Consider the following 57671-nt stretch of genomic DNA (forward strand, 5'->3'; position numbering starts at 1 on the left):
CTGGATAATCGTGGCGTCTTCCGTGCGCTCGGTGGTGTTCACGCCGGTTACGCGCTTGAAGAAGTTGCGAATCGACACGGCGTTGGTGGTGTCGTCCGCCCCCTGGTCGATAACTTTCAGCACGTCGGCTTCGCCAATCACGCTTGCGGTAATCTGAATACCGCCGGTGCCCCAGCCGTAGGGCATCGGCATCTCGCGGCCGCCGAACGGCACCTGGTAGCCGGGGATCGCCACCGCTTTGAGAATGGCGCGGCGTATCATGCGCTTGGTCTGTTCATCCAGATAAGCGAAGTTATAGCCGCTCAGGTTAGCCATTTTCGCGCTCCTTAATCAGGCGGTTGAGCAGTTCCAGTTCGGCCTGGAAATCGACGTAATGCGGCAGCTTGAGGTGCGACACAAAGCCTGCGGCCTCCACGTTATCCGCGTGCGACAGCACGAACTCTTCGTCCTGTGCCGGGCCTGTCACCGTTTCATCGTAGTCCGGAGCCTGTAGGGCGCGGTCAACCAGCGCCATCGCCATCGCTTTGCGTTCGCTCATGCCGAACACCAGCCCGTAGCCGCGCGTAAAGTGCGGCGCTTCGTCGTCTGGCGCAACGAAGCCGTTGACCATTTCGCACTCGGTCAGCAGCAGTTCGCCGACGTTCACCGCAAAACCCAGCTCTTCGGGAATGATTTCGATATCGACGTGGCCGCTGCGGATCTCACCGGCGAACGGATGATTGCGCCCGTAGCCGCGCTGCGTGGAGTAGGCCAGCGCCAGCAGGTAGCCTTCGTCGCCGCGCACCAGCTGCTGCAGGCGCGACGAGCGGGAGCACGGATAAACCTGCGGGCTGCGGGTAATGTCGTCCGGCTGCTCGCCGCCGTCCTCTTCGGCCTTCGCCAGCCCCTGTTTTGACAGCAGGCTAAAGACGTGCGGGGCGGGATCGGCCCTGTCGTCCGCCTTTTGCAGCGGCGGCGCTTCGCCGTTCGCAAGCAGGGTGAAATCCAGCAGGCGATGGGTGTAGTCATACGTCGGGCCGAGCAGCTGCCCGCCGGGAACGTCTTTGTAGGTCGCGGAGATTCGGCGTTCGAGGCGCATCTTCGCGGTGTCGATAGGTTCGCTGACGGCCAGGCGCGGCAGCGTCGTGCGGTAGGCGCGCAGCAGGAAAATTGCCTCCACCATGTCGCCGCTGGCCTGCTTGATGGCCAGCGCCGCCAGCTCGCGGTCGGCAATGCCACCTTCGGTCATCACCCGGTCAACGGCCAGGCCAAGCTGCTGTTCGATTTGTGCGACGCTCAGCTCGGCAAGGCGCTGCTCGCCCCGGCGGCCGTGCTCCTGAAGCGCGTGGGCGGCGGCAATCGCCTTCTCGCCCCCTTTGACGGCGACGTACATCAGCACACCTCCACGTGGGTGGTGCGGGGGATGGCCAGCAGCCGGTCGCCGCAGGTGAGGATTAAATCAATGCCTAAAGGGAACGGGTGCGGGCGCTCGGTGAGTTCGTGGATCACGCAGTCCGGCAGCTGCGGCGCGATCATGCGCTCTTCCTGAATGCCCGCGCCGGTCAGGCGCAGCATGCGGCCGCCGCTCAGGCTGCTGACCTGTAAAATCAGCGTGGCGCTGGTGTCCGGGGCAACGTCGGTGCCCTGCGCCAGCGCGTTCAGCTCGGCGCGGGTAATCGTATCGCTGGCGACGGCGAACTGCGCCTGCTCCGGCGCGGGTGAAACCGGGGCGTTGGTATGAAAACGAATGTTCTGCCGGGCGATGTCGTTGCCGAGCGCTGCGCTAATCCACACCGGGGTGTCGTTATCGGCAAGGGTCAGCAGCACGCTGGTGGAGGCGACGTTCAGCGGCTGCCAGCCCTGCGCCAGGGAATGAAGCGCGACGATTACGCCCGGCTCGCTCATCGCTTTGAGCAGGCGGCGAAAGCTCTGTTGGGCGTCCTGCACCGGCAGGTTGAAAGCGGTCATTAGTGTCATGCGTTGTCTCCGCGAACCAGGGTAAAGAAGTCGACGCGGCTGCTGTTCACCTCGGCGCGGCGTTTGGCGCGGCGCTGTTCACGGTTTGCGGCCAGCGGCGCAATCAGGGTTTCTTGTAGTGTCTGAAAGTGGGCTTCGTCCTGCATCAGCGCGTCGATAACCGCGCAGCGTTCGGCGTGGGTTTTGTCGCGCCCGAGCAGGTAGCTATAGCCGTAGAGACCGTTGTCGAGCTGAACCACGGCGCGGGTTAGCGTGGCGTCACCGGCAAAAAAGCGCTGGCCGGTTGCGCCCATGCGCGCCTGTATCTGCACCAGGCCGGTTTCCGGCTGGCGGATGACCTGATAATTCGCGCTGATGTGTAGCGCCTGCCAGCGGTCGGCCAGATCCTGCGGCTCGCTGTGGGCCAGCACGCCCATCCACTGCTGGCGCCTGGCGACGTCAAAATGCGATGCGTCCATTTAGTGCTCCATGGTGAATTCAATCATGTCGGCGCGGGTCAGGCTGACGGAGTATTCCGCCGGATTCGCCTCGCCTTCACGGTGGTTAAGGGTGCGAACGCACAGCAGCGGCGCCATGTTGGGGATTTCCAGCAGGCGGCTTTCTTTGGCCTGCGCGCGGCGGGCGCTGATGCGGGTTTGCGTGCGTTTAAGGCTGACGCCAAGCTGCGCCTGAATCACGTCGTGCAGCGACCCGCTGTGGAACTGCTGAAGCGCGGGCCACCAGGCGAGGTCGGCAAAGTAGTGGTCGATAAGGCACACGGCGATGCCGTTCACGCGACGCAGGGTGCGCAGGTGGATAACGTCGTCGCCCTCGGTGACGCCAAGCGCGTCGGCAACCTGGCCGGAAGCGGGGCGCAGCACGGCGAGCAGGCGCTCGCTGGTCGGGTGGCTGCCCTGGTCGAGCAGGTTTTGGCTAAAGCGCGCCTGGGCGTTGAGCGGGTAGTCGAACGGGCGCATCAGCACCAGCACGCCCACGCCCTGGCGGCGCTGCACCCAGCCTTTTTCGACCAGTTGGTCGATGGCGCGGCGCAGGGTGTGGCGGTTAACGTCGTAACGCGCGGCCAGCTGGCCCTCGGCGGGCAGGTAGTCGCCGCAGCGGTAGTTTTTACGCAGCTCCTGCTCGAGCAGGGCTGCGATTTCCTGGTAGCGGGTTGGGTAACTGGTCGGATGTCTGGATAAGTGCATGTCAGTCAATCCTCGGTTAAAAACTTTCGTCGGGTGGCGCTGCGCTTACCCGACCTACACGTCATTTGCATCCATTTGCCTCCATTCGTAGGGTGGATAAGCGCAGCGCCATCCACCGCCATGTGCATCCATTTGTAGCCATCCACCGTCATTACCGCGCCTCAAATAAAATGCTTACGCAGGCGCTGGGACATAAAGTCCAGCAGGCTGACGGTAATGATGATGACGATCATCAGGGCGCAGGTTTGCTGGAACTGGAACCCGCGAATGGCTTCCCACAGCGTCACGCCGATGCCGCCCGCGCCCACCATCCCCACCACGGTTGCCGAACGGACGTTCGACTCAAAACGGTAGAGCGAGTAGGAAATAAGCAGCGGCATCACCTGCGGGAGCACGCCGTAAAGAATCTCTTCGAGCTTGTTGGCCCCGGTGGCGCGAATGCCTTCAACCGGGCCAGGCTCGATGGCTTCCACCGCTTCGGAAAGCAGCTTGGAGAGCACGCCGGTGGTGTGGATGAACAGCGCCAGCACGCCCGCGAAAGGCCCAAGGCCAACGGCGACCACGAACAGCATGGCGAAGACCATTTCGTTGATGGCGCGGCAGGCGTCCATCAGACGGCGCATCGGCTGGTAAACCCACCACGGGACAAGGTTGTCGGCGCACATCAGGCCGCAGGGAATCGACAGGATGATGGACAGCGCGGTGCCCCAGACGGCGATTTGCAGGGTGATGGACATTTCGCCGAGGTAAACGCGCCAGTCGCTGAAGTCAGGAGGGAAGAAGTCGGCGGCGAAGGTCGCCATGTTGCCCGCGTCTTTGAACAGCGTGAGCGGCGCCATTTCCGCACCCTGCCAGGAGGCGACCAGCACGGCCAGTAAAATCGCCCAGCTCATCAGTGAGAACCAGCTACGCTTCGGGGCGGCGACGTGTATCGTTTGCTGCATGGATTGCTCCGTGTTTGCTTTCGTGTCGGGTGGCGCTGCGCTTACCCGACCTACGCAGGGCCGTTTTCGGGTGGTTGTCGGGTGTCGCTGCGCTTGCCCGACCTACGCAGGGCCGTTTTCGGGTGGTTGTCGGGTGTCGCTGCGCTTGCCCGACCTACGAAGGGCCGTTTTCGGGTGGTTGTCGAGTGGCGCTGCGCTTACCCGACCTACGCAGGGCCGTTTTCGGGTGGTTGTCGGGTGGCGCTGCGCTTACCCGACCTACGCAGGGCCGTTGTAGGGTGGATAAGCGTAAGCGCCATCCACCGCATACAAAACAACCGTCACTGCACCGCTTTATTCATGCTGCTCATCGCGCCGAGCGCGGCGGTCAGGCGATCCAGGTCGTTAAGCTGGGTTTGCAGCTCGGTGACCTTCGCGGTTTTGTCCTTCTCGTCCAGACCCTTGTTGTCCTTCACGCCCTGCATCTGTTTGAACAGCGCAAGCTGGCGAATCGGCACCAGTTGCAGGTCGCTCGAGGCGCGGAACGGTGCCCAGCCGAGGCGCGTCAGCACGTCTTTCTCTTCCGGGGTTTTGCCGTAGCTCATAAAGAAGTCGTAGATTTTGTCTTTGGTGGCTTCGGACAGGTTTTTGCGCCAGACGATTGGGTCACCTGGGATAAGCGGCGACTTCCAGATCACCTTCAGCTCTTTAAGCTTGTCGGGAGCGGAGGTTTTGAGCTTGTCGAGGTTTTCGGTGTTGTTGGTCGCCACGTCTACCTGCTTGTTAGCGACCGCCAGGGCGTTGGTTTCATGGCTTGCGTTCACCGAGCGCTTAAACTCGTTTACCGACGCGTTGTTCTTCGCAAACACGTAGTAGCCGGGGACGAGGTAGCCGGAGGTGGAGTTTGGATCGCCGTTGCCGAAGGTCAGCTCTTTGCGTTTCGCCAGCAGATCCTTCAGGTTGTTGATCGGGCTATCTTTGTTCACGATCAGCACGCTCCAGTAGCCGGGGGAGCCGTCTGCCGCCACGGTCTGGGCGAACACCTGGCCGTTCGCGCGATCTACCGCTTCCATCGCCGAAAGGTTGCCGTACCAGGCGATATCCACCTTGTTAAAGCGCATCCCCTGGATAATCCCCGCGTAGTCCGGCGCGAAGAACGCGTTCACCTTCACGCCCAGCTTCTTTTCCATATCCTTCAGGAAGGGTTCCCACTGCGGTTTGAGGTTTTGCTGGGATTCGGTGGAGATGATGCCGAAGTTCAGGGACTTCTCTTGTTCATCGGCGTGTGCCGGGCTGAACAGGGCGCTAACGCTTAACAGGCTGGTAAAGGCGAGGGCTTTAACGGCTTTATAGCTCATGACCATTCCTTAAGAGAAAATAAATGTTACGCAGCGACCGCATCAACGCGGGCTATGCTGCGGTAGAGATTCCCCAGCCGTTCGCTGTCGAACGCCGAGCTGCTTCCGTCGTAAAAAACGTGTCCCTGACGCAGCGCGACGATGCGTTCGCAGTAGCGCAGGGCGTAGTCCACCTGATGCAGCGTTACCACCACGGTGATGCCGTCCAGGCGGTTAATGTCGTGCAGCGTTTCCATTACGATGCGGGCAGATTCCGGGTCCAGCGAGGCAATCGGCTCGTCGGCCAGAATCACCTTCGCCTGCTGCATTAGCGCGCGGGCAATCGCCACGCGCTGCTGCTGCCCACCGGACAGGGTGGAGACGCGTTGATAAGCGAACTGCGCCATGCCGACGCGGGTCAGCGCCTGCAAAGCGCGCTGCTTCTGTTCGCGGGTAAACCCGTTAAAGCAGGTGCGCCAGAAAGGCGTGGAGCCGAGCGCGCCAATCAGCACGTTTTCCAACACCGTCAGGCGGTTAACGAGGTTGAACTGCTGGAAGATGTAGCCGGTGTGGGCGCGGCTTTTGCGGATGTCGCCCGCCAGGCGGCCCGCTTTCTGTACCGTGCGGCCAAGCAGCTCAACGTGGCTGTCGGAGCCTTTGTCAGCGGTAATCAGGCCGCTGAGGTGTCGTAAGAGGGTGGATTTGCCTGAGCCTGACGGCCCCAGCAGAGCGACCATCTCACCTTCGTTCACCTCGAGATCCACCGCGCTCAGCGCCTGATGGTGGTTGAACGTCTTGCTCAGCTTGTTGACGCGGATAATTGTTTGCATGCGCGGCCTCCTTGAAAAGTTGCCTCATGGTGCCGACGAAATGTGTCGTTTTTGTTAACTATTGGTTTCGGGAAGATGAAGAGTGGCCTGGCGCACGGGGATAAACGCGCGGGTCGCGAGGTTAATCAGCTATTTGTCGTATTGTGACGCGCCTCGTTTTTGCCTTATCTAGAGGGATACCTCTGGGGAGGCATACACAATGAGCAAAAATATAATTTTTTGTGCGGACGGGGCTTGGGCAAATCCCGGCTTTGAGGAGCAGGCGGACGAAGCCGCGCTGGTGAGTAACGTCTATCAGCTGTTTGTGGAAATGAAGGGGCTGGTGGACAAAGAGAGCCTGCTGCTGGCCAACGAGCAGGAAAAAACCTGGCTCGACGGCAGCGGGGCGGTGGCGCAGGTCGCAAAGTATGTTCACGGCGTGGGCGATCCGCACAACAGCTTCGTGAAGCTGCTCGGCGGCACGTTCGGCGCAGGTATTATTACGCCCATTTTGCGCGGCTATACGTTTATCAGCCGCCACTGGGAGCCGGGCGACCGCATCTATCTTGTGGGCTTCAGCCACGGTGCCTACACGGCCCGCACGCTTGCGAACATGATTATCGACCGTGGGCTACTCAACCGCGAGCGGCTTAACCTCAACGAGCGGCACAAGGAAGAGGCCTGGCGAATGGCGGCGTCCGTCTGGTCGCTGTATAGCGCGCACACGCCGTGCATGAACAGCAATCTGCTGGGCGCGGTGCTGCGGGATTTTCCGGCCTTTTTTTGCGACAGCGTCGACCCAACCAGCATGACCGCCAGCGTGCCCGTTGAGGCGGTGGCGGTATGGGAAACGGTGGGGCACCAGGGCATCCCGAAGTACTTTAAAGATAAGCGCATGGACGTGTTTCGCTTCAGCGACAGCGCGCTGCATCCAAAGGTGAAATACGGCCTGCAGGCCATCGCCATCGACGAGCAGCGGGTCGACCTGGCTCCGGCGATTTGGGATAACCGCGAGCGTATCGTGCAGGTAATGTTCCCCGGCATTCACCGCGACGTGGGCGGCGGCTACAACTGCTATGAAGGGGAGTGCGGGCTGTCGAACGGCGCGTATCTGTGGATGCACGACGCGCTTGACGACCTGGGCATGCACCTTTCGCCGAGCGAGGTGGTGGCCGACCCGCTCGGGCACCTGCACTGCGAATGGTATCCGCCCACCATCTGGCAGCGCATTTCGCCCCGGCGGCTGCCCGCGCCGCTTTCCTCCTCGATGATGATTCACCGTTCGGCGGTGGAACGCCTGCGCAGCGCCACGCTGATGCCGTACCAGTCCGCCGACAGCGGGGAGTGGCTGGCGGGCAGCTACACCCCGCAGGCCTTACGCAGCTACTTCCGCACGCCGTGGGAGGTACCGCGCGAATGGGCGATAGCGCGTTAGCTAGCGAAAAACGGCCACCGCATCCACCAGGCGAGTGGCCTGATATTTCACGTTGGCCGACGCCTGCGCGCCCTCCTGCACCAGCGTGGCGTTCTGCTGGGTGATGTCGTCCAGTTCGTCCACCGCGCGCGTCAGCTCGTTTAAGCCCTGCGCCTGGTGCGCCGTGGCGGCGCTGATCTGCGCGATCAGCTGGGTGACGTCTTTCACCTGGCCGACGATATCCTTCATGCTGCGCCCGGCCTCCTGCACGTGAACCGATCCGGACTGCACCTTCTGGGAGCTGGCTTCGATCAGGTGGCGAATATCGCTTGCGGCGGTGGCGCTGCGCTGGGCAAGGCTGCGTACTTCCCCGGCCACCACCGCGAAGCCTTTCCCCTGTTCACCGGCGCGCGCGGCTTCAACCGCCGCGTTGAGCGCCAGAATGTTGGTCTGGAAGGCGATGCTGTCAATCAGGCTGGTGATACTGCTGATTTGCTTCGTGCTTTCGGCAATCTGATCCATGGTGGCTATCACGGTTTCCATTGCTTCACCGCCGTTGCTGGCCGCGTCGCTGGCGGAGAGCGACAGCTTATCGGCGGCGGAGGCCGTTTCGGTGTTGTGCTGCACGGTGGTTGCCAGCTGGTTCACGGTCGCCAGGGTTTGCTGCACGTTGACCGCCGTCTGGCGGGTGCGTTCGTTCAAATCCTCGTTGCCCTGCGCCAGAGAGTCGCTGCCGCTGCGCACGTTGTGAACCTGGCTGCTGACGTCGTTGACCAGCCAGCGGAACATCAGCCCAAGCTGGCTGATGGCGCGCAGCGTGACGCCAATTTCATCGGCACGCTGAAGGTGATCGACGCTGTGGCTTGCCCCGGTTGCCACGCGCAGCGCCTGCTGGCCGAGCTTTTCCATCGGGCGGGAGATCTGCATTTCAAGGCAAAGCGCGGCGATGAAAAAGATCGCGGCGTTAATTCCCGTGAGGCTCAAGATTTGCAGCGTTGAAAGGCCCATCAGCCAGAATGCCAGCGCGGTGAGGGGCAGCAGCGCCAGCATCGTATTGCGGATGCGCCAGCGTAGCGAAAGGGTTTTGAACAGTGAGAAAACGCTGCCGGCACCGCGGCGCACCAGCAGCCCGCGATAAAACCGATGGCCGCTCATGCTCCCCGCGTTCATCTGCGCATACAGCCGCTGGGCATGATTGATTTCTTCCCGCGATGCTTTGGTGCGAATCGACATAAAGCCAATGGTTTGATTCTGGCGAACAATAGGCACAGCGTTTGCGCGCACCCAATAATAATCCCCATTTTTACGGCGGTTTTTTACCAGGCCCGTCCACGGCTCGCCTTTTTTTAACGTCGCCCACATATCTGCGAAAACTTGTTTAGGCATATCCGGGTGGCGAACGACATTATGCGGCTGGCCAATTAATTCATCGCTGGTAAATCCGCTGACGTCGACAAAGCTATCGTTGGTATAGGTAATATAACTATTGAGATCCGTTGTGGACATTAATGTGGCATTATCCTGGAGAATATATTCTATATCCGTAACCGAAGGACGCTGATGCATAGCTATTACCTTTATAAAGGGAGAATTAAATCCACGGAATTCGTCACATTCATTTTCGGCGCGCGGCGATTTAGCTTTAGTAAAAAAAGAGTGATATCGATCGGCCTTTCTTAAATAATATTTATCTCAATGGGGATAATTGCCAGTCGGCAATATTTAAAAGAAAGGAAATAATAAAGCAGTAAATTCTTTATTGTTTGATAAGTAAGGATATTGTTTATATTTCAGGTGAGCTTAAGACTCACTGTAGTGAGTCTTAATTTAAGGCAGAAAAGCTGGTTTACATGGGCTTTTCGACATTTACCATCCACGGTATGCCAAATTTATCGGTTAACATACCGAATCCTTTTGCCCAGAAGGTTTCTCCCCACGGCATAGTGACATCGCCGCCCGCCGCGAGATTATCAAACCAGCGCTGCCCTTCGTCGACGTCCTGCGTGGTAATACTGATGGAATAACCGGTGTGCTTAACTTTATCCGCGCACATATTGCCGTCGCTCATCATCACTTCGCCGCCCGCAATACGCACGTTGGCGTGCATGATTTTATCGTCCGGCCAGTTAAAACCGCTGCCGCAGCCTTCCGCTTCGGAGGTGGCCTCGTCTTTTGGCATTTCGCCAAAGGTCATTTTAAACAGCAGTTCGGCCCCGACCGCCTGTTGATAAAAGGCGATTGCTTCCTCGCAGGTGCCGTCAAAAAATATGTAGGGTCCAACAGACATGATTCATACCTCTTAATGCACAAAAGCAGCCTTAAGTGTAGTTGTGCGCGAGAGGGGTAAGCCAGGCGGGGCAGAGAGAAAGGTGCAGGTGTGGCCCGTAGGGTGGATAAGCGTAAGCGCCATCCACCGCCACGAGAAATGTTAAAACTCTTAGTTTTTCTTCACAAACTCAGATTTCAGCTTCATCGGCCCAAAACCATCAATTTTGCAATCGATGTTGTGGTCGCCTTCTACCAGACGGATACCTTTTACTTTGGTGCCAATCTTGAGCATAGAAGAGCTGCCTTTAACCTTCAGGTCTTTCACTACGGTAACGTTGTCGCCGTCTGCCAGCAGGTTGCCGTTGGCATCTTTAACAATCAGCTGGTCCGCGTCCTGAGCCGGTTCAGCGTTGTTCCATTCGTGGGCGCATTCCGGACAAACGTACATCCCGTTGTCTTCATAGGTGTATTCGGACTGGCACTGTGGGCAATGAGGGAGTTGCATAAGAGTAACCTCAATCAACAATTAAATTTGGAAATGACTGTAAAACAGGGATTTCAGCGAAAATGGCGATGAACTGCCAAAAAGTATCAAGATTATACACCAAATCCTTACTTTTGTAGGGATTATAAGAATCCCCTTTTTGGTGAGCTTTTTTGCATAAAAGTGCGCTTATAAGAAGCGAGAAGTTTTACATGCCTGGAAAGTGAAATTTAGCTTAAAGACCTGACGATGCGTGCCGTTAATTACAGTATTAATTTAACTTAGTTTAACGTCATTCGAGAATGCCCGCCAAAACGCCTGATTGCGATAGCTGATTGAAAAAACAAAAAAAGCGTATTGCGCTGACACACCCTGTCACTTGCCAGGGGTATGGTTGGGCCGATGGATGCATCGCTACAGAGGCAAGAACCGATGAGAATGAAAGGCGCAAAAGTAAAAGTTGCAGACCGACTGGCCGAAATCGTCTTAAGTCTTTATCAGGGAGAAACCTTTTCCGCTGATATTATTCGCCAGCGTTTTGATGTAGATATGCGAACAGCGTATCGTGATTTAAACAGGCTCGGTGCTATTCTGGAGGATATCGGCGAGGGGAAAAAACGCCTCTCATCACATTTAAAAGGCCCGTTTAATGTAAACGATCTGCTGCGTTTAACAAAACGCGCAGGACTTGCTGCGGTTTATCCGTGGAACGATATAAAGACCTACAGGCAGTTTATTCACCTGAGATCAATTCCCGATTTATTGGTGTTGGGCTATGAATATGAAAATAGTCCACAGATAAATAGCCATTTTTATGAATTAAATAATCTGATAAATTCCCGGCGCTATTGCCGATTTGTCTTTGAAAATGCGCTACGCTGTGTTGCGCCGTACCGTCTGGCTACCCGCCAGGGTATCTGGTATTTATTAGGTACAGAGGATAATCACCCCAGCGCCTGGATGTTAAGCCAAATCAATTCCTTAGAATCATTATCGGACACGTTTACGCCCGACCCCGCGGTATTGGCGCAGTTCGACAGCGAAGAAGGTATGGACGACGACCTGGTGAAAACGGAAGTGCTGTTGCAGGTTTCTGCGCAGGCTGCGGTTTACTTTAAACGTCGGAAATTACTGCCTTTTCAGAAAATGCTGCAGGAGCTTGATAATGGGTGCCTTATTCTCTCGAGTCATATTGTCTCGCCGGAACAACTTTTCCCGCTGGTCCAATACTGGATACCGCACGTCACGATTATTTCGCCGCAAATCTGGCAGCACGATTTAAAAGCCAGGATTGCGGCCTGGTGCGATATTGAACAATAAAATACTTTCCTCACGTAATTATAAAACCCGGTACGTCATTACCTTAAAAAAATAATGGTCTTATAAAAGCCGGATAATTTGAGTTAAGGAAACATTTTTTATGCACACACAAACAATTTTTGAATTAAGCCAGGAGGCCGAGCGGTTATTACAGCTCGCCCTTCAGAATCTTAATGCTTTAAAAAACGTACCGTTCGCCACTCAAAAAGACCGGCATTTAAATAACGCGCAGGCGGTTGCACCGGTTGTACCTTTGCAATTTAGCGCCCGCGGCATTAATGCCCAGCAGGCAATGCTGCAAAACGAACTGCGTAAAATTACCCAGCAGGAAATGGTGCTGGCAATTGTTGGCACCATGAAGGCGGGTAAATCCACGACCATCAATGCCATTATTGGCACCGAGGTGCTGCCAAATCGCAACCGCCCGATGACGGCGCTGCCGACGCTTATTCGCCATACGCCGGGCCAGCGCGAGCCGGTGCTGCATTTTCCGCACGTCGAGCCGATTGAAACGCTGATGGGCGACCTGCGCGGCAGGCTGAAGGAAACCCAGCGCGAGCAGCTTGCGCAGCACCTGGAAATCGATCGCGACATGGACGAGCTGCTCACGCGCATTGCCAGCGGCGGGACGTTCGAAAAGCATTATCTGGGCGCGCGGCCCATTTTCCACTGCCTGAAAAGCCTTAACGACCTGGTGCGGCTGTGCAGCGTGCTGGACGTTCCGTTCCCGTTTAAAGCCTACGCCGCCATCGAGCACGTACCGGTCATCGAGGTGGAGTTCATTCACCTGGCGGGCATGGAAAAAGGCCACGGCCAGCTCACCCTGCTGGACACCCCAGGGCCAAACGAAGCGGGGCAGCCGCACCTGCAAAAGATGCTTCAGGAGCAGCTTGCGCAGGCCTCGGCGGTGCTGGCGGTGATGGATTACACTCAGCTCAAGTCGATTTCCGATGAGGACGTGCGCCGCGCGATTTTGGGCGTCGGTAAATCCGTGCCGCTCTACGCGCTGGTGAATAAGTTCGATCAGAAGGATCGCAACAGCGACGACGAAGGCCAGGTGAAGGCGCTGATCTCCGGCACGTTAATGAAAGGCGCAATCGAAGCCGAACGCGTTTTCCCGGTTTCTTCGATGTGGGGCTATCTCGCCAACCGCGCGCGCTTCGAGCTTGAGCAGCACGGCAGGCTGCCCGATCCGGACGATCAGCGCTGGGTGCAGGATTTTGCCGAAGCCGCGCTTGGCCGCCGCTGGCGCAGCGCCGATCTCGCCGACGTTGAGCACATCCGCCATGCCGCCGACCTGCTGTGGGAAGATTCGATGTTCGCCTTCCCGATCGAAACTATTCTGCACGCCGCGCACGCCAACGCGTCGATGTACGCGCTGCGCGCTGCCTCCCAGAAGCTGCTCAGCTATGCGCAGGGTGCCGAGGAGTATCTGAGCTTCCGCTGCCAGGGCCTCCAGGTTGCCAACGAGAAGCTAGAGGAAAATATCGTGCTGCTGGAAAACGACCTGGCCCTGCTGCAGGCCAGCCAGCAGGACGTCAGCCGGTTAATCCGTTCCGACATTGAAGACGCGGTGGCATCCATTGGCGGATTTATTAAGCGATACGAAAAACGCATTGCGGCGGACATCAACGACTATTTCCAGCAGGGCAAGGTGCCCGAGGACGTGGCGCGCCACTCGTTTAAGCTGTCCACGGCGCGTAACCGCGATTTTGAAACGGGCGGCGAATCCATCACCGTGGCGGACGAACAGGCCGCACGCCTGCTGCTGAATAAAATCCGCGCCTCCAGCGAAACCATTCTGCTGGTCGCCCAGGAGGCGATGACCGAAGAGCTTGCGCAGCTGCTTGAAAGCCTTGAGGCGTCGCTTATGGCGACGCTGCGTAAAACCCTCAAGCCTATCGAAATGCGGGTGGCGGACGGGCTTGCGCATTCGGGCTTCAGGGCGCATATCAGCCTGCCCGCCTTCCAGTCGAGCCAGCTTAACTTCAACGCCCAGCACGCTTTTGACGACGTTATCGACCGGCAGGATATTCCCGTTGCGCAGCTTCGTCGCCAGAGTGGGATGCGCGGCACGGTGGCGCGCTGGCTGAACAGCGAAGATTGGGGCTGGGAAGGATACACGTCGACCCAGAGCCGGTACGTTATCGCTCTGCCCGAGCTGCAGCAAAAGCTGCATCTTCACGTCGCCTCCTTCCTTACGCAGCTGAATAAGGCGATTGTTGCGCAGGTGGATATCTCCGTGGTGTCGGGAATGACAACGTTTTTTGCCGATTTTACCCAGCGGCTTGAGGCCATCAAAACCAATCTCCAGCAGAGCCTGGTTGCGCGCGCGCAAAACGAAGAGGCGCTGCAAACGCTAGAGCGCCAGCTTCAGCAGTGCGTGAGAACGACGCGGTACATCCATGAAGATACCCGTCTATTGAGGGACGATATTCAGACGCTATTTGCGGCGGAGCACCAATGAGCAGTTTATTACTTGAAGGGCCGATTCGGACCCTGGAATGCCTGAGCGAGAAGTTTGTCGTCGATTTTGCCAACGGTATCGACGTGGCGCGCGATCCGTGGCGCAGCCAGCAGAGCAAGGCGTTTTATCTGCGCTTAAAAGAGACGTTCGCCGGGCAAAACCGCCTGCGACAGTGGTCGCTCGACGGCGCGCTGCTGGACAGCCTGGAGGTATCGCTCGCCTGGCTTGCCCAGCTCACCGGCACGGTGGCGAAAAGCCATCTGGCGGCAACGCTGATTCACGAGCGTATCTGCCAGATGGAGGCCGCTTCGGCGCGGGTAGCCTATTACTCGCCGGAAGGCCGCTCGCAGCTAGGCCAGATAAAACAGCAGCTTGAGCTGCGGGTGACCAAAATCGCCCAGCAGCTACAGGCCATCGATTTATACCGCCAGGGAACGGTGCACTGCGAACAGGTTTTCTCCCGCTGGCGCGCCGGGCACTATTTTTCATTTTCCCCCGCCGGACGCTGTTACGTGGCGCTTCAGGAGCTGCGCTGGGGAGCCTTTGGCGACGCCCTGCGTTTGGGCAACGAAGAGCAGGCCACGCAGCTTTTGGAACTGGCGCGAGCGCTGGCGATAAGCCGCCTTGCCGAAGACGTTAACGCCTCGCCCCGCACGCGCCATTATTACCACGAGTGGCTCGCCACGCCGTCAGCTCCGGGGCTGATGGAGCACAAAGACGCGCTGGTGTGGCTGGGCAACGGCAGCGAAAGCGAGCTGCATCCGATAAGCTATTCGGTTACGCAGTCCTGGCAAGGGATTGCGCTCGGCATGCCGCGAATCTGTTCGGCATTGCGTCTGGGCAGCGCAATGACGGACGAGGTTTTGAGTTAATTGCGGAATGCGCCTCGCAGAAAATAGATGAAATATTAAAATAGACATTAAGCGGCTTGAATATAATCAAAGGATATGATTTATTCGCCGCTATAGGGAAATTCTTAAGGTTTATAACAGCGAGTTAATCCTCAACCGCTGTCGACGATACTCATGGATGAGATCTTATGTCTGATAAAAAAATTATCGCGCTCTATGTTCTGGCCTGCATATTAAGCGGCATTGCTTTTTCGGTGTCAGGCGCGCCGCTAAGCCCGGCCGATCGGGATATTTCACAGCAAAGGCAGCAAGAATTACTGCTTGAAAATCAAAGGCAACGCGATGAGCTACAGCGCAGCGTGTCGCCATCACTGCCTGCTCAACCCCATGCGAATAAACCTGATACCACCTGTTTTAATATTCATCGCGTGTATATTTCCGGCGCAACGTTATTTTCCGATAATAATAAACAACACTTCGCTTCACCCTACGTCAATCAATGTATTGGTATAGGTAAAGTGACGGAGTTATCCGATAAAATATCGAACTGGTATATTGAGCAGGGTTATATAACAAGCCGGGCGTTTATTCCGGAGCAGGATTTATCTCGCGGCGAACTTCACATAAGCGTGCTGGAAGGGCGGCTCGAAGATATTCGTCTTGAGGGTGCACCCGCGCGCGAGCTACGCATGACGTTCCCCGGCCTGAAAGGGGAAATCCTCAATCTGCGCGATATAGAGCAGGGGATGGAGCAAATCAACCGGACGCGCAAAACCCCGGTTGAGATTGAAATACTTCCGGGCGACAAACCCGGCTATTCGATTGTAAACCTGACCGCCACGCCGGAGTTTCCGCTAAGCGCCTCGCTGAGCTTTGACAACAGCGGGCAAAAGAGTACCGGCACCGGGCAAATCAGCGGCTCGCTGACCGGCAACAGTCTGCTGGGGCTTGCGGATAAATGGTTCGTCAGCGGCGGGCGCAGCAGCGATTTTTCATCCTCGCACGACGCGCAAAATTTCCAGGCGGGCCTGAACGTTCCGTATGGCTACAGTCTGCTTGATTACAGCTACAGCTGGAGCAACTACCTCAGCACCATTAACAACAACGGCTTTAACTGGGCGTCGACCGGCGACAGCGTGACCCACCGCCTTAACCTTTCCCACGTGCTGTTCCGCAACGGCGATATCAAAACCGGCGCGTCGCTCGGCCTGAGCCACCAAATCAGCAACAACTACCTCAACGACACAAAGCTCGACGGCAGCAGCCGCAGGTTAACCAGCCTGCTGTTCGGCCTAAGCCATACGCAAAAAATGTTTGGCGGCGTGGCGACGTTTAATCCCTCCTTCAGCCACGGTGTCTCCTGGCTGGGGGCGGAAGACGATAACGGTAAAAAAGGCGACATGCCGAAGGCCGGGTTTAAAAAATGGAGCGGCAACGCCAGCTTCCAGCTCCCGGTTGCTAACGATTTATGGTGGCTGACCAGCATCTACGGGCAGTGGTCGCCGGACAGGCTGTACGGCAGCGAAAGGCTGACTATCGGCGGGGAAAGCTCGGTACGCGGCTTCAAAGAGCAGTACCTCTCCGGCGATAACGGCGGCTACCTGCGCAACGAACTCAGCTACACGCTTTTCACCCTGCCGCTTATCGGGCAGGTCAGCAGCGTTGCGGCCATTGACGGCGGCTGGCTGCAAAAAGACGCTAAAGATCCCTGGGCGTCCGGCACGCTGTGGGGGGCCGCAGTCGGCCTTTCCGCTGCCAATCGCTACTCATCAAGCCAGTTCACGATCGGCCTGCCGGTGAAGTATCCGGCCTGGCTGGCTCCCGACCGTTTCAGCGTTTATTACCGCATTGCCTTCGTTCTTTAAGGGAAAAATGATTATGGATAATCGCCAGCAGCCCGTTCGTTTTGCACAGCGCCAGCTCAGCTACCTTATCTGCCTGCTAATCGCCGGTCAGCCCGTGTTACCGGCGTTTGCCGCTACGACTCCCGCAGGCAGCGCCACGCAAATGGACAAAGCCGCCAACGGCGTACCGGTGGTCAATATCGCCACGCCGAACGGGGCGGGGATTTCCCATAATCAGTTCAAGGATTACAACGTCGGTCGCGAAGGGATAATCCTTAACAACGCCACCGGGCAGCTTAATCAGACGCAGCTCGGCGGGCTTATCCAGAACAACCCTAACCTGAAGGCGGGCGGCGAAGCGCGGGGCATCATTAACGAAGTTACCGGCGGCAACCGTTCGCAGCTGCAGGGCTACACCGAGGTGGCGGGCAAAGCGGCGAATGTGATGGTCGCCAACCCGTATGGCATCACCTGTAACGGCTGCGGCTTCATCAACACCCCAAACGCCACGCTCACCACCGGCAAACCGGCGTTCGACGCGCAGGGCAATTTACGTTCGCTGGACGTAACCAAAGGCACCATTACGGTTGAAGGCCAGGGCCTGAACGCGGGCCAGTCGGACGCGCTGTCGATTATCTCCCGCGCCACCGAAATCAACGCCGACATCCATGCAAAAGACCTGAAAGTGGTCACCGGCGCTAACCGGGTAACGGCCAGCGGCGGCGTCACGGCCATCGCCGGAGAAGGCCCGGCTCCTCAAGTAGCGGTAGATACCGGCGCGCTTGGCGGCATGTACGCCAACCGCATTCGCCTGATCTCCAGTGAAAAAGGCGTGGGGGTTAACCTCGGCAATCTTAACGCCCGGCAGGGTGACATTACGCTTGATGCGAACGGCAAACTTAGCGTTAAAAACAGCGTTGCCAACGGCAATTTAACGGCGAGCGGCCAGGATCTGGCGCTGACGGGCGCGCATAAAGCGGAGGGCAATATCATCCTCGTCGGCCAGAACGCGCTAACGGTAGACGGCGGGCAGGTTAGCGCCGGTAAAGAACTTTCGGCTCAGGCTGAAAAGCTGTTAAACAACAGCGCATTGACGGCTCAGGGCAACGCTACGCTACGCGCGACGCGGCTCACCAATAACGGCGAATTACAGAGCGGACGCGATCTCAGCATCACCGCAGCCCAGGCTCAGCTTGCGGGTACGCAGCTTGCGGTCGGCAGATTAGCCGTGAAGGCGGACGATCTCACCCACGGCGGTAAAAGCAACGCGGCGGCGATTTCGCTTAGCGCGGACAGCCTGAATAACGATGGCATGCTGGTTGCGCCTGAACTGACGATTGCCGGGAAAAAGCTAACCAACAGCGGCCTCCTGCAGGGCAACCGGGCGCTGAATATTTCCTCTGCATGGCTCGACAACCTGTCCGGCGGCAATATCTACAGCGAGCAAAACCTCAGGCTTGAGATCCCGACGATCGATAACGCCGGTCTGATCGCCACCGACGGCGATCTGCTTTTCAGCGGCAGTTCGCTGGTCAACAGCGGGGAGCTTAACGGCGTAAACCTGACGTTTGCTGCCGCAAGCCTGGTTAACCAGCAGGGCGGCCTGCTGCTGGGTAAAAAATCAGTAGGGTTTAACGGACAGACGCTGGATAACGCCGGTCAGATCGTTGCAGATCGCCTGACGCTTAACGCCGATAGCTTCATCAACAAAGGCAATTTACAGGGGGATAAAGCTCTTTCTCTGGCAGCGAAGAACGCTGATAACCAGGGGAATATGCTTAGCGGCGGCGAGCTGAATATCAGGGCGGATACCCTGAATAACGCTGGACTAGCGCAGGGAAAAGCCCTCAGCCTGACGGCCGGCGAGTGGACTAACACCGGCAATGCGCTGAGCGAACAAAACGCTACGCTGCGCGTGGGCGACAGCCTGACCAACAGCGGCAAAATCCTCGGGCAGCAGGGGGTAAACCTATCCGCCGCCTCGCTGAATAATCAGGGCTTTCTCGCGGGCGCTGCGGTCACATTCCACGGAGACTTGGTCAACGGCGGCCTGATTCAGGGCAGCCATTCCCTGGAGCTGTATACCCCCACCTTTAGCAACCTGAAAACCGGGCAAATCATCAGCGGCGGCGCGTTCGACCTGACGGCAGCACGGTCCAATAACGCCGGTTTATTACAGGCGAATGACGCCTTTACGCTGGCCGGTGAACGGTTTGCTAATCAGGGCAACGTATTTGCGGACAGTTTGGTCTTTAACCTGCAGAGCGAGTTGAACAACGGGGGCGTGCTGGCGGCGGATAAGTTGAGCGCGCGCGCAGGCTCGGTGACCAACAGCGGAGTCATGCAGGGAACGGACGGCGTCAGTATCGAAAGCCAGCGGTTTGATAACCTAATCGACGGCAGGCTGTTAAGCGGCGGCGAGCTGGCGCTTTCTGCGAAGCAGCTTTCCACAAACGGCACCGTACAGGGCGTACAGACCGCTATCATGGCGGACAACTGGCAAAACGGCGGCTCGCTGCTTGGGCTTGATTCGCTCACGGCGGAGGTGTCCGGCGGGCTTACCAATACCGGGGATATTTTAAGCGAAGGGAATACGCACATTGGCGCGCAGACCCTGGATAACAGCGGTTCATTACTCAGTGAAGGCGACATGCGTCTTGCGGGGAATACGCTCCGTAACGGTGGAGCGATTCAGGGCCAAAACCTGACCCTCAGCCAGGCCAAAATAACCAACGCCGGTACGGCTATCGGGCTGCAATCCTTAACGCTTGGGGCACAGCAAACCCTTGCAGGCCGCCTGTTGATGGCGGCTCCGCTGCTGGAACTGGCCAACGGCGGACAGATGCTGACCGGCGGAACGCTGACGGTCAACGGCGGCAATATCATCAACACCGGCACCTGGCAGGGGCAGCGCGTGCTGCTGAGCGCCCGCCAACTGCATAACGAGGGTGCGATTCAGAGCGCGGATGCGCTAACCCTGACGCTCTCGGACAGCTTCACCTCCGGTGAGAGAAGCAAAATCACCGCGAACGGCAGCGCCGCGATTCAGGCGCTGAGCCTGACCAACGGCGGCCAGTGGCTGGCGAAAAATCTTAGCCTTAAAGGCGGCTCGCTGAACAATGCCGGTGAGATAAGCGGTGTGGAAGGGCTTACCCTTGCGCTGAACGGCGCCTTCACCCAACAGCAGGACAAAACGCTGCTGAGCGGCGGCAGGCTCACCCTCAGCGCTGCCTCCATCGATAACGGTGGGCGAATACAGGCCAGCGAACTCGACGTCACCAGCGGCGCGCTGACCAACAGCGGTCGCCTGCAGGGTGATAACGCGTTAATCCTCAACCTGAACGGAGCGCTGAACAACGGCGGCACAGGCTCAATCCTTAGCCAGAAAACCCTCAACATCACCACGCCCGAACTGCTCAACTACGGCCTTATCCAGGGCGGCGGCTCCACGCGCGTTAACGCTGCCAGCTCGGCCCGCAATGATGGCCGCCTGATATCCGGCGCGGATTTCACACTCGATACCGCCTCGTTAGTTAACAGCGGCTGGATACAGGCAAACAAGCTGGTGCTGAACGCATCAGCGGCGGTGAACAACGGCACCTGGCTTGCTGAACGGCAGGCGACGCTGACCGGCAATACGCTCACTAACGGCGGCACCGTCCAGGGGATAAATCTGGCGGTGAACTATCGGCAGCTGGCTAACGGCGGCACGCTGATGGGCCGCGAAACCCTGAGCATTAGCGCAGATCGGGTGAATCATCAGGCCAGCGGTAAACTGTTCAGCGGCGGCAATTTGCTGCTCAACAGCACCGGGTTTGATGCCATCGGCCAAGTGGTGGCGCTCGGTAACCTGACCCTGAATCTGACGAACGCCTTCACCGGCAAAAACGTGCTGGCGGCGGGCGATACGCTTTCTATCACCAGTGGCGGAGCCATCACTAACCAGAGCGTAATGCAGGGCCAGGCGATAAACCTGAACGCGGGCGGCGCACTCGCTAATAAAGGGCAGATTGCCACGGGCGCAGGGGCAGGCACGCTTTCCGGCAGCAGCATTGAGCTGAACGCCGAAGGGACGCTGCAGGCGGGCGGCGACGTAACGATCAACAGCCGCGGAAATATTCTGGTCAACGGCTTTACGGGCTCGGCGGGCAATCTGACCCTCAATGCGGTCGGCAGCCTCATCAACACCGCGCTGCTGTATGCCGGGAACAATATGTACCTGCTGGCAGACAGTATAAAAAATAACCGTGGCGATATTCTTGCAGGCAACAGCCTGTGGCTGCAGCGCGATATGGCAGGCAATGCCAATGCGGAAGTGGTCAATACTTCCGGGACGATTGAGACACAGCGCGGGGATATAACGGTTAATACCGGGCATTTGCTGAATGAACGGGCTGGGCTTAGCGCAAGCGTAAGCGAAGAGACAGATCTTACTTCAACATATTCATGGCTTACGTCGATAGATGCCGATGTTCCTCTCAGCTATCTGGACAGCATTAATTATGATTATGGTTATTACCGTGCTGCTACCGGGTGTGCTAACTCCTGTGCTGGCGCTTACTGGTCTCGACCTGCACCGTATAGGAATAGCCCTGGACTAGAGTTTGCTATTTCCCGTTCACAGGTGACTGTGAATAGTGACGGCTCGCCAGCAGCACGCATATCTTCAGGTCGCGATGTTCTGCTCAGTTCAGACGTGTTGGAAAATAATGCCAGTCATATTCTGGCGACGAATAATGCGTTTCTCAGCGGTAATACACTTATTAACCAGTCGTGGTTTGAAAGTACGGAAACTCGTTATCTGACATATTTATATGGGAGTGATAAGTACGCAACAGAATCGAGCATAACTTCTCAGAACGGCACGGGTGGCTCGAATTCGATATATTTCGTCACTACGGGACAAGTCCGTAAAGAAAGTAGTGACGGCGGAATATACCGCTCCGTAATTCAAGCAGGCGGCAACATCTCCGCCAATTTCACTAACGATATAAGCAACACTTCTACCACGGCAAATACTGGCGGAATCAGCCCTACTATTAGCGCCCCAACGCTCAGTCCGCTTAGCAGACAGAGCATTGGTGACATAACGCAAAAACAAAGCCTTAGCGGAGCGGATAGCCTAGCGGTCAACTCCCCGGAATGGAACGATAGGCTCCAGGAAGCGCTGCAACAAATAACCGGTAACCCTGCGGATCTGCAAGCCGGTGAAGGCACGGCTTTACGAGATACCACGGCTCAGGGAGCCAGCATTCAGGACGGGGCAGGGCGGCAGGCCCACGGCGTGGACACCAGCGCCTACCCGATCCCCGCCGGGCAGAACGGCTATTTCATCACCTCTACCGATCCGAACAGCCCGTATCTCATCACCACCAACCCAAAACTCAACGGGCTAGGTGCGCTCGACCAGAGCCTGTTTGGCGATCTCTATGCCCTGATGGGCATCACGCCCGGCGCAGCGCCCCGGGAAACGAACACAAACTTTACCGATGAAAACAGCTTTATCGGCTCATCCTATTTCCTCGAAAGACTGAACCTGCACCCGGAATACGACTACCGCTTCCTGGGCGATGCGGCGTTCGACACGCGTTACGTCAGCAACTACGTGCTGAACCAGACCGGCAGCCGCTACATCAACGGCCTGGGATCCGATCTGGCGCAGATGCAGTATCTGATGGACAACGCGGCCAATGCGCAACAGCCGCTGGGCCTGACGTTCGGTATCGCCCTGACCGGCGCGCAGATTGCCGCGCTCGACCAGAGCATCCTGTGGTGGGAGGCCGCCACGGTAAACGGCCAGACGGTAATGATCCCTAAAGTGTACCTCTCGCCGAAAGACGTGACCGTGAACGGCGGGAGCGTCATTTCCGGCAATAACGTTCAGCTTGCGGGCGGCAATATCACCAACGGCGGCAGCACGATAACCGCGCGTAACGACCTGGTGCTAGACGGTCAGAACAGCATCAGCAACCTGAACGCCGGGCTTATCAACGCGGGCGGCAGCCTGCAGCTGGGCGCGCTGGGAGATATCAACAACATCGGCTCGCAGATTTCCGGCAAAACGGTGCAGTTGGAAAGCTTCGGCAATATCAACAACATCACGCAGACCGAACTGTGGCAGGCGGCGGGCGGCGCCGGGAGAGCGGGTCAGGCGGTCAGTTTCACCGATACGCTGAGCGGGCCGGTGGCGGGCATCTCCGCGCAGGACTCCCTAAGCCTGTCTGCCGGGGAAAACATAAACATCACCGGCGCGAACGTATCAGCGGGGGGCAACCTGCTGATGAACGCGTGGGGTGATATCGCCATTGCTTCCAACCAGATAACCGACAGCTACAGCCAGTCCGGCTTCCGTGGCCGCGAAGCGTTCAGCAATGAATCCGTGACCCACAGCGGCAGCACGATTTCAGCGGGCGGCAGTATCGGCATGCAGGCAGGCAATGACCTGACGGTTCAGGCAAGCCAGGTCAACGCCGGTAAAAATACCACGCTGATCGCGGGCAATGACCTGAACCTGAACGCGGCCGATACGCGCGAAAGCGCGAGCCGGGGCAAGAGCGAATCGCACAGTACCGACGTTGCGCGCACCACGCTGAGCAGCGGCGGTGATATGACGCTGGCCGCAGGCAATGACATCAACAGCCGGGCGGCGGGGATGGCGGCAGAAGGCAACGTGGCGATGCAGGCAGGACGCGACGTCAACCTGCTGGCAGAAGAAACCACCGAAGGCGACAGCTACCGCGCCAAGAGAAAGGTCGAAATCAACGAATCGGTGCGCCAGCAGGGCACGGAAATCGCCAGCGGCGGGGATACGACGATTGTCGCCGGTCGGGACGTCTTAAGCCAGGCAGCACGGATCACCGCCAGCGGTGACATCGGCATTGCCGCAGGAAACGACATCAGCCTGTCCACCGCGACGGAAAGCGACTACCGCTTCAAGGAAGAGACGAAGACCAAAAAAGGCTTCATGAAGAAGACCACCACGCACACGATTGAGGAAGACAGCGCGATACGGGAAGCGGGCACACTGCTGAGCGGGGATAACGTGGCGCTGGCTGCAGGAAACAATCTTCTGGTGGAAGGCTCAGCAGTTGTGGGCGACGGCGATGTGGCGCTGAACGCGGGCAATAATATCGACATTTTTGCCGCCACCAACACTGACTCAACGTACCGCTTTAAGGAGAAGAAAAAGAGCGGCATGTTCAGCGGCGGTGCCATTGGCGTCACCATCGGCACCAGCAAATCGCGCTACGAGATGAATGACGACGGCACGACTCAGAGCCAGAGCTTCAGCACTGTAGGCTCAACGGGCGGTGACGTCAGCATTAACGCGGGCAAGCAGGTGCACATTGGCGGTGCGGACGTGGTTGCCGGAAAAGACCTGTCCATCCGTGGCGACAGCGTGTCGATCGAGCCGGGGCGTGACCAGCGCACGCACGATGAGTCCTTCGAGCAGAAAACCAGCGGGCTGACGCTGGCGCTGTCCGGTGCAGCGGGCGCGGCGGTAAACAGCGCGGTCTCGGCGGCACAGGCTGCCAGTAGTGAAAGCGATGACAGGCTGGCGGCGCTGAAAGGTACCCAGGCGGCAATGTCGGGCTATCAGGCGAGCCAGGCACTCCAGCTTGACGCTGCGAACGGGGGTGACCCGGCGAACAGCAACACCATCGGCATCAGCGCCTCCATCGGGTCGCAGTCGTCTGAGTCCCGCTCGCACAGCGAGCAGAACACGGCAGCGGGCAGCACGCTCACGGCAGGCGATAACGTCGCCATCACGGCAACCGGTGGCGACATCACCGCCATCGGCAGCCAGATCAAGGCCGGGCAGGACGTGGTGCTGAACGCCGCAGACGATATCAACCTGATTTCTTCCCAGAACAGCCAGCTGCTTGAAGGCGATAACAGCAGCAGCGGCGGCTCGCTGGGTGTGGGCGTTGGCGTCGGGTCGGGCGGGATGGGCATCAGCATTTCCGCCAGCGGCAACAGCACGAAAGGCAACGAGAGCGGCAACGGCACCACGCATAACGAAACCACGCTGGATGCCGGACGGCAGGTGACCCTCACCAGCGGAGATGACACGACGCTTGCCGGGGCGCAGGTCAGCGGTAATAAAGTCGTGGCGGACGTGGGCGGCGACCTGACCATCAGCAGCCTGCAGGACAGCGACCGCTACGACAGCAAACAGACCGGGGTGAGCGGCGGGGGAAGCTTCACGTTCGGGACGATGACGGGCTCGGGCGGAGTCAGTTTCAGCAGGGACAGGATGCGGTCGGAGTACGACAGCGTTATCGAACAGAGCGGCATCTTTGCGGGCGACGGCGGTTTTGACATCACCGTTGGTAATCATACGCAGCTGGATGGCGGGGTGATAGCGTCCACGGCAGGCGCAGAGAAAAATGGTCTTGATACCGGGACGCTGGGCTGGAACGACATCCATAACAGGGCGGAATACGACGTCAGCCACAGCGGTGCGAGCATCAGCAGCGGCGGAAATATTGCCGACCAGTTTATGGGAAATATGGCGACCAACATGCTGGCGGGCCTGGGCGGCAGCGGTGATGCGGAAGGCACGACGAAGGCGGCGATATCTGACGGCGGTATCACCCTCCGGGATAAGGAAAACCAGCAGCAGGATATTGCCAGCCTGAGCCGCGACGTGGAGAACGCGAACGGCAGCATCAGTCCGATTTTCGACAAGGAGAAAGAGCAAAAGCGGCTGGAGACAGCACAGACGATTGGCGAGCTGGGCAGCCAGGCGATGGATATTGCCCGCACGGAAGGGCAGATCCGGTCGATAAACGCGGGCAAGGCGGAGCTGGCGGCGAAGAACATAAAGGAGCCGGAAAAAGGTGCGTCAGAGCAGGAGTGGGCTGATTACAATACTGCGCTGAAGGAAACCGCCAGCTATAAGGAAACTCAGAGGAAGTGGGGCACCGGGAGCGATATCCAGCGCGGGCTTCAGGCCGCAACGGGCGTCCTCCAGGGGCTGGCGGGTGGAGATATTGCTGCGGCGATAGCGGGCGGCGCGGCGCCGTATCTGGCGCAGCAGATAAAGAAACAGGTCGGGGAGGAGAACAGGGCAGCCAATGCCGTTGCTCACGCCATTCTTGGCGGCGTGGTGGCAGAGCTGCAGGGCCGCAGCGCAGGAGCGGGTGCTGCGGGCGCGGCAACGGGGGAGCTCATCGCGCAGCAGCTCTATCCTGGCGTGAAGCGTGAAGACCTGACGGAGGAGCAGAAGCAGAATATCTCCGCGCTGTCGACGATGGCAGCAGGGCTGGCGGGTGGGCTGGCCGGTGGCGATACCGCGGGCGCGATTGCGGGCGCGCAGGCCGGGAAGAATGCGGTTGAGAATAATGCGCTGAGCCGTGATGAGGAGAAAAAACTTGGGCTACGTCCGGTAAAACCTATCAGTATTAATCCATTGATGGAGAGTATTGGGGTACTTGACTCAGATGGAGAGGTTGAACTACCCAAAGGCGGCGCAAAGGGTGGAAAATCTAAAGATACTCAAATTTGGACTGAAACGAAGAAAGATAAGCCTGTACCCAATGCATACGGGCACTGGAATAAGCATAAGTCTGAATTTCCTGAGTATCTGAATGCGAAGCAGTACGTTGATGCAACGCATAATTTTGTTACTACTCCGCCAGTGGGCACTTTGACTAAAACCAGACCTAATGGAGATACACTCTATTACAATCCAGCAACTAATGTATTTGCTTCAAAAGACATAAATGGTGTACCTCGTACAATGTTTAAACCACAGAAAGGCCTCGAATATTGGAACAAACAATGACAAATAATGAAGCTTACCCTTGCCCGTGTTGCGGAAATAGAACTATAGATGAGCTTGGTTGTTATGAAATATGTCCTGTCTGCGGATGGGAAGATGATCCTGTTCAATCGGCTGATCCAGATTTTTCCGGCGGAGCCAATTTCCCTAGCTTAAATGAAGCAAGGCAAAAATTTAATTGCCACCAATAATAAACAAAAAATCCCGGCCAATGAGCCGGAATCCTTAGCCCGATTTTCGACAAGGAGAAAGAGCAAAAGCGGCTGGAGACAGTACAGACGATTGGCGAGCTGGGCAGCCAGGCGATGGATATTGCCCGGACGGAAGGGCAAATCCGGTCGATAAACGCGGGCAAGGCGGAGCTGGCGGCGAAGAACATAAAGGAGCCGGAAAAAGGTGCGTCAGAGCAGGAGTGGGCTGATTACAATACTGCGCTGAAGGAAACCGCCAGCTATAAGGAAACTCAGAGGAAGTGGGGCACCGGAAGCGATATCCAGTGCGGGCTTCAGGCCGCAACGGGCGTCCTGCAGGGGCTGGCGTGCGGGGATATTGCTGCGGCGATAGCGGGCGGCACGGCGCCTTATATGACGCAGCAGATAAAGAAACAGGTGGGGGAGGATAACAGGGCGGCCAACGCCGTTGCTCACGCCCTTCTTGGCGGCGTGGTGGCAGAGCTGCAGGGCCGCAGTGCGGGAGCGGGTGCAGCGGGCGCGGCGGTAAACAGCGCGGTCTCGGCGGCACAGGCTGCCAGTAGTGAAAGCGATGACAGGCTGGCGGCGCTGAAAGGTACCCAGGCGGCAATGTCGGGCTATCAGGCGAGCCAGGCACTCCAGCTTGACGCTGCGAACGGGGGTGACCCGGCGAACAGCAACACCATCGGCATCAGCGCCTCCATCGGGTCGCAGTCGTCTGAGTCCCGCTCGCACAGCGAGCAGAACAAGGCGGCGGGCAGCACGCTCACGGCGGGGGATAACGTCGCCATCACGGCAACCGGTGGCGACATCACCGCCATCGGCAGCCAGATCAAGGCCGGGCAGGACGTGGTGCTGAACGCCGCAGACGATATCAACCTGATTTCTTCCCAGAACAGCCAGCTGCTTGAAGGCGATAACAGCAGCAGCGGCGGCTCGCTGGGTGTGGGCGTTGGCGTCGGGTCGGGCGGGATGGGCATCAGCATTTCCGCCAGCGGCAACAGCGCGAAAGGCAACGAGAGCGGCAGCGGCACCACGCATAACGAAGCCACGCTGGATGCCGGACGGCAGGTGACCCTCACCAGCGGAGATGACACGACGCTTGCCGGGGCGCAGCTCAGCGGTAATAAAGTCGTGGCAGGCATGGGCGGCGACCTGACCATCAGTAACCAGCAGGACAGCGACCGCTACGACAGCAAACAGTCCGGCGTGAGCGGCGGCGGGAGCTTTACGTTCGGGACGATGACGGGCTCGGGCGGAGTCAGTTTCAGCAGGGACAAAATGCGGTCGGAGTACGACAGCGTTATTTAGCAGAGCGGCATCTTTGCAGGTAATGGCGGTTTTAACTGCACCATTGGAAAAAATCACCTGCTTTTTCCCGATAAAACCAGCCAACACCAGTTACCTCTAATATCAATCACCAAAACAATATATGAATCAAATATCATTCATTAAATATATTTATTTCCGAAAGTTAATATCACAGCACGCTATCTTCCATTAATCACGGAAGTGAGATTTTATTGGAGGTCAGCTTGAACCATTAAAGCTTAAGTTTTAATATTTCTCGTGTTATAAGAAATAACTTGAAATGTTTTATATATAAAGCATTCATGTGAATTATATAAAAGTTGCCGGTAATCATAATCAATGATTATTAAACAGGATCTCTTTGCCATAAGGATTATATCGTCATGCGTAAAATCGTTGTCGCGATGGCAGTTGCAAGCTCGTTCTTGATGAGCGGCTGCGCTTCAGAATCATCTCGTTCATTGGAAGTAGAAAAAGTAGCTTCCTATCGTACCGATTACAGTGGTCCGAAAAGCCCGGTCAGTATCGGAAAGTTTGATAACCGCTCCAGCTATATGAATGGCATTTTCTCAGACGGCGTTGACCGTTTGGGGAATCAGTCTAAGACGATACTGATGACGCATTTGCAGCAGACCGGGCGTTTCAATGTCATGGACCGCGCTAACATGGAAGAGTTAAAGAACGAGGCGGGCATCAGCGGTAATCAGCAGCAGTTAAAAGGTGCGACCTATGTTATCACCGGCGATGTGACCGAATTTGGTCGTAAAGAAACCGGTGACAGGGCTTTGTTTGGTATTCTGGGCCGTGGGAAAACGCAGGTCGCTTACGCGAAAGTCGCTTTAAACGTGGTGAATGTTAAAACGTCAGAAGTTATTTTCTCAGCTCAAGGCGCTGGGGAATATGCGTTATCTAATCGCGAGATTATTGGTTTTGGCGGAACGGCGAGCTATGACTCCACGCTTAACGGAAAAGTATTAGATCTGGCAATTCGTGAAGCCGTGAATAATCTGGTTAACGGTATTGATAGCCATGCATGGAATCCGGCTGCAAATTAATAAAGGGAAGATGTTATGAAAGGGAAGCACATTATTTTTCTGGGCGTTTTATCCGTCCTGCTTGTCGGTTGTAAGACTGCACCGAAACCTATTTATCAGTGGGACGGCTACCAGGATACGCTGTACCAATACTATAAAAACGACACCAGCCCCGCAGAGCAAATAGCTTCGCTGCAAAAGCTGGTTGAAAAATCACGAGCCACGTCGCAGCCCGTACCGCCTGGAGTCCACGCACAGTTAGGCTTGCTGTACAGCAATACGGGGCAGATGGATTCGGCCATGGCAGAATTTAACACCGAGAAAAAGCTCTTCCCGGAATCTACGGTATATATTGATTTTCTGACTAAAAAAGACAAAGGAAGTCTTAAATGAAATCACTCATTACTATTATGACTCTCGCCATGGCGCTGCTCATGAGCGGTTGCGCCAAAAAAAATGCTGTATACGATTATTCGGCATTCAAAGAAAGCAAGCCGCGGAGTATCCTTGTTTTACTGCCGCAAAACAGTTCGCCTGATGTTAGCGCAAGCCACAGCTTTATTTCTGAGGTGACATTCCCGTTGGCCGAAGCGGGTTATTATGTTTTCCCGGTTGCCGTTGTTGAAGAGACATTCAAGCAAAATGGCTTAACAAATGCAGGAGACATCAATTCTGTCAGCCTGAAAAAGCTTCAGCAAATATTCGGCGCCGATGCGGTCATGTATTTGAATATTACCGACTATGGCACCTCATACCAGGTTATTGATAGCGATACTCGCGTTTCGGCTTCTGCACGCCTTGTTGATGCTCGCAGTGGCAAAGAATTATGGACGGGTAGCGCAACCGCGTCATCAACCGAACAGCAGTCCAACTCTGGCGGCGGAATTTTAGGCATTCTCATTACGGCTGCGATTAACCAGATTGCGAACACCGCGCTGGATAAAGCCCATGACGTTGCGGCTGTCACCAGCGTGCGGCTGCTGGCTGCGGGTCCGAATGGCAGTATGCTTTACGGCCCTCGCTCTCCGAATTATGCAAAAGCTGGCTTATAAAACAGTTTTAAATACCTGCATCATCGTTTTAACTTAATTATCTTTTGCCGAATTTCATCTTAATCCATTGATGTGATGAAATTCGGCGCATTCACCCGCATCCACTCCGCCAGTGAATCAAGCGTTGGCCGCAGCGATTTTCCTAATTCCGTAATCTGGTATTCCACCCTCGGCGGCACCTCGGCGAATACCTGCCTTGTCACCAGGCCTCGCGATTCAAACTGCCTGAGCTGGCGCGTCAGCTCTTTTTGCGTGATGGGGTGCACCGCGCGCTGTAGGTCGCTGAAGCGGACGGGTTCATCAATCACAATCAGCCGGTAGAGGATGGGGATCGCCCATTTGCCGGATATCAGGTTTACAAAGCTCACCATCGGGCAGCTCAGTCCCGCTTCCGGCAGCGCTGAAATATTTTTGTTCATGGTTTTCCTTATGGGGCGTCAATGCATCCCATTCGGTTCTTTAGTATCCAAATGGTGCCTACTATCCAAAGGATACTATAGCGCAAATAATGCCCTGACCAGTCAAAAAAGAGGTGAGCAAAATGGGCAGATTAGAAGGCAAGTTCGCGTTAATTACCGGCGGCACCAGCGGTATCGGGCTTGAAACGGCGCGGCAGTTTATCGCCGAAGGGGCGACCGTCGCGATTACCGGGCGCAGCCAGCAAGGGTTGCAGCAGGCAAAAGAAGCGCTGGGGGATGTGCATATTATTCACAGCGAAGCGGGCGATATCGGCCAGCAGCGGGAGCTTGCCGGGCAACTTGCGCAGCTGTGGCCGCGCCTCGACGTGCTTTACATCAACGCCGGGGACGTCACCCATCATCCTGTCGAAGAGTGGGATGAAAGCAGCTACGACAGGGTGATGAACACCAATCTTAAGGGGCCGTTCTTTCTGATTCAGGCGCTGCTCCCGCTGCTTGCCAACCCCTCTTCGGTGATTGTTTGCGGGTCGGTGAGCGCTCGCATCGGGCTGCCGCAAAGCAGCGTTTATGCCGCGAGCAAGGCCGCGATTCTCTCGCTTGCGAGAACGCTTTCCGGCGAGCTTCACCCGAAAGGTATACGCGTAAACGGGCTTAGCCCTGGGCCTACGGAAACGCCAGCGCTTGGCAAGCTGGGCAACGGGGCTTCAGAGGAGGCGCTGCGCGACGAAATCCGCGCCCTGGTGCCGATTGGCCGCCTGGGAACCGCCCTGGAGCTGGCAAAGGCCGCCGTTTATCTCGCTTCCGACGAATCCGTTTTTATGGTCGGCAGCGAATTACTTATTGACGGCGGGGTCGGTAATTTATAAATACCGCGATAAATGGGCGAAGGAATGCCCTTATTTCTACCGCGAGTAACAGGGCTATGCTGCTGTTTATTATCGTTAAAAGTCGCATGTATCATTAATGCCTTGAAAAGTACCACGCATTAAAACCAATTCTGTGTTGCCCCTCACTTGCCGCTTTTTCCGTCACTACCCAGAATATATTTGCCGCGCCTTGCGGGTAACTACTTTTAATACGCCAGGGAGTTGTGATGAAGAAAATCTTTTTATGCTGTGCTGCCGGTATGTCTACCAGCATGTTAGTGGAAAGAATGAAAAAGTCCGCCGCCAGTCGCAATATTGAAGTGGAGATCGCCGCGGTGCCGGTGTCTGATTTTGAGCAAATTATTACCGAGGCGGATGTTATTTTGCTCGGCCCGCAGGTGAAATTTCAGCTTCAGAGCTTAACCAAATCCGCTGAGCCGCACGGGGTGCCGGTGGCGGCTATCGATATGATGCAGTACGGCTCGATGCAGGGCGATAAGGTGCTGGATCATGCCCTGTCTTTATTACAACAATCACAATAAGGGCGAGCCATGAAATACCGTTTTCCTGATAATTTTTGGTGGGGTACGGCCACCAGCGCAACGCAGTCTGAAGGGCATGAACCGGGGGATGGCAAAGGTGAAAATATCTGGGACTATGCCTCACACCAGTTTAATGAGCGTTTTCATCAGGGCGTGACGTCGGACGATACCTCGACGTTTTACCGACATTATCGGGAAGACATTCAGCGCGCCAAAGATATTGGCCTGAATTCGTTTCGTACCTCCATTTCCTGGTCGCGCTTAATTCCAGACGGCGACGGGGGAATTAACCCGCAGGCGGTAGAGTTTTATAACGCGGTGATTGACGAGCTCCACGCGCAGGGTATCGAGCCTTTTATCAACCTGTATCATTTCGATATGCCGATGGCGTTGCAGGAAAAGGGCGGTTTTGAAAACCGCGACGTAGTTGACGCCTTTGCCCGCTATGCGCGCATTTGCTACGAATTATTTGGCGACCGCGTGCGCTATTGGTTCACCTTTAACGAGCCGCTCATTCCTGCCGAAGCGGGTTATTTACACCCTCGCCACTATCCCTACGTGACGAATTTCCGCCGTGCTGCGCAGGTATTACACCACATCGTGCTGGCACACTGTAAAGCCGTTGCCGCCTGGCGCGAGCTGAATATTGAGGGGCAGATCGGCATCATTATGGATGTTATTCCGGTCTATCCGCGCAGCGATACGCCCGAAGATTTACAGGCTGCGGCCATGGCCGATCTCTTTTATACCCGCAGCATAAACGAGCCTATTTTATTGGGGCGGTATCCGGATGAACTGATCGCCATTCTGAAAGAACACGACCAGCTGCCAAAAAGCCTGCCCGGCGACTGCGAGCTTATCGCGAATACGCGCATCGATTTGCTGGGAATAAATTACTATCGCCCGCGCCGCGTTAAGGCACGTGAAAGCATTCTGGACGAGCCGCACGGTTTTGTGCCGGAACGCTTCTTCGAGGAATACATTATGCCGGGACGCAGGATGAATACCTCGCGGGGCATTGAGATTTATCCTGCCGCGCTTTATGACATTGCGATGGTGGTGAAAGAGCGCTACGGCAATTTACCCTGGTTTGTTTCGGAAAACGGCATCGGTATTTCCGACGAAGAGCAGTTTATGGAAAACGGCCAGGTGCAGGACGATTACCGTATCGAGTTTCTGAAAGAACACCTTGGCTATTTGCACCAGGCGATGGCCGACGGCAGCAACTGTCAGGGCTACCACATGTGGACGTTTATCGACTGCTGGTCGTGGCAGAACGCCTATAAAAACCGCTACGGCTTCTATCGCCTGGATTTAGCAACCCAGCAGCGCGCGCTGAAAAAATCCGGCCTGTGGTTCCGCAAGGTGATTGAAAATAACGGCTTCGAGGAGGCATAGCATGTCTTACTTTGAAAGACTGGCCGAAAAGATGCTGCCGGTGGCGAATGCCATTGGCAACCAGCGGCATATGCAGGCGATTCGCAACGGGCTTATTTCTATTTTACCGCTGACCATCGTCGGATCGTTTTTCGTTATTTTGCTCAATATTCCGATTAAAGGGTATATGGACTTTATCGCGCCGTACCGCGATATGCTGGACGTTCCCTTTCGGTTTACCGTTGGCCTAATGTCGCTTTACGCCGCGTTTACCATCGGGTCATTTTTGGGGAAAAGCTACAAGCTGAACGATATCACCAGCGGGCTGCTGGCGATGTTAGCGACGCTGCTGATGATTGTGCCGGTCAATATTAAAGAGGGAATGACCGTAGCCGGGGAGGCGGTTTCCGGGCGCTATATTCCCATTACCTCGCTCAGCTCACAGGGGTTATTTGGGGCGATTATCTCCTCGCTGATTGCCATTGAGATTTACCGCTTTATTAAAGTACGAAATATCGAAATCAGGATGCCAGAGGGCGTGCCGCCGGTGGTAGCGAGTTCGTTTTCAGCGCTGTTCCCGACGCTTGCGGTGGTGCTGATCTTCTGGATCCCGCGCCACTTCCTGAACGTCGATATCAACGCCATCATCAGCTTTATTATTATGCCGCTGAAAGGCTTTATGACCGGCACCAACCTGTTTGGCGGCATCGTCACGCAGTTCTTTATCGATCTGTTTTGGGTGTTTGGGATCCACGGCCACGCGGTGATGGGGCCGCTGATCCGCCCGCTGTGGGATCAGGCGATCGTGCAGAATATGGAGCTGTTCCAGGCGGGCACCAGCGCCTACGAGCTGCCGAATATCTTCACCGAGCAGTTCTTCCAGTGGTACGCGCAGATGGGCGGCACCGGCTCGACGCTGGCGCTCGTGGTGCTGTTTATCCGCTCGAAGGCCGCCTATCTGAAATCGCTGGGGAAACTGTCGTTTATTCCGGGGCTGTTTAACATCAACGAGCCGATGATTTTCGGCGCGCCGATCGTCATGAACCCGATTCTGGCGGTGCCGTTTATCCTCGCGCCGATGGTGAATACCGTGGTGGTGTACCTGTTTACCATCAGCGGGCTGATCCCGCGCATGATGGTGAAGCCGCCGTTTACCATCCCGGCTCCGCTGGGGGCGCTGATCACCACCAACTGGAACCTGATAGCCTGCGGGCTGGTGTTCGTCTGCTTCTTTATCTCGCTTGCGATCTATTACCCGTTCTTCAAGGTCTATGAGAAGAAGATGCTGGAGACCGAGCAGCAGCAGCGCGAAGAGGAGCAGGCGAAGGTGTTGGCAGGGGTGTGAGGGTTGTCGGGCAGGTGTCGGGTGTAGGGTGTTGGGCGGGATAGTGTCGGGTGGCGGCTACGCCTTACCCGACCTACGTTTGTCCGCGAACGTAGGGTGGATAAGCGCCAGCGCCATCCACCGGTTAACCAACGGCCACCGCATCCAGAGTCGTAGGGTGGATAAGCGCCAGCGCCATCCACCGTTTTTAGCTTAAAAAGCCGTCTCTAAGGTTTCGAGCACGTTGTAGTTCTCGTCCACCAGGTGCAGCGCCTTCCACTTGTCAAAGGTCAGGCACGGGTGGGAGGTGCTGAACACCAGAATGTCGCCCACCTGCACGTCCGTTCCCTGTTCCAGCTTCAGCATCGCGTGCTGGTCCATAATGCCGGTGGTTGTGATGGCCTGCGCCGGGTTCGCCAGCGCTTTGCCCTGGCGGTAATGCGCCACCGGCTGCGGTAGGCCCGCGTCGAAGGCGCTGTCGCGCTTGCCGAAGTTCACAATCGCGCGGTCGCTTTCCGGCACCGACTGCACCATCGCTACCAGCTCCAGCGCGGAAACCAGATCGCCGCCTAGATCACAGGCTACCTTGTCACGGGCCATCAGCTCGTCCTGCGCTTCCTGATAGATACCCGCGTCGTGGGTGATGTAGCAGCCGGGGCGAATGACCACGCGGCAGTCGGCCGGTTTGTTCGCCTCCAGCCAGACGTTGCATACCACGTCGTACCAGACGGAACCCGCGCCGGTGAGAATAAACTCCCCTTCGACATAATGTTCAAGCCGGCAGGCAAGTTCTGCGGCATCGCGCAGCAGCGCTTCCACCTTTGGCTGCGGGTTTTCACCGTGCAGCACGCCTTCGTACAGCTCCAGCCCGCGCAGGCGCAGGCCCGGTAGACCGGAAATTTCTTCGGCCAGCGCCAGCGCCTGTTCGGCGGTGCGACAGCCGCAGCGCCCGCCCGGCACGCCCAGCTCAATCAGAATATCGAGCGTCTGGCCCTGCGTGCTAAAGAAGGCGGAAAGCGTTTTTGCGTTGGCGACGCTGTCCACGCAGCACAGGTAGTCGACGCCTTGATATTCGTTTTTGAGACGGGAAACCAGCTGCATGTTCGCTTTGCCGACCAGCTGGTTAACCATCAGTACGCGCTTCACGCCGCTTGCCATCGCGATGCTCGCCTGCCACGCGCTGCCGACGCCCACCGCCCAGGCGCCGGCCTTTTGCTGCTGCTGAAAGATCCACGGTGTCATGGTGGTTTTGCCGTGCGGGGCGAGGGATACGCCGCGCGTATCGGCGTAGCGCTGCATCCACTGAATGTTGTTTTCCAGCGCGGCCTTTTTGATGACCGCGGCGGGCAGACAAACGTCTTCATTGAGGATATTCGCCGGGGTGAAAAGAGGGGCAGATTTATGCGGAACGAGGTTACTTTCTTGGTATTTCATAACATAATTCCTTTGCGATTATCTATTCTTTCAGAGTGGGTATCTTTTGTAATTCAATGAAAATAAACGATATATATTCATTGTTATCGAATTGATGAATAAAAGTATCAGAAATTCGTATGCATTTTGCGTAGTCTTCCACTGTTTTTATCGCTTGTAAATGGTTAACTTTAGCCCAGAACACAACGGGGGTATGGAACACATGAAGTTCGACTATCTGTTCAGGAATGTCACGGTGATTGACGGCAGCGGCGGCCCGGAATACCGCGCCGACGTCGCGATTCAGGGCGATCGCATTGTGGAAATTGCCCCGGCGATTAGCGGCGGGGCGCAGCATGAAATCGACGGCGCGGGCCGCGTGCTGGCACCCGGTTTTATCGATGTCCACACCCACGACGACATCAACGTTATTCGCATGCCGGAGTACCTGCCGAAAATCAGCCAGGGGATCACGACGGTCATCGTCGGCAACTGCGGCATCAGCGCGGCGACGGCCACCATGAAGGGCAGCGTCCCGGACCCGATGAATTTACTCGGCGACGTGGAACACTTTGTTTATCCGACGGTTGCCGCCTACGCCGCGGCGGTTGAGCAGGCCCGCCCGGCGATTAACGTCGGCACGCTTATCGGCCACACCGCGCTGCGCAACAACCATATGGACGACCTGTTCCGCACCGCGACGGACGAAGAAATTGCCGGGATGCGCGGCCAGCTTAAGCTCGCTTTGCAGCAGGGCGCGCTGGGCCTCAGCACTGGCCTTGCGTACGGCACCGCTTTCCACTCATCCACCGAAGAGGTGATGGCGCTGGCGGAAGAATTAGCCGCAGAGAAGGGCATTTACACCACCCATCTGCGCTCCGAGTTTGAGCCGATTCTGGAGGCGCTCGACGAGGCGTTTCGCATCGGCCGCCACGGCAACATTCCGGTGGTTGTCTCGCACCATAAATGCGCCGGGGCGAAGAACTGGGGCCGCACGGTAGAAACGCTGAAGCTGTTCGACAAGGTGCGCGAGCAGCAGGACGTTTCCTGCGACTGCTACCCGTACTCGGCAAGCTCGTCCACGCTGGACATGAAGCAGATCACCGACGAATTCGACATCATTATTACCTGGTCGGAGCCGCATCCGGAGGTCGCCGGGCGGTCGCTTGCGCAGATCGCGGAGAGCTGGTCGATGTCGCTTCCAGATGCCGGAAAATTACTGATGCCCGCCGGGGCGATTTACTACAACATGGACGAGCAGGACGTGCGGCGCGTGTTGAGCTACCCGGTGACGATGGTCGGTTCCGACGGCCTGCCGAACGACCCGATGCCGCATCCGCGCCTGTGGGGCGCGTTCCCCCGCGTGCTGGGGCATTACAGCCGCGACGAGAAGCTGTTCCCGCTCACCGTTGCGGTTCACAAAATGACGGGAATGTCGGCGGCGCGCTTCCAGCTACCGGAGCGGGGCCTGGTTAAATGCGGCTACTATGCGGATTTAGTGCTTTTCGACCCGGAAACGGTGCGCGACGTGGCGAGCTTCAGCGACCCGCAGCAGCCCGCGGCGGGCATCGAAGCGGTAATGGTCAATGGCGTGATGAGCTACGGCCGTGATAAACAGGTTATCGGGCGCGCCGGGCGATTCCTGCGCCGATAGGTTTTTGTCGGATGGCGCGTTGCTTATCCGACCTACACATTCGAACCCTGGGGTGGATGAGCTACGCGCCAGTCACCTCAATAAGGAGCAACAATGAGCATTAAACGTTACGGAGTAGGTGGCAGCACCGGGACCGGCGGGCAGCACCTGCCGTTTGCCAAAGCGGTGGAAGCGGGCGGCTGGCTTTACGTGTCCGGGCAAACGCCGATGAAAGACGGCGAGGTGGTGGAAGGCGGCATTATCGAGCAGTCGCGCCTCGCGATTCAGAACTGCGTCGATATCATGGAAAGCGCGGGCTACACGCTTGCGGACGTGGTGCACGTAAAGGTGTATTTGACCGATGCGCGCTATTTCCAGTCGTTCAACAAGGTGTTCAGCGAATTCTTCTCCGACCATCCGCCCGCCCGCGTCTGCTGCGTCGCTGACCTGGTGGTGGATTGCAAAGTGGAAGTGGATTTAACCTGTTATAACGCCGAGCGCGCAAAATAATCTGAAGTAGGGCGGGTAAGCGTATGCGCCACCCGCCGCAATAATGGTGGATGGCGCATACGCTTATCCACCCTACAAAAACTATTCCAACATAATTCCGGTACGCCAAGAACGTGCCAACGGGTTTTCTGTACCCTTTTTTCAGAAAGCCAACGCAACTTAATTAATCTGGAAGTGAGCCATGAATAATTATTCTTTTCTTATCTGGTTTGCGATTTATGCCTGCGCCATGATTACGCTTGGCTGGTATGTTTCGCGCAATCAAAAAAATGGCGATGACTTTTTATTGGGTGGTCGCTCATTGCCGATGATTTTAACGCTGGGTTCAACCGTCGGCACCATGGTTGGCACCGGCTCGAGCGTTGGCGCGGTAGGCTTTGGCTATACCAACGGCTGGGCGGGCATGTTATATGGCCTGGGCGGCGCGGTGGGTATTCTGCTGGTGGCCTGGCTGTTTGCGCCGGTGCGTAAAATGCGCTTTATGACCATGAGCGAAGAGATCTCTTATTACACCGGCGGCAGCAAAATTATTAAGAACGTGGTGGCAATATTAATATTTATCGCCTCTATCGGCTGGCTGGGTGCGCATATTCTTGGCGGTGGTTTATATCTGGCGTGGGCCAGCGGCATTAATATTAATACCGCAAAAATTATTATTGCCGCGGCGTTTGTGGTTTACGTTGGCATCGGCGGCTATTCCGCGGTGGTGTGGATCGATACCGTTCAGTCGCTGATTCTATTTATCGGTTTTATCCTGATGGCCGGGCTTGCCGTGCACCACGTCGGCGGCTGGAGCCACATCCAGCAGGCCGTTGACCCGGCGGCGCAGAGCCTGTTTGCGGTGGATAAGCTTGGCATCCTGCCCGCGTTCTCGCTGGCGATAGTGATTGGCGTCGGCGTGCTGGCCACTCCTTCTTACCGCCAGCGTATCTATTCTGCGAAAACGGTCGGCACGGTGCGTAAATCCTTCGTGATTACCGGCCTGCTGTACCTCGGCTTCTCCTTCCTGCCGGCGATTATCGGCATGGCGGCCTACACCATGAACCCGGCGCTCGAAAACAGCGGCTTCGCCTTCCTGTTTGCCACCCAGGTTCTGCCGCCCGTGCTGGCGATGGCGGTGCTGATTGCCGGGATGTCCGCGAACATGTCGTCGGGCAGCTCGGATGCGATTGCCGCCGTTTCCATCATGCTGCGCGACCTGTACACGCTGATTACCGGGCATATGCCCGCGCCGGAAAAGGCGATTCGCATGTCGCGCATTTTCCTCGTGCTGGTGATTGGCCTGGCGCTGCTGTTCGCGCTGACCTCCAACGACATCATCAGCTACATCACCAAAATGATCTCGATGATCATGTCCGGCATGTTTATCTGTTCGATGCTGGGCCGCTTCTGGACGCGCTTTAACTGGCAGGGTGCGCTGGCGGCGCTGATTGGCGGCGCGGGGGCGTCGATTGTGGTGCTGGCGAACGATAGCTGGATGAGCTTCTGGGGCAACCCGGTGGTGCCGTCGGTGCTGGCGAGCCTGGGCTTTGCGGTGGTCGTCACGCTGGTCACCCCGGCGAGCAAGATGAGCCGCGAGGAAGCGCTGGAGATGATTACCCGCGAACGTGAAAGCCAGCCGGAAGCCGTACCGGTACCGCTGGGCAAACGCGCCACGGGGAACGCACGATGAGCGGCAGCTACATCGCCATCGACTGGGGCTCAACGCACCTGCGCGCCTGGCTGTACCGCGACGGGGAGTGCGTTGACAGCCTGCAGCTGCCCTACGGGGTGAGCCGCCTGGTCGGGCAAACCGCCCGCGAGGTGTTTGATAAGTACGTCGATCCGTGGCGCAGGCGTGAAGCGCTGCCGGTGGTGATGGCCGGGATGATCGGCAGCGACGCGGGCTGGCAGCCGGTGCCGTATCTGCCCTGTCCGGTGTCGCTGCACGAGCTGAGCGCACGGCTTTTTGAAGTCGCGCCGCAGGTGTGGATCGTGCCGGGGCTGAACACGCCACGGAACGTGATGCGCGGCGAAGAAACGCAGCTGCTGGGCGCGATGCAGCTCGCCCCGGCGGCACGTTACGTTCTGCCGGGCACGCACAGCAAGTGGGTTCAGGCGGCGAACGGCGCGGTGAGCGGCTTTACCACGGCGATGACCGGGGAGCTACACCACCTGCTGATGAACCATTCGCTGGTCGGCAAAGGGCTGCCGGAGCAGCGCGACGACCCGGCGGCGTTTCAGGCTGGCCTGCAAAGCGGGCTGGAATCCCCGTCGCTCGTCACCCGGCTTTTTGAAGCCCGCGCGCTGCGGGTGCTGGGCGAGCTGGCGCAGGAGTCCGTCAGCGACTGGCTTTCGGGGCTGCTGATTGGCGCGGAGGTGGCGGCCAACAGGCAGGTCGGCGAATCCGTGACGCTGGTGGGCAGCGAATCGCTGTGCGCCCGCTATCGGCAGGCGTTGGCAACGGCGGGCATTGCGGCCCGTGAAATCGCGGGTGATACCGCTTTCCAGCAGGGCATAAGGAGCATTCTCGATGCAAGACGCTAAACCCTTAGTCGCGATTTTACGCGGCATCCGTCCCTTTGAGGCCAGCGGCCACGTTGGCGCATTAATAGAAGAGGGCTTTCGCTATATCGAAATCCCGCTCAACTCGCCGGACTGGCAGCAAAGCATCCCCGAAATGGTGAGACTTTACGGCGAAAAAGCGCTAATCGGCGCGGGAACGGTGCTAAAAGTCGAGCAGGTGGATTTTTTGCATGAGGCCGGGGCGAGGCTGGTGGTGACGCCGAATACCAACCCTGCGGTGATTCGCCGGGCGGTGGAGGCCGGGATGCTGGTCTGCGCCGGTTGCGCCACGGCAAGCGAAGCGTTTACCGCATTGGAAGCCGGAGCGCAGTGGCTGAAGATTTTCCCGTCGTCGGCCTTTGGCCCGGCGTATATTTCCGCGCTGAAGGCCGTGCTGCCGCCGGACGTTCCCGTGCTGGCGGTCGGCGGCGTGACGCCAGAAAACCTGGGTGAGTATTTGCGGGCGGGATGTGCGGGAGCCGGGTTAGGCGGCGATTTGTACCGCGCCGGGCAGGATGTTGAAACCACGCGGGTTCAGGCTCGGCGGTTTATGGCGGCCTTTAAGTAGGAGCATGTCGGGTAACGAATGTCGGATGGCGCTGGCGCTTATCCGACCTACGAAAATTATGGGGTTTTGTCGGATGGCGCTGGCGCTTATCCGACCTACGAAAAATGCGGGGTTTTGTCGGATGGCGCTGGCGCTTATCCGACCTACGAAAAATGCGGGGTTTTGTCGGATGGCGCTGCGCTTATCCGACCTACGAAAAATGCGGTGTTTCGTCGGATGGCGCTGGCGCTTATCTGACCTACGAAAAATGCGGTGTTTCGTCGGATGGCGCTGGCGCTTATCCGACCTACGAAAAATGCAGGGTTTTGTCGGATGGCGCTGGCGCTTGTCCGACCTACGAAAATTGCGGGGTTTTGTCGGATGGCGTTGGCGCTTATCCGACCTACAAATCGGAACGTGTAGGGTGGATAAGCGCAGCGCCATCCACCGAAAGAACCCCGCTTGCCTTTAATCCCCCAACGGCTGCCGGTCCACGCCGCCGCGGTGGCTGTCGAGCGCCAGCTTAATGCGTCGCAGCCTGTCTTTGGCCTGGCTTTTGTTCGCCATCGCCAGCTCCGTAGCCAGCACGTCCACCATTGCCAGCATCGCGTAGCGCGAGGTGCTTGGTTTAAAGATGTAGTCGTTTTCGCGCACGATCAGCGGCAGCACGACGTCGGCGTTTGCCGCAAGCGGGGATTCCTCCGGCGTGATGGCGATGACTTTCGCGCCGTACTGGCGGGCCATCGCCGCGCTTTCAATGATTTCCGGGGTGTAACCGCCGAGCGACAGCGCCAGCACCACGTCGTTTGGCGTGACGGCGGAGCACATCATGCGCACCAGCAGGCCGTCGCTCTGGCTGACTACCGGCAGGCCGAGGCGGAACAGGCGGAACTGCACTTCCTGGGCGCAAATCGTCGAGCCGCCGCCCATGCCGATCGCCAGTATCTGCCGCGCGTCGCTCAGCCATTCGACGGCTTTTTTTAACGACTCCGGGTTCAGCGCCCGGCGGTTGATGTCCAGCACGTTAATGATAGTTTCGTAGATCCCCTGTACGCCCTCGAGATCCGGCACGTCGAGAATAAAGCGCTGCCCGACGGCGAGCGACTGGGCGAGCTTCACCTTCAGCTCACGCACGTCTTTGCAGCCTATCGCGCGGGCAAACCGGGTGATTGACGCCTGGCTTGTTTCGGTTAGGCGCGCCATTTCGGCAATCGGCAGGGTGGCGGCGGACTGCACGTCATCCAGAATAAACTGCGCGATGCGCTTTTCCGTGGCGGTCAGCTCCACAAAGCGGTCGGTAATGCAGGAGATAATGTCGATGGAGAAGGCCATGGCGCATCCTGAAAGTGAAGATTAAGGGCTGGTACTTTGTACCATATATTCGCCCCATGTGTCCGGCAAAAGGGGGATGCTTTATTTCGCCAATGACGGATAATAAGCAAATCTGAAACAACAGTTTATTTTTATAAAGGATTAGGCGTGGAAAGCAACGTGTCGCTGTTTACCCGTAAGAAATTCGCATGGATGTGTGCCGCATTCTGCTGCCTGCTGTGGGGCAGCGCGTATCCGGCGATCAAAAACGGCTATGAGATCTTTGCGATCGCCACCGACGATCTTCCCGGTAAGATCGTCTTTGCAGGCTACCGCTTTGTGATCGCGGGTCTCCTGCTGCTGGCCTTTGCGGCCCTGCAGGGCAAGCCGGTTGGGCGTCTGTCTCGCGGGCAGTTTTCGCAGCTTGCCGCGCTGGGCGTGACGCAGACGGCCATTCAGTACATCTTCTTTTATATCGGGCTTGCCTACACCACCGGCGTGAAGGGCTCGATCATGAACGCGACGGGGACGTTTTTCAGCGTGCTGCTGGCGCACTTCATCTACCAGAACGATCGCCTGAGTATGAATAAAATCGTCGGCTGCGTGCTGGGGTTTGCGGGCGTCATGGTGGTTAACTTCAACAGCCAGCTGATGGACTTTAGCTTTAGCTGGATGGGCGACGGCTTCGTGGTGCTGGCGGCGTTTATCCTGTCGGCGGCCTCCCTGTACGGCAAGCGTATTTCGCAGACCATCGACCCGACGATTATGACCGGCTGGCAGCTTGCCATCGGCGGCGTGGTGCTGACCGTCGGCGGCTTTCTGGCAGGCGGCAGGCTTGCGTTTCACGGCTGGGAGTCGGCGGCGATTCTGGGCTACCTGGCGCTGCTGTCCTCCGTGGCGTTTGCGCTGTGGAGCCTGCTGCTGAAGTACAACCGCGTGGGGATGATCGCGCCGTTTAACTTCCTGATCCCCGTTTCCGGCGCGGTGCTGTCGGCGATTTTCCTCCAGGAGAGCATTATGGAGTGGCGCTATGCGGTTGCGCTGGTGCTGGTCTGTTTTGGGATTTGGCGGGTGAACGTGGTGCGGCGTTAGTCGTTGATCTTAAAGATTGCGGCGGAGGGCGCTGGCGCTTATCCGCCCTACGTGTTCGAAAGCTAAGTCTGAATCAGAATCTCCGTCCCCAGCGCTATCCCGTTCTTGCCGGTGTGTTTCACCAGGTACATTGATTCATCGGCGCGGATCACCGCGTCGCCAAAGTTATCGCTCATCCAGGATTCGTTGACGCCAATTGAGGCGCCAACCGTGGCCGCACCGTTGCCCAGTTCGAAAGGGGTGATGGCCGCGTCGAGACAGCGTTTGGTGATGCTGCCGATTTCCGGGTGGCCCATCGTCCACGGCATCAGCAGAATGAACTCGTCGCCGCCGATGCGCCCGATGGTGACCTCCGGCGGGCAGGCCTCCTGCAGGCGCTGGCTGAGCTGGAGCAGCACCTCGTCGCCGCTGCGGTGGCCGAAGGTATCGTTAACGTTCTTGAAGTCGTCCAGGTCGATAAAAGCCACGGACAGCGCGCCGAGCTTTTTTAGCAGATCGAACTGCGCGTGCAGCGCGTGGCGGTTGGCAAGGCCGGTGAGCGGGTCGTGGTTGGCGAGTTTGGCAAGCTGCTGCTCGTACTGCTTTTCTTTGGTCATGTCGATGTGGGTGCCGGTGACCTTCAGCGGCGTACCGTCGTCGTCCCATTCGGTGACCCTGCCGCGATCTAACACCCAGGTGACGGTGCCGTTTTTGGCCTGCATGCGGTGCAGAGCTTCGTAAAACGGCGCTTTGCCTTCCAGATGGTTATAGAACGACGATAAGACCATCTCTTTGTCGTCCGGGTGCAGGTGTTCCCGCCACACGTCGAAGTGAGCGCTAAGTTCTTTGGGCTGATAGCCCAGCATGGAACCCCAGCGGCGGTTGAAGATGACCAGCTTGCCGCTGGGCACATCGAGCTGCCACAGGCACAGGCCGGTGCCGTCGAGCGCCGCGCTGAGCTTGTTGCGGGCGTCGTGGGCGATTCTCTTTAGCCGGGCATTGTGCTTTTTGAGGTTGAGGATCTGCTGCCTGAGCGCGTCTTCGGACATTGAGCATGTTTATGTTCAAATAATATTCATTCTCAACAGTTATTAATGGCTTGTAAATATCGCCCACGAAAAAGTTATCGCGCGGCGCTTTGCCCGGCCTCAAGCCTTGCCTGTTTTCTCGTTGAAAAGACAAACGCCGCGATAAATACGATGGCGGAAAGCACGACGATGGTCGGTGCCGGGGCGCTGTCGATAAAGAACGAAAGATAAACGCCGATAAACGAAACGCTAACCGCCAGCGCCAGCGCGACCAGCATCATCGACAGAAAGGTGCGGGTGAGCAGCGAGGCAATCGCGCCGGGGGCGATAAGCAGCGAGATAGCCAGAATAATCCCCACCGCTTTTAGCGCCGCCACGATGGTCAGCGACACCATGCACAGCAGGCCGTAGTGCAGCAGCTTGACGTTCAGCCCGGACGCCTGCGCCTGCGTCGGGTCAAAGGCGTGCAGCAGAAAATCCTTCCACTTTACGGCGACGATGCCCGCGGTCAGCAGCGCGATAATACCCGTCTGGATGATGTCCGCCGAGCTCACGCCGAGCATGTCGCCGAACAGAATGTGGTCGAGGTGTATGTCGGGCTTCAGGTAAACGTAGAGCACCAGGCCCGCGCCGAACATGCCGGAAAAAACGATGCCCATCACGGTGTCGCGCTTGATGCGGCTGTTGTCCTGCAGAAAGCCCGTTGCCAGCGCGCAGAACAGTCCGGCGATAAACGCGCCGACGCCGAGCGGCAGGCCGACCATCCACGCCACCACGACGCCGGGGAAGACCGCGTGGCTCATGGCGTCGCCCATCAGCGCCCAGCCTTTCAGCACCAGGAAGCACGAGAGCAGTGCGCAGGGCACGGCGACCAGCGCGGTCATCACCAGCGCGTTGACCATAAAGCCGAACTGGAAGGGGGAAAGCAGGGTGTCGATGAGGCTCATGGCGTTTCTCCTGCGGTGTGGCGGGCGCGCCTGCGGCTGGCGAGCAGGCCGTGTTTCGGGGCAAAAATAAAGGTTATCAGGAAGATAAGGGTTTGCAGCACGACGATAACTCCGCCCGTTGCGCCGTCCAGGTAATAGCTGATATAGGTGCCGACGGCGCTGGTAATACTGCCCAGCGCCACCGATATTATCAGCAGTTTCGGGAAGCGGTCGGTGAGCAGATAGGCCGTAGCACCCGGCGTAACCACCATGCAGATCACGAGAAACGCGCCGACGGTTTGCAGCGCGGCAACGGTGGTAACGGAGAGCAGGGTGAAAAACAGCCCCTTGAGAAGCGTGGGGTTCAGGCCAATCGAGCGGGCGTGGTTTTCATCGAAAAAGGTCACCATCAGGTCTTTCCATTTCACCAGCAGGATCGCCAGCGACACGAAGCCAATCACCGCCAGCTGCACGATATCCGCCGGGGCGATGGCCAAAATATTACCCAGCACGATGGTCTGGATGTTCACCGACGTGGGGTTGAGCGAGACCATAAATAGCCCGAGGCCGAAGAACGACGAGAAGATAAGCCCAATGATGGTGTCTTCCCGCAGGCGCGTGCGCTGGTTTAAAAACAGCATGGTTGCCGCCGCCAGCCCGCCGGAGAAAAACGCGCCGAGGGAGAACGGCAGGCCGAGCATGTACGCGCCCGCCACGCCCGGTACGATGGAGTGCGAGAGCGCATCGCCGATCAGCGACCAGCCTTTTAGCATCAGATAGCAGGACAAAAACGCGCACACGCCGCCGACCAGCGCCGATACCCAGATGGCGTTGAACATGTAGCTGTAGGCGAACGGCTCAAGCAGAATGTCCATCGGCTAGTCCCCTTTTGCCTGGGTGACGGCGCGGATAAACGGGCGTTCGTCGTCGGTCACTACGCTGGTTTCAAGCCCGGTCAGCGCGACGTGGCGCAGCACGCCGCTGAAGGCGATTTCGAGGTTTTCCTGGGTGAAGGTTTCGCGCGTGGGGCCGTAGGCGAGCACGGTGCCTTTCACCAGCACGGTCTGGTCGCAGTAGTCGGTCACCGCGCCGAGGTTGTGGGTGGCGACCAGCATGGTGCGGCCTTCATCGCGCAGTTCGCGCAGCAGGGCGATGATTTGCTCTTCGGTTTTGACGTCCACGCCGGTGAAGGGTTCGTCGAGCAGGATCACCTGGCCGTCCTGGGCGATGGCGCGCGCCAGGAACACGCGTTTTTTCTGCCCGCCGGACAGCTCGCCGATCTGGCGGTGGCGAAAGTCGCTCATGCCAACGCGGGCCAGCGCGTGGTCGACCGCCTCTTTGTCCGCTTTGCCGGGAATGCGCAACATGCCCATGTGGCCGTAGCGGCCCATCATCACCACGTCTTCAACCAGCACCGGGAACGACCAGTCGACGTCCTCGGACTGCGGCACGTAGGAGACCAGGTTCTGGCGCAGCGCCTTTTTGGTCGGCATGCCGAGTATCGAAATGCTGCCCTTTGCCAGATTCACAAAGCCCATAATCGCCTTAAACAGCGTCGATTTCCCCGAGCCGTTCACCCCGACCAGCGCCGCGATGGTGCCGGTTGGAATATGGAACGTCGCATCGCGCAGGGCGGTGTGGCCGTTGCGGTAGGTGACGCTGGCGTCCTGCACGGAGATACCGTTGGTCATTTCGCGGCTCCTTCGGTGATGCCTTTGACGATGGTCGCGGTGGTGACGCGCAGCAGGTCGAGATAGGTCGGCACCGGGCCGTCTGCCGCGCTGAGGGAGTCGACGTACAGCACGCCGCCGTAATGGGAGCCGGACTCGCGCGCTACCTGGCGGGCGGGTTTGTCGGAAATAGTGCTTTCGCTGAAGATCGCCGGAATGCCGTTTTTGCGGATGGTGTCGATGACCTTGCGCACCTGCTGCGGCGTGCCCTGCTGGTCGGCGTTAATCGGCCACAGGTAAAGCTCTTTCAGCCCGTAATCGTTGGCGAGATAGGAGAACGCGCCTTCGCTCGTCACCAGCCAGCGTTTGTCCTGCGGGATTTTACTGATTTCGGCGCGCAGCGGCTCCAGCGTTTGCTGGATTTTTTCCTTGTAGGCTTCGGCGTTTTTGGCGTAGATCGCAGCGTTTTCCGGATCGTATTTGCTGAACGCGTCGCGGATATTATCAACGTAGATCAGCGCATTTTTCGGCGACATCCAGGCGTGCGGGTTAGGCTTGCCGTTGTACGGGCCTTCGGTGATGCCGGTCGGCGTGATGCCCGTCGAGACGATGACTTCCGGCACGCCGGAGAGATGCTGGTAGAACTTCTGGAACCAAAGTTCGAGGTTAAGCCCGTTGGCGAGGATAAGCTTAGCGCCCTGCGCGCGGCGGATATCGCCCGGCGTCGGCTGGTATTCGTGGATCTCGGCCCCTGGCTTGGTGATGGATTCCACGTCCGCCGCGTCTCCCGCCACGTTTTTCGCCATGTCGGCGATGACGGTGAAGGTGGTGATGGCCTTAAACTTTTCCTTCGCCCACGACTGGCCTGAGGCGAATATCAACGCCACCGCCACGCCTACAGATAAAATCGCTTTTTTCCCGGACATAACGCTCCCTCTGGTTCGTCTGATAATTAAACAGATATAGCAAGAGCTATAAAACATAGCCGTAGCTATAATTAAATGCAAATAATTATCATTTAGTTAGGGTGCGTATGATTTTCAAACAGAGATAACCCGGCCGAAGCCGGGTGAATTCATGCGGGGATCTTAGAGGTTAAACGCGTCGAAATCGGCGGCATCGTGGCGTTCAGCCAGCTGCTCATCGCCCCAGGTGCGGTTAACGATGCGGCCGCGCTTAACGGCGGGACGGTTGGCAACGTCGTCCGCCCAGCGGTTGAAGTTTTTGTAGGAGGCGATGTCGAGGAATTCCGCCGAGTCGTACAGGCCGCCTTTCGCCAGCGCGCCGTACCACGGCCAGATCGCGATGTCGGCAATGGTGAATTCGTCGCCCGCGATATAGCGGTGGTTCGCGAGCTGGCGGTCAAGCACGTCGAGCTGGCGCTTGGTTTCCATCGCAAAGCGGTTGATGGCGTATTCGATTTTCACCGGCGCGTAGTGGTAGAAGTGGCCGAAGCCGCCGCCCAGATAAGGCGCGGAGCCTTGCAGCCAGAATAGCCAGTTAAGCGTTTCGGTGCGCGCGGCGATGTCCTTCGGCAGGAAGTGGCCGAACTTTTCCGCCAGGTAAACCAGAATGGAGCCGGACTCAAAAACGCGTATCGGCGGGTTAGCGGAGTTATCCAACAGCGCCGGGATTTTGGAATTCGGGTTTACGTCCACAAAGCCGCTGGAGAACTGATCGCCGTCGCCGATGCGAATCAGGTGCGCGTCGTATTCCGCGCCGCTTATGCCCAGCGCCAGCAGCTCTTCCAGAAGAATGGTGACCTTCTGGCCGTTCGGCGTGCCGAGCGAATAAAGCTGAAGCGGGTGCCTGCCGACCGGCAGCGTTTTCTCATGCGTCGGCCCGGCAATCGGACGGTTGATGTTGGAGAACTGGCCTGCCTCGGACTTGTTCCAGGTCCAGACTTTTGGCGGTTGGTAGTTGCTGTCTGACATGCTGTTCCTGCCTTCTGCTAGGAAAATTACTCGGGGCGGATCGTTTACGCCTTCCGCCGTCATCGGTATGAAGCCACAAATCTGGCGGATGGCGCTGACGCTTATCCGCCCTACAACTGAGCGAAAGAATGACCCTGAAGTGTAGCAGGAGGGAAGAGGGGAAAGAGGGATACCGCCAGAAACGCAAAAACCCGCCTTGTGGGCGGGTTCTTTAAATAGTGGTGCCCGGACTCGGAATCGAACCAAGGACACGGGGATTTTCAATCCCCTGCTCTACCGACTGAGCTATCCGGGCAACGGGGCGCATTAAACCGTAATGCCCCTAATTCGTCAATCAAATTTCCGGAAAAACTGTTCAATCGCTTAACTTTGCGTCAATCTGAAGCGTTCTGGGCCCTGTAGCTCCGAAGCTGCACAAATGTTCCAGACTTTCGCCGATGCGTTGGCAATGCTGGGTGTTCGATTCAGGAGGTGATATGGCGGACGACTGGCTGGAATTACACCAACACGGTGAGACGGGCATCGAGACAATTCGCGCCCATTTTGAGGGGCATGCGTTCGATCCCCACTGGCACGATAGTTATCTGGTCGGCATTACGCTTGCGGGCACGCAGCAGTTTCACTGCCGTCGGGAGCGGCATCACAGCACGCCCGGCGATGTTTTCCTGCTCGAGCCGGGCGAGATTCATGACGGCGACGCCCCGGTCGCGGGCGGCTTTACCTATCTGACTTTTTACCTTGAAGAAGAGTGGCTGACGCGCACGTTACAGGGGTTGTTTGAAACCGTGCCCGCGAGCTATTCGCTGCATTTTTCCCGCACCATCGCCCGCGAGCCGCAGCTTGTTCAGGCGATTGCCGGGACGTTTCACGCGCTGCACAGCGAAGAGATGCGCATCGTGCAGCAAAACACGATGGATAACCTGTTAGGGCAGCTGACGGCGCATTGCCAGTGGCGCAGGCGCGTGCCGTCGCAGGTGCAAAGTACGGCGATTGCCCATCGGGCGCGGGATTATCTGCACGCGCACATCGGCGACAATATCGGCCTGGACGATCTGGCGCGCGAAACGCAGACGGACAGGTTTACGCTTTCCCGCTGCTTTAAGCGTGAGTTTCACCTGGCGCCCCACGCCTGGCTGATTCAGCTGCGCCTTGCCAGGGCGAGGGCGATGCTGGCGAAGGGCGAGCAGCCGGTGAACGTCGCGGCGGCGTTGGGCTTTGCCGATCAGAGCCATTTAGGCCGCTGGTTCCAGCGCGCGTATCGGCTGACGCCCGCGCATTACCGCCGGTTGTGCACAAACCTTCCAGACTTGCCGTAGAAAAAAGTCAAAAGTCAGGGTTCAGACCACTTAAGGAGTTGCTGAACCGTGAGCCAGCTGTATGCATCCGCACCGTTTTTACTTTTCGCTTTTGTCGCGTCCATTACGCCGGGGCCGACCAATATTCTGATCTTTTCCAGCAGCCAGCGCTTCGGCGTGAAGGCGACGTTCCCGGCGGTTGTCGGGGGCTGTTTTGCCGCAAGCCTTATCGTGTTTGTTTCCGGGGCGGGAGCGGGGGAGATACTGCGCCAGCACGCGCTAATCCGTGAGGCGATGAGCTGGGCCGGAGCGCTTTGGTTAAGCTGGCTCAGCTGGCAGCTGTTTACCGCGCCCGCCGCAAATCTGACGAACGAGGCCCGGCAGCCGTTTAGCTGTCGTTCCGCCGCGCTGCTGCAGTTTATTAATCCTAAAACCTGGATGATGGCGCTGGCGGTGGGCAGCCTGTTTGCGCCGCAGAGCGCGCATCCGCTTTGGGATGTGCTGCTGCTGGCGACGTGGTTTTTGCTGATTTCGCTGCTTTGTCTGAGCGCCTGGGCTTTGCTGGGGAAGGCGGTGACCCGCCTGTTTCGCACAACGACATCACTCGTCTGGTTTCAACGCGTGATGGCATTGTGCCTGCTGGCGTCGGCCTGGGCCGGGATGCTGGGCTAGCTTAGGTTAACGCGCCGCCCTGACGGCACTGGGCGAAGCGCAGAATGTCTTCGGCCAGACGGCGGGCGGTGTCGATGTCGGCCTGGCTGCGCTTCACCAACAGCTTGCTCAGGCAGCCTTCGAGCACCAGCTCCATCTGATGCGCGACCATGGTCGGGTCGTCCACCTCCAGCTGGGTAAGCAGCTCGTGGGTATACTGCCACGCGGCTTTTTTCTGCTGGTCGGCAAGCTGGTGGATGGGGTGCGACGCGTCCGGGTAGAAGGTGCAGGCGGCGATAAACAGGCAGCCCGGATAACGCTGGTTGCTGACGCATTCGGCCAGCGCCTGGTAGCGGCGCAGGAGTTTTTGCTCGGGCGTTAGCTCTTCGTTGAGCATCAGCTGGCGGCGCCAGGTATCGACCTGCTGGCTCAAATAGCGCAGCGCGTCGTAGAGCAGGGCTTCACCGTCGGGCCAGAATTTCTTTACTTCCTGCAGCGGGTAATCTGCCTCAAGCGCTACCATTTCGAGGGTAGTGCTGGCAATGCCCACACGTTCAAGGACGTGCAGGGCGTGCTCTAGTACGTCTTCGCGTTGCACGGTTTTCTCCTCCGTCGTTCAACGGTTTGTCCACATTAGTGTTGTTTACTGCGCGTGTTTGCGCAAATGTTCCCGAAAAGCGCTGGCATCCATAAAGCCGGTGACGCGGGCGGCGGGCTGTTCGCGTCCGTCTGCGTCAAAGAACAGGATGGTTGGCAGCCCCAGGACTTTCAGGTGTTTTAACAGCGCGACGTCCTGCCCGTTATTGGCGGTGACGTCGGCCTGCAGCAGCACGGTATTGCCCAGCTTTTGCTGAACCTGCGCGTCGCTGAAGGTGTACTTCTCGAACTCTTTACAGGCTACGCACCAGTCGGCGTAAAGATCCAGCATAACCGGTTTGCCCTTTGCGTTCGCCAGCGCCTGGTCGAGCTGTTCGACGTTCGCCACGCGTGTGAAGTTCAGGTGCTGCTGGCTGGCGGTGACGGCTGAACCAAATACCCAGTCCTGCACGGGGCGGGCGCACACCAGCGCCGCGCCGAGCAGCACGACCTGCACTATACGCATCCACGGCCTGCTGGCCTGCAGGCTGGTGATGAACGCCCAGCCGAAGAACGCCACGCCCAGCAGCCCCCACAGGCGCAGACCCCAGACATCGCCAATCACGCGTTCCAGCAGGAACACCGGCAGGGCGAGGATCACAAAGCCGAAGGCGGTTTTGACCGTTTCCATCCACGGGCCGCTTTTCGGCAGCAGCCTGTTGCCGAAGACGGTGATGAGGATCAGCGGCAGGCCCATGCCCAGCGCGTAGAGGTACAGCGTGCCGCCGCCGAGCCACATGTTCCCGCTCTGCGCGATGTAGAGCAGGATGGCGCTAAGCGGCGCGGTGGTGCACGGCGAGCAAATCAGCCCCGCCAGCGCGCCCATGGCGAAGACGCCGCCCGCCGATCCGCCCTGCTGGCGGTTGCTCATGAGCGTCAGGCGTGTTTGCAGCGAAGAGGGAAGTTGCAGCGTGAACAGGCCGAACATCGAGGCGGCGAGCAGCACGAACAGCGCCGACAGGCCAATCAGCACGTACGGGTGCTGCAACGCGGCCTGGAACTGTAATCCCGCCGCGGCGACCACCAGGCCCAGCGCGGTGTAGGTGAGCGCCATCCCCTGAACGTAGATAAAGGTCAGCAGCAGGGCGCGGGCGGTGGACAGGCGCTGCCTGCCGCCGAGGACGATGCCGGAGATTAGCGGGTACATCGGCAGCACGCAGGGCGTGAAGGCGATGCCGATGCCGATTAGGAAGGCCCATAGCGCGGAGAAGGGGAGCTGGGTTGGGGCAGAGTCGTCGGTACCCCTCTCCCCAAGGGAGAGGGAGGAAGACGAATTGGGCTGCTCTCCAGGGGAGATGGCCGAGGAGTCGTCCGCGCTGGTTTGTTCCCTCGCCAGAGGGTCAGGGTGAGGGCGTCCTTCTTCACCCGCAACCACCGCGCTCAGCGGCACGACACGCGTTTCCGGCGGATAGCAGAAGCCCGCTTCGGCGCAGCCCTGATACGTCACGCTGACCGTCGCGCCTTTTTCCGCCGATTTTACCGTCACCGGCAGGTTGAGGCTTTCGGTGTAGATTTCGGTTTTGCCGTAGAACTCGTCTTCGTGCCAGGCGGCTTTGGGCATCGTTATTTCGGCAAGCGTGGCCTGCGCCGGGCTGAGTTTGATCTGCTGGCGATAGAGATAGTAGCCCGGCTTAATCTGCCAGTTCAGGTTGAGCTGGCTGCCGGACTGCTGAAAATCAAAGGCAAAAGCCTGGTCGACGGGCACAAACTGCGTTTTGCCCTGGTTGTCGAACAGGCCTGCGAAAGTTTGGGTGCTGAACAGCAGGAAAATCAGCGTAAGGATGCGTAGAGCCATGAGAGGTATTCACTATCTCCGTGGGTAACCGGCGGGGAAACAGCGGAAGACTATAGCACGATGAGATGGCGACGGGCTGCCCGAGCAGCCCGCGTTTGAGGAGATTTACAGAACCAGACCGCCGACGATAAAGCCGAGGATCACGCACAGCGTAATAGCAATCACGCCTGGAATTAAGAACGCGTGGTTAAACACGTACTTGCCGATGCGGGTTGAGCCGGTGTCGTCCATTTCGACCGCCGCCAGCAGCGTCGGGTAGGTTGGCAGTACGAACAGCGCGGAAACGGCGGCAAACGAGGCGATGGCGGTCAGCGGGCTAACGCCGAGCATCAGCGCCGCAGGCATCAGCGCCTTGGTGGTTGCGGCCTGGGAATAAAGCAGGGTCGCGGCAAAGAACAGCACCACCGCCAGCAGCCACGGGTAGCCCTGCAGCAGCTCGCCCGCGAAGCCCTGGATATCCTGAATGTGGTTTTTGACGAAGGTATCGCCCAGCCACGCCACGCCCAGCACGCAGATACAGGCGCTCATGCCGGATTTAAAGGTGCTGGCGTTGAGGATTTCGCCGGTGTCGATTTTGCAGGTGATGCAGATAAGCGTGGCGATGGTCAGCATGAACACCACGATCGCTTCGTTGCGCGGCAGTACCGGGTTCTGAATCAGGCCCACGGTGTCGCTGATGGCGGTGGCGTAGAACATTACCGCGACAATACCGATGAGGAACAGCAGCACGGAACGTTTTGCGTGTGGCTTCAGCTCAAAGACCTGGCTACCACGAAGCTGCACTTCGCCTTTGGCGAGGCGCTCCTGGTATACCGGATCGTCTTTCAGCTCGCAGCCCAGGAAGTTACAGACCACGGCAGTCAGCATGACGGCAACCAGCGTGACCGGAATACAAATGCCCAGCAGCGTAAGGTAGCTGACGCCCAGCGGCTCAAGAATACCGGCGAAGAACACCACGGCGGCAGAAATCGGCGAGGCGGTGATAGCAATTTGCGAGGCGACAACGGCGATAGACAGCGGGCGTGAAGGGCGAATGCCCTGCTCTTTCGCTACTTCAGTGATTACCGGCAGCGTGGAAAACGCGGTGTGGCCGGTGCCTGCAAGAATAGTCATGAACCAGGTGACCAGCGGGGCGAGGAAGGTGATGTATTTCGGATGGCGGCGCAGCAGGCGCTCCGCCAGGCTCACCAGGTAGTCCATCCCGCCCGCGATCTGCATGGCGGCAATCGCGGCGATAACCGCCATGATGATTTCGATGACGTCGAAGGGAATAGCGCCGGGTTTAATCTGGAAGAAAAGGGTGAGAACTAAGACGCCAAGACCGCCGGCAAAACCAATGCCTATGCCGCCCAGCCTGGCCCCGAGATAAATCGCCAACAGCACGATAACGAGTTCAGCTCCAAACATGATGTGCTTCCTTGAAGTTTGATGAAATGAAAATGAGTTGTTGTATTTTTGTATGCCTGAAAACGAAAAAGGCACGTCGCGATGGACGTGCCTTTGGGTCTTTATTCTCGTTGATTATTGTTCGTTTTCATCGGTATACCGTTTGGCTTTATAAACCGGGTGCATCAGGTTGTGGACGGAGAAGATATCGTCCAGTTCGGCTTCCGTCAGCAGGCCGCGCTCAAGCACGACTTCACGCACGCTCTTGCCGGTTTCCGCACAAATCTTGCCGACGATGTCACCGTTGTGGTGGCCAATGAACGGGTTCAGATAGGTGACGATGCCAATCGAGTTGTAAACGTAGCTTTCACACACTTCTTTGTTAGCGGTGATGCCGTTAATGCATTTTTCCAGCAGATTGTAGCAGGCGTTGGTCAGGATGTGGATGGACTCAAACATCGCCTGGCCAATCACCGGCTCCATCACGTTCAGCTGCAGTTGGCCCGCTTCGGACGCCATGGTGACCGTAGTGTCGTTACCAATGACCTTGAAGCACACCTGGTTTACGACTTCCGGCACAACCGGGTTTACCTTGGCCGGCATGATGGAGGAACCGGCCTGCAGTTCTGGCAGGTTGATTTCATTCAGGCCGGAGCGCGGGCCGGAGGAGAGCAGGCGAAGGTCGTTACAGATCTTCGACATTTTCACCGCCAGGCGTTTGAGCGAGCTGTGTACCATGACGTATGCGCCGCAGTCGGACGTCGCTTCAATCAGGTCTTCCGCCGGTACGCACGGCAGGTTGCTGACTTCTGCCAGCTTCTGCACCGCCAGCTGCTGGTAGCCTTCCGGGGTGTTCAGGCGAGTACCGATTGCCGTCGCGCCGAGGTTAACTTCCAGCAGCAGCTCTGCGGTACGCAGCAGGTTTTTGGTTTCTTCGTTCAGCAGAACGTTGAAGGCGTGGAACTCCTGGCCCAGCGTCATCGGTACGGCATCCTGCAGCTGGGTGCGGCCCATTTTCAGGATGTTTTCAAATTCAACGGCTTTGCGCTGGAAGCCTTCCCCCAGCTGGTTAATGGCGTCAATCAGCTTGATGATTGAGGCGTAGACCGCGATGCGGAAGCCGGTTGGGTAGGCGTCGTTGGTGGACTGGCATTTGTTGACGTGATCGTTCGGGTTCAGGTACTGGTACTCGCCTTTCTGGTGGCCCATCAGCTCCAGGCCGATGTTAGCGAGCACTTCGTTGGTGTTCATGTTTACGGAAGTGCCTGCGCCGCCCTGGTAGACGTCTACCGGGAACTGGTCCATGCATTTGCCGTTATTTAACACTTCGTCACAGGCCTGGATAATGGTGTTGGCGATGCTTTTCGGGATGGTTTGCAGCTCCTTGTTCGCCATCGCTGCTGCTTTCTTCACCATGACCATGCCACGCACAAACTCAGGGATGTCGCTGATTTTGCTGTTACTGATGTAGAAGTTTTCAATCGCTCTCAGAGTGTGAACACCATAGTAGGCATCCGCTGGCACTTCCCTGGTACCCAACAAATCTTCTTCGATACGAATGTTATTTAACATGTGAACCTTCTTTTTCAAGCTGCCAAAAATGCACCGTTTTCACGCACAGGATGTGTGGTCGTGAGATGATTAGACCGACGATTATTTCCGTAATCGGTCTCCATGCCGTGATGATATGCTGATCATAGCGAAAAGCAGTAATCTGGATCACTTAATAAAACCTTCCTCACATAACTATTATTAATATGTGATAACGATCAACGCTTGGAAATTTCCAGAAAAATAACGGTGCGTAAACATTGATCTTTGTCTATCGCGCCGCCATCTGTTACCCATGCGTGTTTGCTAACCCATTTTCACAAGTGCCGGACAGGGGCTTGTTGTCCAACTACAGGAGAATACGGTGCGCTGGATACCGTTAATTGCCATTTTTCTTTATGTTTACATAGAGATATCTTTGTTTATTCAGGTCGCTCATGTGATGGGCGTATTCCTGACGCTGATGCTGGTGATATTCACCTCAGTGATAGGTATGTCGCTGGTGCGTAACCAGGGCTTTAAAACCTTTATGCAGATGCAGCAGAAGATGGCGGCGGGTGAAAGCCCGGCGGCAGAGATGATCAAGAGCGTTTCGCTGGTGCTGGCAGGCTTCCTGCTTTTACTGCCCGGCTTCTTCACCGATTTCCTCGGCCTGCTGCTGTTGCTGCCGCCGGTACAAAAACATCTGACGCTGAAGCTGATGCCGCATCTGCGCTTTTCGCGCACCCCTGGCGGTGGTTTTAGTGCAGGCGCGGGCGGCGGCCAGACCTTTGACGGCGAGTACCAGCGCAAAGACGACGGCCCAAAAAGGCTCGACAACCATGACGACGACAGTCGTCACGATCGTTAAAATTTCGAAAATTTTTTTGTTTTCCCCCCTTGAAGGGGGGAAGGCGCATCCCCATCTCTCAGGTCACCAGCCGATAACCCATCTGGGCCGGCGTTACCCAAACAATTGATACTGACTTTCTCAAAGGAGAGCTATCACATGAGTATTCGTCCATTACATG

The 57671-nt window shown here is 57.7% G+C and carries 48 protein-coding genes, 1 tRNA gene and 1 pseudogene (2 of these 50 running past the window's edge); 25 read left to right on the top strand and 25 right to left on the bottom strand.

What is annotated here, in order from left to right; translation table 11 throughout:
* The 8 genes from phnJ to phnC form a co-directional block, all read right to left on the bottom strand.
* Positions 1-315 carry the 5' end (the start) of an alpha-D-ribose 1-methylphosphonate 5-phosphate C-P-lyase PhnJ gene (gene phnJ, locus ACSPHG_RS01845; protein ID WP_435951768.1) on the bottom strand. Its footprint begins 531 nt before the window's first position, so 315 of the gene's 846 nt are visible here — the first part of the coding sequence; its start codon is at positions 313-315; the stop codon falls past the left edge of the window.
* Entirely contained in the window at positions 308-1372 is a 1065-nt protein-coding gene (locus ACSPHG_RS01850; RefSeq protein WP_435951769.1) for a carbon-phosphorus lyase complex subunit, read from the bottom strand. Before ACSPHG_RS01850 ends, phnJ begins: the two co-directional genes overlap by 8 nt.
* Positions 1372-1956 carry a phosphonate C-P lyase system protein PhnH gene (phnH, locus tag ACSPHG_RS01855; protein WP_435951770.1) on the bottom strand — a complete coding sequence of 195 codons (585 nt, stop codon included), beginning with the start codon at positions 1954-1956 and terminating at the stop codon, positions 1372-1374. The genes ACSPHG_RS01850 and phnH overlap by 1 nt, the downstream gene beginning before the upstream one ends.
* Positions 1953-2414 (bottom strand): phosphonate C-P lyase system protein PhnG, encoded by a 462-nt coding sequence (gene phnG / locus ACSPHG_RS01860; RefSeq protein WP_435951771.1) that lies wholly within the window; start codon positions 2412-2414, stop codon positions 1953-1955. Before phnG ends, phnH begins: the two co-directional genes overlap by 4 nt.
* Positions 2415-3140 (bottom strand): phosphonate metabolism transcriptional regulator PhnF, encoded by a 726-nt coding sequence (gene phnF / locus ACSPHG_RS01865; RefSeq protein ID WP_435951773.1) that lies wholly within the window; start codon positions 3138-3140, stop codon positions 2415-2417.
* 161 nt (positions 3141-3301) lie between these two features.
* Positions 3302-4084: a phosphonate ABC transporter, permease protein PhnE gene (gene phnE, locus ACSPHG_RS01870; RefSeq protein WP_435951775.1), complete on the bottom strand. Its 783-nt coding sequence runs from the start codon at positions 4082-4084 to the stop codon at positions 3302-3304.
* Positions 4085-4404: 320 nt separating this feature from the next.
* A complete protein-coding gene (gene phnD / locus ACSPHG_RS01875) occupies positions 4405-5421 on the bottom strand; it encodes a phosphonate ABC transporter substrate-binding protein (protein ID WP_435951776.1) in 1017 nt (338 codons plus the stop codon).
* Between the two features lie 26 nt (positions 5422-5447).
* On the bottom strand, positions 5448-6230 hold the full coding sequence (phnC, locus tag ACSPHG_RS01880) for a phosphonate ABC transporter ATP-binding protein (protein ID WP_435951777.1): 783 nt from the start codon (positions 6228-6230) through the stop codon (positions 5448-5450).
* Positions 6231-6429: 199 nt separating this feature from the next.
* On the opposite strand from phnC, the gene ACSPHG_RS01885 reads away from it, so the two are divergent.
* Positions 6430-7644, top strand: coding sequence for a phospholipase effector Tle1 domain-containing protein (locus ACSPHG_RS01885; RefSeq protein WP_435951779.1), 1215 nt, complete (start codon positions 6430-6432; stop codon positions 7642-7644).
* On the opposite strand, the gene ACSPHG_RS01890 is transcribed toward ACSPHG_RS01885, so the two are convergent.
* The 3 genes from ACSPHG_RS01890 to ACSPHG_RS01900 form a co-directional block, all read right to left on the bottom strand.
* Complete coding sequence (locus ACSPHG_RS01890) at positions 7645-9189, bottom strand: methyl-accepting chemotaxis protein (protein ID WP_435951781.1); 1545 nt, start codon at positions 9187-9189, stop codon at positions 7645-7647.
* Between the two features lie 280 nt (positions 9190-9469).
* Positions 9470-9910: a VOC family metalloprotein YjdN gene (yjdN, locus tag ACSPHG_RS01895; RefSeq protein ID WP_435951782.1), complete on the bottom strand. Its 441-nt coding sequence runs from the start codon at positions 9908-9910 to the stop codon at positions 9470-9472.
* A 150-nt stretch (positions 9911-10060) separates the two neighbouring features.
* Positions 10061-10396: a zinc ribbon domain-containing protein YjdM gene (locus ACSPHG_RS01900; protein WP_435951783.1), complete on the bottom strand. Its 336-nt coding sequence runs from the start codon at positions 10394-10396 to the stop codon at positions 10061-10063.
* A gap of 417 nt (positions 10397-10813) precedes the next feature.
* Between ACSPHG_RS01900 and ACSPHG_RS01905 the strand changes: the two genes are divergently transcribed.
* The 10 genes and pseudogenes from ACSPHG_RS01905 (at position 10814) to ACSPHG_RS01950 (ending at position 30232) form a co-directional block, all read left to right on the top strand.
* The gene (locus ACSPHG_RS01905; RefSeq protein WP_435951784.1) at positions 10814-11695 is read left to right on the top strand and encodes a helix-turn-helix transcriptional regulator; all 882 of its coding nucleotides are present in this window, start codon (positions 10814-10816) and stop codon (positions 11693-11695) included.
* A 100-nt stretch (positions 11696-11795) separates the two neighbouring features.
* On the top strand, positions 11796-14162 hold the full coding sequence (crfC, locus tag ACSPHG_RS01910) for a clamp-binding protein CrfC (RefSeq protein ID WP_435951785.1): 2367 nt from the start codon (positions 11796-11798) through the stop codon (positions 14160-14162).
* Positions 14159-15034, top strand: a complete 876-nt coding sequence (locus tag ACSPHG_RS01915; RefSeq protein WP_435951787.1) for a diguanylate cyclase regulator RdcB family protein — start codon at positions 14159-14161, stop codon at positions 15032-15034. The genes crfC and ACSPHG_RS01915 overlap by 4 nt, the downstream gene beginning before the upstream one ends.
* Before the next feature lie 167 nt (positions 15035-15201).
* Positions 15202-16878: a ShlB/FhaC/HecB family hemolysin secretion/activation protein gene (locus ACSPHG_RS01920; RefSeq protein WP_435951789.1), complete on the top strand. Its 1677-nt coding sequence runs from the start codon at positions 15202-15204 to the stop codon at positions 16876-16878.
* A 13-nt stretch (positions 16879-16891) separates the two neighbouring features.
* Positions 16892-26647: a hemagglutinin repeat-containing protein gene (locus ACSPHG_RS01925; protein ID WP_435951791.1), complete on the top strand. Its 9756-nt coding sequence runs from the start codon at positions 16892-16894 to the stop codon at positions 26645-26647.
* On the top strand, positions 26644-26835 hold the full coding sequence (locus tag ACSPHG_RS01930; RefSeq protein ID WP_435951792.1) for a CPCC family cysteine-rich protein: 192 nt from the start codon (positions 26644-26646) through the stop codon (positions 26833-26835). Before ACSPHG_RS01925 ends, ACSPHG_RS01930 begins: the two co-directional genes overlap by 4 nt.
* 33 nt (positions 26836-26868) lie before the next feature.
* Positions 26869-28143: pseudogene (locus ACSPHG_RS01935) on the top strand (hemagglutinin repeat-containing protein); the annotation flags it as partial.
* A gap of 386 nt (positions 28144-28529) precedes the next feature.
* On the top strand, positions 28530-29201 hold the full coding sequence (locus ACSPHG_RS01940; protein ID WP_435951794.1) for a CsgG/HfaB family protein: 672 nt from the start codon (positions 28530-28532) through the stop codon (positions 29199-29201).
* Positions 29202-29216: 15 nt separating this feature from the next.
* Entirely contained in the window at positions 29217-29573 is a 357-nt protein-coding gene (locus ACSPHG_RS01945; protein ID WP_435951795.1) for a DUF4810 domain-containing protein, read from the top strand.
* A complete protein-coding gene (locus ACSPHG_RS01950; RefSeq protein WP_435951796.1) occupies positions 29570-30232 on the top strand; it encodes a DUF799 domain-containing protein in 663 nt (220 codons plus the stop codon). The genes ACSPHG_RS01945 and ACSPHG_RS01950 overlap by 4 nt, the downstream gene beginning before the upstream one ends.
* A 59-nt stretch (positions 30233-30291) precedes the next feature.
* Here ACSPHG_RS01950 and ACSPHG_RS01955 read toward each other — a convergent pair whose 3' ends face one another.
* Entirely contained in the window at positions 30292-30651 is a 360-nt protein-coding gene (locus ACSPHG_RS01955; protein ID WP_435951797.1) for a winged helix-turn-helix transcriptional regulator, read from the bottom strand.
* A 122-nt stretch (positions 30652-30773) separates the two neighbouring features.
* On the opposite strand from ACSPHG_RS01955, the gene ACSPHG_RS01960 reads away from it, so the two are divergent.
* The 4 genes from ACSPHG_RS01960 (at position 30774) to ACSPHG_RS01975 (ending at position 34781) form a co-directional block, all read left to right on the top strand.
* On the top strand, positions 30774-31517 hold the full coding sequence (locus tag ACSPHG_RS01960) for an SDR family oxidoreductase (RefSeq protein ID WP_435951798.1): 744 nt from the start codon (positions 30774-30776) through the stop codon (positions 31515-31517).
* 227 nt (positions 31518-31744) lie between these two features.
* Complete coding sequence (locus ACSPHG_RS01965) at positions 31745-32059, top strand: PTS sugar transporter subunit IIB (RefSeq protein ID WP_435951799.1); 315 nt, start codon at positions 31745-31747, stop codon at positions 32057-32059.
* Between the two features lie 9 nt (positions 32060-32068).
* Positions 32069-33457 (top strand): glycoside hydrolase family 1 protein, encoded by a 1389-nt coding sequence (locus ACSPHG_RS01970; protein WP_435951800.1) that lies wholly within the window; start codon positions 32069-32071, stop codon positions 33455-33457.
* A gap of 1 nt (position 33458) precedes the next feature.
* Entirely contained in the window at positions 33459-34781 is a 1323-nt protein-coding gene (locus ACSPHG_RS01975; protein ID WP_435951801.1) for a PTS sugar transporter subunit IIC, read from the top strand.
* Positions 34782-34973: 192 nt separating this feature from the next.
* Here the strand turns inward: ACSPHG_RS01975 and ACSPHG_RS01980 are convergent, their stop codons facing one another.
* On the bottom strand, positions 34974-36194 hold the full coding sequence (locus tag ACSPHG_RS01980; RefSeq protein WP_435951802.1) for an amino acid deaminase: 1221 nt from the start codon (positions 36192-36194) through the stop codon (positions 34974-34976).
* A gap of 202 nt (positions 36195-36396) precedes the next feature.
* Between ACSPHG_RS01980 and ACSPHG_RS01985 the strand changes: the two genes are divergently transcribed.
* The 5 genes from ACSPHG_RS01985 to ACSPHG_RS02005 all read left to right on the top strand — a co-directional run bounded on the left by ACSPHG_RS01985 (position 36397) and on the right by ACSPHG_RS02005 (position 41428).
* Positions 36397-37827: an N-acyl-D-amino-acid deacylase family protein gene (locus ACSPHG_RS01985; protein WP_435951803.1), complete on the top strand. Its 1431-nt coding sequence runs from the start codon at positions 36397-36399 to the stop codon at positions 37825-37827.
* Positions 37828-37920: 93 nt separating this feature from the next.
* Positions 37921-38316: a RidA family protein gene (locus ACSPHG_RS01990; RefSeq protein WP_435951804.1), complete on the top strand. Its 396-nt coding sequence runs from the start codon at positions 37921-37923 to the stop codon at positions 38314-38316.
* 181 nt (positions 38317-38497) lie between these two features.
* Complete coding sequence (locus ACSPHG_RS01995) at positions 38498-39988, top strand: sodium:solute symporter family protein (RefSeq protein ID WP_435951806.1); 1491 nt, start codon at positions 38498-38500, stop codon at positions 39986-39988.
* Positions 39985-40842, top strand: coding sequence for a 2-dehydro-3-deoxygalactonokinase (locus ACSPHG_RS02000; RefSeq protein ID WP_435951807.1), 858 nt, complete (start codon positions 39985-39987; stop codon positions 40840-40842). The genes ACSPHG_RS01995 and ACSPHG_RS02000 overlap by 4 nt, the downstream gene beginning before the upstream one ends.
* Complete coding sequence (locus tag ACSPHG_RS02005) at positions 40829-41428, top strand: 2-dehydro-3-deoxy-6-phosphogalactonate aldolase (RefSeq protein WP_435951808.1); 600 nt, start codon at positions 40829-40831, stop codon at positions 41426-41428. The genes ACSPHG_RS02000 and ACSPHG_RS02005 overlap by 14 nt, the downstream gene beginning before the upstream one ends.
* Positions 41429-41875: 447 nt before the next feature.
* Here ACSPHG_RS02005 and ACSPHG_RS02010 read toward each other — a convergent pair whose 3' ends face one another.
* Positions 41876-42739, bottom strand: coding sequence for a MurR/RpiR family transcriptional regulator (locus tag ACSPHG_RS02010; protein WP_435951809.1), 864 nt, complete (start codon positions 42737-42739; stop codon positions 41876-41878).
* 192 nt (positions 42740-42931) lie between these two features.
* Here ACSPHG_RS02010 and ACSPHG_RS02015 point away from each other — a divergent pair, with 192 nt between their 5' ends.
* Positions 42932-43810: a DMT family transporter gene (locus ACSPHG_RS02015; RefSeq protein ID WP_435955924.1), complete on the top strand. Its 879-nt coding sequence runs from the start codon at positions 42932-42934 to the stop codon at positions 43808-43810.
* A gap of 62 nt (positions 43811-43872) precedes the next feature.
* Here the strand turns inward: ACSPHG_RS02015 and ACSPHG_RS02020 are convergent, their stop codons facing one another.
* From ACSPHG_RS02020 to ACSPHG_RS02050, 7 genes are all read right to left on the bottom strand, one after another.
* The gene (locus ACSPHG_RS02020) at positions 43873-44838 is read right to left on the bottom strand and encodes a diguanylate cyclase domain-containing protein (RefSeq protein ID WP_435951810.1); all 966 of its coding nucleotides are present in this window, start codon (positions 44836-44838) and stop codon (positions 43873-43875) included.
* Positions 44839-44912: 74 nt separating this feature from the next.
* Positions 44913-45764, bottom strand: coding sequence for a metal ABC transporter permease (locus ACSPHG_RS02025; RefSeq protein ID WP_435951811.1), 852 nt, complete (start codon positions 45762-45764; stop codon positions 44913-44915).
* Positions 45761-46618 carry a metal ABC transporter permease gene (locus ACSPHG_RS02030; RefSeq protein ID WP_435951812.1) on the bottom strand — a complete coding sequence of 286 codons (858 nt, stop codon included), beginning with the start codon at positions 46616-46618 and terminating at the stop codon, positions 45761-45763. The genes ACSPHG_RS02025 and ACSPHG_RS02030 overlap by 4 nt, the downstream gene beginning before the upstream one ends.
* A gap of 3 nt (positions 46619-46621) precedes the next feature.
* Entirely contained in the window at positions 46622-47434 is an 813-nt protein-coding gene (locus ACSPHG_RS02035) for a manganese/iron ABC transporter ATP-binding protein (RefSeq protein ID WP_435951813.1), read from the bottom strand.
* Positions 47431-48339: a metal ABC transporter substrate-binding protein gene (locus ACSPHG_RS02040; protein ID WP_435951814.1), complete on the bottom strand. Its 909-nt coding sequence runs from the start codon at positions 48337-48339 to the stop codon at positions 47431-47433. The genes ACSPHG_RS02035 and ACSPHG_RS02040 overlap by 4 nt, the downstream gene beginning before the upstream one ends.
* 162 nt (positions 48340-48501) lie before the next feature.
* On the bottom strand, positions 48502-49347 hold the full coding sequence (yghU, locus tag ACSPHG_RS02045; protein WP_435951815.1) for a glutathione-dependent disulfide-bond oxidoreductase: 846 nt from the start codon (positions 49345-49347) through the stop codon (positions 48502-48504).
* Between the two features lie 219 nt (positions 49348-49566).
* Positions 49567-49642, bottom strand: a tRNA-Phe gene (locus ACSPHG_RS02050).
* Between the two features lie 181 nt (positions 49643-49823).
* Here ACSPHG_RS02050 and ACSPHG_RS02055 point away from each other — a divergent pair.
* On the top strand, positions 49824-50663 hold the full coding sequence (locus ACSPHG_RS02055; RefSeq protein WP_435951816.1) for an AraC family ligand binding domain-containing protein: 840 nt from the start codon (positions 49824-49826) through the stop codon (positions 50661-50663).
* Positions 50664-50711: 48 nt separating this feature from the next.
* Positions 50712-51314, top strand: a complete 603-nt coding sequence (locus ACSPHG_RS02060; protein WP_435951817.1) for a LysE family translocator — start codon at positions 50712-50714, stop codon at positions 51312-51314.
* Between the two features lies 1 nt (position 51315).
* On the opposite strand, the gene ACSPHG_RS02065 is transcribed toward ACSPHG_RS02060, so the two are convergent.
* The 4 genes from ACSPHG_RS02065 to aspA form a co-directional block, all read right to left on the bottom strand.
* Complete coding sequence (locus ACSPHG_RS02065; RefSeq protein WP_435951818.1) at positions 51316-51891, bottom strand: transcriptional regulator; 576 nt, start codon at positions 51889-51891, stop codon at positions 51316-51318.
* 45 nt (positions 51892-51936) lie between these two features.
* Complete coding sequence (locus tag ACSPHG_RS02070) at positions 51937-53724, bottom strand: protein-disulfide reductase DsbD (RefSeq protein ID WP_435951819.1); 1788 nt, start codon at positions 53722-53724, stop codon at positions 51937-51939.
* Positions 53725-53829: 105 nt separating this feature from the next.
* Positions 53830-55131 carry an anaerobic C4-dicarboxylate transporter gene (locus tag ACSPHG_RS02075; protein ID WP_435951820.1) on the bottom strand — a complete coding sequence of 434 codons (1302 nt, stop codon included), beginning with the start codon at positions 55129-55131 and terminating at the stop codon, positions 53830-53832.
* Positions 55132-55245: 114 nt separating this feature from the next.
* Positions 55246-56682, bottom strand: coding sequence for an aspartate ammonia-lyase (gene aspA, locus ACSPHG_RS02080; protein WP_435951821.1), 1437 nt, complete (start codon positions 56680-56682; stop codon positions 55246-55248).
* 343 nt (positions 56683-57025) lie between these two features.
* On the opposite strand from aspA, the gene ACSPHG_RS02085 reads away from it, so the two are divergent.
* Entirely contained in the window at positions 57026-57511 is a 486-nt protein-coding gene (locus tag ACSPHG_RS02085; protein ID WP_435951822.1) for an FxsA family protein, read from the top strand.
* Positions 57512-57649: 138 nt separating this feature from the next.
* On the top strand, positions 57650-57671 hold the 5' portion of the coding sequence (locus tag ACSPHG_RS02090; RefSeq protein WP_043081801.1) for a co-chaperone GroES. It continues 272 nt past the right edge of the window; 22 of the gene's 294 nt are visible here — the first part of the coding sequence; it begins with the start codon at positions 57650-57652; the stop codon falls past the right edge of the window.

The organism is Dryocola baronae (genome assembly GCF_051297175.1).
Classification (GTDB): Bacteria; Pseudomonadota; Gammaproteobacteria; order Enterobacterales; family Enterobacteriaceae; genus Dryocola.

Coding starts and splice junctions, on each gene's coding strand:
- ACSPHG_RS01995 (WP_435951806.1), top strand. CDS start 38,498: ATGAATAATTATTCTTTTCTTATCTGGTTTGCGATTTATGCCTGCGCC.
- ACSPHG_RS02005 (WP_435951808.1), top strand. CDS start 40,829: ATGCAAGACGCTAAACCCTTAGTCGCGATTTTACGCGGCATCCGTCCC.
- ACSPHG_RS02040 (WP_435951814.1), bottom strand. CDS start 48,339: ATGTCCGGGAAAAAAGCGATTTTATCTGTAGGCGTGGCGGTGGCGTTG.
- ACSPHG_RS01885 (WP_435951779.1), top strand. CDS start 6,430: ATGAGCAAAAATATAATTTTTTGTGCGGACGGGGCTTGGGCAAATCCC.
- ACSPHG_RS01985 (WP_435951803.1), top strand. CDS start 36,397: ATGAAGTTCGACTATCTGTTCAGGAATGTCACGGTGATTGACGGCAGC.
- ACSPHG_RS01930 (WP_435951792.1), top strand. CDS start 26,644: ATGACAAATAATGAAGCTTACCCTTGCCCGTGTTGCGGAAATAGAACT.
- ACSPHG_RS01940 (WP_435951794.1), top strand. CDS start 28,530: ATGCGTAAAATCGTTGTCGCGATGGCAGTTGCAAGCTCGTTCTTGATG.
- ACSPHG_RS01950 (WP_435951796.1), top strand. CDS start 29,570: ATGAAATCACTCATTACTATTATGACTCTCGCCATGGCGCTGCTCATG.
- ACSPHG_RS01890 (WP_435951781.1), bottom strand. CDS start 9,189: ATGCATCAGCGTCCTTCGGTTACGGATATAGAATATATTCTCCAGGAT.
- ACSPHG_RS01925 (WP_435951791.1), top strand. CDS start 16,892: ATGGATAATCGCCAGCAGCCCGTTCGTTTTGCACAGCGCCAGCTCAGC.
- phnG (WP_435951771.1), bottom strand. CDS start 2,414: ATGGACGCATCGCATTTTGACGTCGCCAGGCGCCAGCAGTGGATGGGC.
- ACSPHG_RS02035 (WP_435951813.1), bottom strand. CDS start 47,434: ATGACCAACGGTATCTCCGTGCAGGACGCCAGCGTCACCTACCGCAAC.
- ACSPHG_RS02070 (WP_435951819.1), bottom strand. CDS start 53,724: ATGGCTCTACGCATCCTTACGCTGATTTTCCTGCTGTTCAGCACCCAA.
- ACSPHG_RS02025 (WP_435951811.1), bottom strand. CDS start 45,764: ATGAGCCTCATCGACACCCTGCTTTCCCCCTTCCAGTTCGGCTTTATG.
- ACSPHG_RS01960 (WP_435951798.1), top strand. CDS start 30,774: ATGGGCAGATTAGAAGGCAAGTTCGCGTTAATTACCGGCGGCACCAGC.
- phnD (WP_435951776.1), bottom strand. CDS start 5,421: ATGAGCTATAAAGCCGTTAAAGCCCTCGCCTTTACCAGCCTGTTAAGC.
- ACSPHG_RS01945 (WP_435951795.1), top strand. CDS start 29,217: ATGAAAGGGAAGCACATTATTTTTCTGGGCGTTTTATCCGTCCTGCTT.
- ACSPHG_RS01990 (WP_435951804.1), top strand. CDS start 37,921: ATGAGCATTAAACGTTACGGAGTAGGTGGCAGCACCGGGACCGGCGGG.
- ACSPHG_RS02075 (WP_435951820.1), bottom strand. CDS start 55,131: ATGTTTGGAGCTGAACTCGTTATCGTGCTGTTGGCGATTTATCTCGGG.
- ACSPHG_RS02000 (WP_435951807.1), top strand. CDS start 39,985: ATGAGCGGCAGCTACATCGCCATCGACTGGGGCTCAACGCACCTGCGC.
- phnE (WP_435951775.1), bottom strand. CDS start 4,084: ATGCAGCAAACGATACACGTCGCCGCCCCGAAGCGTAGCTGGTTCTCA.
- ACSPHG_RS01915 (WP_435951787.1), top strand. CDS start 14,159: ATGAGCAGTTTATTACTTGAAGGGCCGATTCGGACCCTGGAATGCCTG.
- crfC (WP_435951785.1), top strand. CDS start 11,796: ATGCACACACAAACAATTTTTGAATTAAGCCAGGAGGCCGAGCGGTTA.
- ACSPHG_RS01955 (WP_435951797.1), bottom strand. CDS start 30,651: ATGAACAAAAATATTTCAGCGCTGCCGGAAGCGGGACTGAGCTGCCCG.
- ACSPHG_RS01980 (WP_435951802.1), bottom strand. CDS start 36,194: ATGAAATACCAAGAAAGTAACCTCGTTCCGCATAAATCTGCCCCTCTT.
- ACSPHG_RS01900 (WP_435951783.1), bottom strand. CDS start 10,396: ATGCAACTCCCTCATTGCCCACAGTGCCAGTCCGAATACACCTATGAA.
- phnF (WP_435951773.1), bottom strand. CDS start 3,140: ATGCACTTATCCAGACATCCGACCAGTTACCCAACCCGCTACCAGGAA.
- phnC (WP_435951777.1), bottom strand. CDS start 6,230: ATGCAAACAATTATCCGCGTCAACAAGCTGAGCAAGACGTTCAACCAC.
- ACSPHG_RS01975 (WP_435951801.1), top strand. CDS start 33,459: ATGTCTTACTTTGAAAGACTGGCCGAAAAGATGCTGCCGGTGGCGAAT.
- yghU (WP_435951815.1), bottom strand. CDS start 49,347: ATGTCAGACAGCAACTACCAACCGCCAAAAGTCTGGACCTGGAACAAG.
- aspA (WP_435951821.1), bottom strand. CDS start 56,682: ATGTTAAATAACATTCGTATCGAAGAAGATTTGTTGGGTACCAGGGAA.
- yjdN (WP_435951782.1), bottom strand. CDS start 9,910: ATGTCTGTTGGACCCTACATATTTTTTGACGGCACCTGCGAGGAAGCA.
- ACSPHG_RS01920 (WP_435951789.1), top strand. CDS start 15,202: ATGTCTGATAAAAAAATTATCGCGCTCTATGTTCTGGCCTGCATATTA.
- phnH (WP_435951770.1), bottom strand. CDS start 1,956: ATGACACTAATGACCGCTTTCAACCTGCCGGTGCAGGACGCCCAACAG.
- ACSPHG_RS01965 (WP_435951799.1), top strand. CDS start 31,745: ATGAAGAAAATCTTTTTATGCTGTGCTGCCGGTATGTCTACCAGCATG.
- ACSPHG_RS02030 (WP_435951812.1), bottom strand. CDS start 46,618: ATGGACATTCTGCTTGAGCCGTTCGCCTACAGCTACATGTTCAACGCC.
- ACSPHG_RS01850 (WP_435951769.1), bottom strand. CDS start 1,372: ATGTACGTCGCCGTCAAAGGGGGCGAGAAGGCGATTGCCGCCGCCCAC.
- ACSPHG_RS02010 (WP_435951809.1), bottom strand. CDS start 42,739: ATGGCCTTCTCCATCGACATTATCTCCTGCATTACCGACCGCTTTGTG.
- ACSPHG_RS01905 (WP_435951784.1), top strand. CDS start 10,814: ATGAAAGGCGCAAAAGTAAAAGTTGCAGACCGACTGGCCGAAATCGTC.
- ACSPHG_RS02020 (WP_435951810.1), bottom strand. CDS start 44,838: ATGTCCGAAGACGCGCTCAGGCAGCAGATCCTCAACCTCAAAAAGCAC.
- ACSPHG_RS02015 (WP_435955924.1), top strand. CDS start 42,932: ATGTGTGCCGCATTCTGCTGCCTGCTGTGGGGCAGCGCGTATCCGGCG.
- ACSPHG_RS02055 (WP_435951816.1), top strand. CDS start 49,824: ATGGCGGACGACTGGCTGGAATTACACCAACACGGTGAGACGGGCATC.
- ACSPHG_RS01970 (WP_435951800.1), top strand. CDS start 32,069: ATGAAATACCGTTTTCCTGATAATTTTTGGTGGGGTACGGCCACCAGC.